We start from the raw sequence: 56,971 nt of genomic DNA, 5'->3' as shown, positions 1-56,971 counted from the left end.
GCGCGCCGCTCAGGTCGTGGAAGGGGATGGTGGCCGAGTTTGTGGCTGATCAGGTATCCCGAGCCAACACCTTTATTGCGACCCAGAACGCGAAGCAGGCAGCATTTGATGCGGCGCAGGTGGCGAGGGAAAACGCGTACGCAACAAGGATTTCTTCCGGGATCTACGCCACTACAGCACTTGGTTTGGCATCGACCGTTTTTGAGCAATATTTCAGCGTGCCTAGCCCCGAGTCTCGAGAGTATTTGATTCTCTACAAGAACAGTGCGGGGACTGCAGTTGTAATTAAACGCTACCCGAGTGCAGGCGCAGTAACGGAGCTATCCGACAACTTGACCAATATTAATGTCATCGGACTTAACGGCGTGCCTGTGACCGGTACGTATTTCAGCCCGAACACTCGAGTTTTTGCAAAGCCGGTAGTAGATACGGGGGCTATAAAAAAGATCCGAGTATTTAGTTCAACAGGCGCACATTCACTCAAAGTGCGACGGTTCACCAGTAACGTTCCTGGAGTTCCTCTGGCGGTGGGTCATGTACTTACCGCTGTAGGGGCGGACGTCGTCGTTTCCTACACAGGCGCAGGCATGCAGGAGCTTATCGTTGACATACCTGTTAACGCAGGTGAATTCATTGGATTCTATGGCGACTCTTTCAGCTACTCCTACGTAACCGCAGAAACGCAAGCAGCGTTCGCTACTGCAGCATCTGCTGGAGACTATACATCGCTGACGGTCAGCTCGATGCCAGGTGGCACAGCGTTGCAAATAGGTTTTGATGTGGTTTCTTATTACGTAAATACGCCGCGCATCAAGACGATGGAGGCGGGCATTGGTCAAGTTCAAGCCGTATCTAGCATTGCCGTCGCGGATATTGACGACCTGCCGCCGAGCGCTGACGGCCGCCCGGGCGTCGTCATGGGAAGCCCAGGAAGGCCAAAGGGAGCCGTGTACTCGGCCGGAGGCATCTGGCACTGGACTCGCGACGATGAACCAGTTCCGGTGCCATGGATGCGCATTCTGGACTTGGCCAAGCGTGATGGCTGGCTTTCCGTGTACGACTTCACCAACGATGCGACGTTGTCACTGGTCGAGTCTGCCGGCGTTCAATACATCAGCGGTGTTACTGATGCGCTGGGGCACTCCCCAGCAGGCCTTCAGGTCACACAGGCCATGCGCCCGGTGCTGGTCAGTGACGGTATTGGCGGGCTAAAGGCCGCGCGCTTTGCCGGCACACAAAAGCTGCTGATTTCGGATAGCGTGATCTACAACCAGGCGTATTCCGTTCTGACTGTGTCGAAATTCTCAGGCCCGCTTAACGTCGTAGGCTCCACGGGGAGGTTTGCCTTCTCCGGGCGAGGGGCTGACCGGCCTGGAATCATCGGCTACGACAACGCAGGATCGCTGACGGCGTGGCACGGCAATGGGGTTGCAGGCAAAACGCTGACCAACGAGGCGTTCGTCTTTGGCGCGATCTTCGATGGGGTCAATACGACAGCCTATCAAGACGGCTGGTACATGGGGACAGGCACCGTCACGAGCACCAACAAGCTTCAGATGGGCTACATCGGGGCCGATTATCAAGGCCAGCGCGGCTGGATCGGAGATATCGCCGCGCTGCTTATCTATAACGGCAATCCGGGCACCGATAAAATCAAACGAATGCAAGATCTACTGGCGGATGTCTTTTCGATACCTGTTCCTGAATTGGAAATTAGCGCGCTGGGTGCGAGCGTGACGCGGCTTTCCGATATGAAGGTGCTGTATGGGAAGAATGTCGATGCGACGGGTCATGTCGCGTCGGTCACCAAGGTGATGACCGCACTGGTTCTGGATCGGGCGGTGTCAGATCTGTCGCAGACGCTCACGGTAGTCGCTGGCGATATTGTCGATAGCACGAGCACCGTGTTTGTGAAAGCGGGGGATGCGGTCAGTTACCTGGACTTGATGCATGCGGCGCTACTGCCGTCTGACAACAACGCCGCGACCGCTATCGCACGCGGGGTTGGGTACTTGATCGATCCTTCGGCCGCCAATGATGCCGCCGCGAAGGCAGCGTTTTACGCACAAATGAACGTCGTTGCCGCGCTGCTGGGCATGACCGCCACAACCTACAACAACTCGTATGAGGGAACCACTTCAAACGCCACCGACCTGACGAAGCTGCTCGCGCACATCAATGCCAATGCTCCGCGCATGCTCACTGTCGGCAGCAAAGGGACTTACGTCATGACGGTGACCGGGACCAATCCGCGCTCCTACACCATCACGAGCACCGTTAACCCTTATGCGTTCCCGGTGTACGTCTTCGGCAAGACCGGTACCGGTGACAGCTACGGCTCCTTGGTATTCATGTGGGATCGGGACGGCGAGCGGTATGCCTCGGTTATGGTCCGCTCTTTCCCGTCGACCTTGCGCTACCGCGAAGCGCGCTGGTTGATGGATGAAGCCCTTAACAATCCTTTGCCCTAACCGGCTTTCACTTAATTCAAGCCCGCCCTGTGCGGGCTTCTTTTGTTCTGGAGAAAAACGTAATGACACCGACCGATAGAGATCGCGACATCCTCGCCCGTACGCTATGGGGCGAAGCCCGCGGCGAAAGTCTGGCCGGTCAGATCGCCGTAGCCTGGACAATCCGCAACCGTGTGTTCGACGGCAAGGCCAAGTCATGGTGGGGTGAGGGCTACGCTGGCGTGTGCCTGAAGCCATGGCAGTTCAGCTGCTGGAACAAGAACGATCCGAACTACGCCTACCTGAGCGGTGCGAAGCCTATCCCGGCCGCACAGTATGCCCAGGCGCTGAAGGCTGCTGATCAGGTTATGGCAGGCACCACACCTGATCCTACTGGCGGCGCGACCCACTACTACGCGACGACCATGCCGAAGCCGCCTACCTGGGCGAAGGGCGCCAAGCAAACACTGCAACTTGGGCATCACATATTTTTTAACAACGTTCCATAGATGCCGGCTAGGTCCCACGGATTGAAATCACCGCGCACGGATAACAGAGTGCTATATTCAGGAGCAGAAAAAATAATTACGGAGCGGTGATGAAATTTATTGATATTGGGGAAGGCGCAAAAATCGGCGAACTGATCATGACTAAAAATATCATGGTCGTTGATGATATTTCTAAAATCGAAACGTTTGTGAGTGTTGGTAAAAACGGCGAAATTACAACTGTAAATGCCGACGGTAATGAGGTCCATACACCTGAGTCGTATGCGAAAAAGCTCAAAAAAGAAAGGGGAGAGTTATTCGTTCAGCTTAGGGAAATGCGAGCCGTTATCGACACGATAGCGGACGACTTCGCTAAACAGAAAATTAAGAACGCACTGCGAGACGCCGAAGCCCAGCCATTAAATCAAGAGGGCGAGTGGCATGTTAAAAAAATTCTAGGGGAAGTATTGAAGATTTCTAAAGATGTCGGTGCGGCTGTACTGTCAGGCGTAATTACTTCTTATATCGGATACGTCCCGAGCTACTAAGTAGTGACTGAATGCTGTCCATATCGAAGGGTAGTAGAAAGTTGCGAGCGAGGAGGGAGCGGCTATGCTACTGACGATCGTAGTCAAGGTGCAGCCGTATGGAAGGTATAGTGCTCAGCCCGAAGATCGAGCGCGAAGCCGACAAGCTCCTCGCTCAAATCGCTAGGGCAGATTCGATGATCATCGCAGTGAAGGCGGGCGCCCGGGCTGAAGGTTTCGTCCTGGGCCTGGAGTCGGCGCGCGCACTGAATGAGGCGACCATCGAAAAGCTCTACGTCATATTCGACGCGGCAACCGAGGAACGGCTCCGCACACTCGTGACATCTTGAGGCTACTGCTTCGGTATTTGAGTGAAAGGCTCTACGCCTGTCAACGCAACGACTTTCGCGTAGAGCTCGCTAATGACCCGGTCCTTCGACATCAGCTCGCTACTGCTTTTCGTCTGGATACCGACTGCCTCCCTCTGAGCTTCTAATGCATCAGTCCGTGCTCGATTGAAATCTGCTCGCAGTTGGTCGCGCTCCTTCGATACCTCCGCATGCATCTGCACCAGGCCGAAGACGTCCTGCCGCGCCTTGCGAAGCTGGGAGGTCAGCTCCTGGACCTCATTCTCGAGCATGAGCAGAAATTGTCGGCATGTCTCAAGCTCGGTTGGAGTTCCAAGCCAGTCGCTGGTGTCTTCAATGTCGTACGGGTCCACGGTAATGCCTTTTCGAATACTGTTTGGATATACAGTAATCGAGGAGGGCGGATTGGGCGAGCGTGATGCGATGAGCAGCAGGGTTCGAGATTGTGTTCGGTCGGCAGGACGCCGAAGAGGGGTGCGTGACTTTTGCGTGACTTTCTCACGCACTTGTAAGCACTTGTGGGCATTCGATTGCAGCGAGCGCCAGTAAAAACGGCTATTTCACAAGGACCTACAGCGGTACTGCGTGCATGGGGTGCTAGGGGTCGAGTGTTCGAATCACTCCGTCCCGACCATATTATTCAATGACTTAGCCCGGTTCGTAAACGATCGGGCTTTTTCATGTCTGTGATTTAGATATTTTGGTAGTGAATTGGTAGTGAATTGAGATTGCCTTTTATGCTGGTGCGCGCCTGTGTGAGTTCACGCCGCTTTTGGCCCTTTTCACGCTGCCTCTAGCACCAATCCTGTCTGACTGCGCATTCTATGCCATCCGCCACTTATCCCACCAAAATCCGGCCACCTGTTCCACGGTCATCCGGACGGGCAGTCGGAGCGCAGCGACGCAGGTTTGCATTGTTAGTCTGAAGTCCCTGTTGCCGTCAATTTCGTTGCACGCCTGCGCATCGATTCGCCCTTCGGTTCGGTTCGATGCGGTAAGTGTTGTGCGCGAGCTCGTTGAGGATTGTATTCTCGGAGTTGGATCGCCTAATCAGCGGATGCTGCTTGCCCGCCAGCATTTGACTGCTCGCCATTTTAGAGCGATGGGCGTTGTGGTGGTCCAGCAATTTGGGTGGTAAGTAGTTCTAGGCGCTGGCCGTCCAGGATTGGCAAGTTGATCTTGGCGTCACCCACCATTGGTTTGGTGGGGCGGGTAACGCCACGGGCCACCAGACCTTCCATCAAGCATGGTGGGCGCGAATAGCGTGCTGCAGTAGTCCTCCTGGCAGGCCTTATAGGCTAATGCGTTCATGGTGTGTCTCCTGCGAGTGGGGCATCATTATCTTGGGAGTTTCGAGGCGCTCGTATCTGTCTAGCATTCTGGGCGATTACATCTCACAGCCGAGTAAAAAGATGGTTGGCCATCTGTCTAACCATGACATTGGCATCCGTTTGCTGATTCATGTGTTCGGAACCGGCGTGATCATCGCTAGTCTGCGGGGTATAGAAATGCGCGGACTTAGTAATGCTGATGCTGTCGTGGTCTCGACGCATCTATGTGGGCTGTGCCCAGGTATTACGATGCGGGTAGTGTGTCTGACTATGGAAGAAGTCAGCGGGCAAGGCGTGCGCTCCCCCGATGGTAATTGCCAATGTCGCTGAATGCTCAGGGGATGTCCATAGGCCATTAGCTACTAAGTTGTGACTAGACTATTAGGGCAACCCAAGTGCAGGCCCCAGTGTTGATGTCGCTATCAACCCCTGGCCGTGACATTTAGGCGAAATTTTCCTTTAGCGTCCTGGTTCACAAATTGAAGTCAGGGACGGACGGTCATTCACTCAAGTGCCTTATGAAACCGCCATGGGCAGCCATGGCTGAGTATTCCCCGCCCCTCTTTTGAGGCTGCGGAATGAAGTGATACTTCGTGTTAGTCAACAGTCAGCGGTCCGTCGCCTGCTGGCTCGTTGCTTCCATCGTTTGTCTGAACTTACAACAGCAGTCCACCGGGCAGTACCACGCGGATGGCGTTGACCTCCCTAGTACCTTGCAGGTAACGATCAAATTCAAGGCCAAAACGCGTAGAGCCGACAGCCAATGTGTGCATTTGGCCGTTTTCAGCCTGTGGTGACAGGCTGAAAACGGCCAATAGCAGCGCATCGCGATGAACCGCAGCTAGCCCAAAACTGTCGCTGGCCAATGGCACAATCAGCCAATTTATGCCTGTCGCGAAGCGCTACAATCGATTCATCTAGCGATATGCGCTGAAATTTTTCTCACCCCATATATAAACAGTGGCTGTCTTCATCAAGGTAGGGCATAGAGCTTGAACAACATCCGGGATGTCTCACTGACACCCCCTAAATGTTTGTTGTATGCGTGCTCAATCTCACCCGAGCGGTACAGCTCGCTGAGCGCAGTATCGACGAGCAAGCGGAAGTTTTCATCGTCTCGATCAACCGTCATCGAGGTCGTTGAATACTCAAAAACTCGATCGAGCAATACAATATTTCCGGTGGAATATTTATCGGCAAGGTCATGCTTGAGCATCGTGCGTTCGGCAAAAAAAACGTCCGCCTTGCCCTCGGCAACACATTTGAGACCCGCGGCAGTGTCTTCTACCGTAATGAGTGTGGCGACCACGCCCGAGGAGCGCATTTGTTGATTAATCCACTGCTCGGTGGCCCCGCCAGCTATCGTGGCATAGGTCATGTTGGCCAATGCACGATTGATATCCGTGCGCCAGATCGGGCCGGTTTTAGCGACTTCAGCATTGAGCACCCTGAGCAGTGAGTTAGGTGCATTTTTGCTGACAGCAGCCGATAGGCCGGCAGTGTATACAGGTATCGAGTAACTGACTGTTTTACGACGCTCCAGTGTCGTCGGTGTAGGTGTGCAGAGAATGTCGATTTTTCCCGTACTGACGGCGCCGACTTCTTCGCCTAATTGAACGGGCTGAAAGCGCACTTGCAATGAGGGCAGGTTCAACTCGGACTTTATTGTGTTGACGATGTTCAAGCACAGATCAATCGCATAACCGCTAGCTTTGTCACCCTGCTGAGTACTGAAAGGGGCAAAGTCGGGCAGATACCCCAGTACCACTGACTGACTGTTTTGTATCCGTTCAAGAGTGTTGGCTCCTGCAACTGCTGGCACCAATGCCATCAGGCACGCAACAATCAAATTGGTAGCTTTGGTCAGTTGAGTGTTCATTTCTAATTCTCCCATCAACTGTTTTTTTGATGGAGCTTTATCCATCGTTCAGATTTTTTCTGGGGAAACCACCCACACGCTGCAGGGCAACTTGTACAGCAGATGTTCCACCGTAGTGCCAACTAACCGCTCCATGCCGCGGTGTCCAACACGTCCCATGACAATCACATCAGTGTCATAGGCCCCGGCGTAGCTGGATAGCACCTTGGCCGGATTGCCCATGATCATATGCTGGCGCTCCGGCGGGATACCGTTACGCTCTGAAAGGTTTCGAAACGCATCCGCCTGCGCATCGAACAATGTCTTGGCTTTTCCTGAGGAGAAAAACGCTGAGCCATTACTGAAGCCGAATTCGTCCGCACTGATGCTGGAAACGTCATGGGCGTAGATCACGTCCAGTTCTGCGTTACAGGTGTCCGCCAGCTTGGAGGCCTCACGTAGAATTCTGTCATTGAAGCCTTTGTATTGGTCATCAGAATGAAAGGGGTCAACGGCGGCAACGATCTTGCGCGGCAAAACATTGTGCAAATGACTGACAAAATGCAGTGGTATTGGACATTCGCGCAGCAGCTGGATATCCAATGGCGTAAACATCACGCGTGAGAGCAGTGACTCGCGTTCCAAGGCTTTGATCAATACGGCCATCGGCTGTTCTTTGAGGTGAATGAGGATTTCCTGCAAGGGCCTCTCTACCCAGACGACTTCAGTGGTTACGTGCACACCAATCTTGCGCAAGGGCCGGGCCTGGTCTTCGAGCCATTGGCGATGGCGCTCGACATAACCCTGCCGCATCTGTTCCAGCGCCTGTTCGTTGACCATTCCGGCAGTCGCCAGCCCTTCAAGATAATCGAACGCCACAATGTGCAGGGCTGCGCCCGATGCTTTGGCCAAGGCGGCGGCGCGGTCAAAGGCGGGGCTGTTTTCCATTAACGGCGAGACGACCAGCATGAAACGTGATTGATCAGACATGACAGATCTCCGGTAGGTTATCGCTTGCCTCAATGGCTGCGTCGTTATTGGGCAGTGAAGCCTTGTACCTAGCCTGCCGCTGTTGAGGGCGCCAGGGTTGATCTTTGTCAAATCGAGGGGAAAGGATGGTATTGCCCGACGTTCGGTAATCAGGGCTTCGTCCCGCGACGAAATTGTTGACCATTGTCAATCTTTCGTCCGGCTCCCCGGCGCAGTCTTTGGGCTCGTGTTGAACTTTGACTCTCGAACGGTAAAGGAGGGATCACCATGGCAACTATGAGAGCGGCTGTTTTCGTTGAAAAGAACCGGATCGTGCTGGAACACAAACCCGTCCCTGAAGTTGGGCCGCTGGATGCATTGATCCGTATCACCACTACCACGATTTGCGGAACTGATGTGCACATCCTGCGCGGTGAATATCCGGTGGCCAAAGGGTTAACCGTGGGCCACGAGCCGGTTGGCGTTATTGAGCGGCTGGGATCGCAGGTGCGCGGGTTTTTCGAAGGGCAGCGGGTCATCGCCGGCGCCATCACCCCCAGCGGACATAGTTACGCTTGCCTGTGCGGCTGCGGTTCCCAGGATGGTCCAGGTACCCGCCACGGCTTTCGCGCCACCGGTGGCTGGAAGTTCGGCAACATCATCGACGGTTGCCAGGCCGAGTACGTGCTGGTACCGGACGCACTTGCCAATTTATGCCCGATTCCCGATGGGCTCAGTGACGAGCAGGTATTGATGTGCCCGGACATCATGTCCACCGGATTTTCCGGGGCTGAGCGGGGTGAAGTAACTATTGGTGATACCGTTGCGGTGTTTGCCCTGGGGCCCATCGGCCTGTGTGCGGTCGCGGGTGCGCGGCTCAAAGGCGCGACGACGATCATTGGTGTGGATGCTGTGGCCGAGCGCATGAGCGTCGCACAAAGTTTGGGTGCAACCCATGTCGTCAATTTCAAGGACGGCAACGTGGTCGAGCAAATCATGGTGCTGACCGATGGCCGTGGTGTCGATGTTTCCATTGAGGCACTGGGTACCCAAGGCACGTTCGAATCCGCCCTGCGCGTACTGCGTCCGGGTGGTCGACTATCGAGCCTCGGCGTTTACTCCAGCGACCTGCGCATTCCCCTGAACGCCTTTGCCGCAGGGTTGGGCGACTACAGCATTGTCACTACCCTGTGCCCGGGTGGGAAGGAGCGCATGCGTCGCTTGATGGCCGTGGTGCAGAGTGGTGGTGTGGACCTGTCGCCGCTGGTAACCCACCGTTTCAAACTCGATGATATTGAAGCGGCCTATGAATTGTTTGCCCATCAACGGGACGGTGTCATGAAGGTCGCGATTACGCCGTGAGGCTGTGCGCGCTGATTCTCGAAGCAATACGGAGGTCTCTATGATCATTGATATCGCGGAGAAACCGGCAAGCCATTGCTGGGTCGTGTGCATGGATGCCTTTAAGGTGAACTTCAGCAGCCTGGGAGAAGCGCAGGCATTTGTGAGCCTGCTCAAGGCACGAATCGCGGCACCCCATGTCTGGCCAAGTGGCGCAGGCCTGGCAAATGACGCAAGACAGATGCTCGGCCATCAAACGGCTTACGCCATTGGCAAGCGCGTTTGCGCCGACCCCGTGGAGTAACGATGTGGGCCTTGCAGGGTGCAGTTCAAGCAGATGACAACTCAATGAACGCAGCCATTGGGCTGACAGGTGCAGCTGCAGCGCTGGGGATAGGCATGCTCATCGGTCTTGAACGCGAACGGCACAAGGGGCAGGGCGAGACCCGCGCTTGTGCTGGTTTACGGACGTTCGCGATTACGGCGTTGCTGGGTTATGTGGCGATGCAGGTCGGTGGTGGTTTGCTGGTGGGCATCGTGGCCATCGCTCTGGGATTTCTCGTCACCGTGGCTTATTGGCGAAGCCAGAGCGACGACCCGGGGGTGACCAGCGAAGTCGCGTTGTTGACGGTGTTGGTGCTGGGTGCGTTATGCGGCACGAGCCGCGAGCTGGCGATTGCTGTCGGCGTGGTGCTGGCGGGACTGCTGACTTATCGAGAGAAGCTTCATCACTTTGCCCGCAGCCAATTGACTGATGCGGAGCTGGGCGACGGCCTCATCCTCTTGACGGCTGCACTGGTCGTGCTGCCTTTGGTGCCTGACCGTTTTATCGGCCCCTATGCTGCGATCAATCTGCGCACTATTTGCAGCCTGACCGTATTGCTTATGGCGGTGGGAGCGGTTGGGCATATCGCCGTTCGAACCTTGGGAACCCGTTGTGGATATGCGATCAGCGCCATCGCCTCCGGGTTCGCTTCCAGCACCGTGACGATCGCCGCCATGGGCCATCTCGTCAGCCGGCAGCCGGACAATATCAAAATCCTGAGCGCGGCCGCGATCCTGTCCAATTTGGCTACCGTTACGCAGGTTGGCCTGATCCTGGGGGCGGTCGACCCCGGTTTGCTGCGCCATATGTGGGGGCCATTGATGTCCGGAGCCGCCGCCACGGCGTTATATGGAATAAGCTTGATGTTTCCCAAACCAGCGGCCGTGACCAACCAACCGATCGAAGTCGGTGGGGCGTTCAACCTCAAGCTGGCGCTGATCGTCACATTGACCATGACCGGCATCACCTTTGTTTCGTCTGTGATGCTCAGCCATTTCGGCCAGGTGGGCGTGATGTTGACGGCCACGTTCAGCGGTTTTGCCGATGCGCACGCCTCCACGGCGTCGATTGCTACGCTGGCCAAGTCCGGTCAGTTGCCCTTCGATGCCATTGTCGGGCCTGTGCTAATTGCAATCAGCAGCAACTCCATCAGCAAATGCGTAGTGGCGTGGGTCAGCGGCGGGCGACACTTCGCCGCGTACGTGATCCCGGGCCAAGTGATGCTGACACTGGCGTTGTGGGCGGGGATGGTTTTGCTCTGACGCAGATCGTGCGTCTAACTGATAAAGATCAAGTGGTCGGAACAAGGAGCAATCAATCTGAGGTTCTTCTCCTTAGTTGAAATGGCCGAGTGCCAAGGTGCCCCATGCCGCAATCTCAGCGTTTACTCTTGATCGCTCCTTCAGCCATGACTCGGACACCGGCATTCGACCGGGCAGCTGCGCTTGCGCTGGCGATGCAATTGCCGTTGCACATCGTGGCGTTCGACTATTCACAGGCCTTGGCAGTGGCCGGGTTGTTCGCCCAGGAACAATTCGCGCTAGCCCGGGACGGCTATCTGCAAACACATCGCCAATGGCTAGCCGATCAGGCCGGATTGATGAGCAATCATGGCGTCGAGGTCAGCAGCGAAGTGGTGTGGGTACAACATCCGTACGGGGAGATCCTGAACTTCATCAATGAGATGCCGCTGACGCTGATCATCAAGGACGCAGAGGAAGAGTCGTCGTTCAAGCGTGTGTTTTTCACGCCGCTGGATTGGCAGCTGCTGCGTGATTGTCCTGTGCCGGTGCATCTGGTGACGACTCCGTTGAATGCCCGGCCGCGCAACGTACTGGCCATCATTGATGTGTTGCGCAATGAGGATCAGGACCATGTGTTCAACGATCAGATTATCGACGCGGCGACGAAACTGGCCGCAGTCTGTGATGCCAGTCTTGAACTGCTGCATGTGTATGACTGGACGGCTATATACGCCCAGGACATGGGCTTTGCCGCGCTGCCACTGGCCTCTGGTATCTATGAAATGTTGGGATCGGCTCAGCATGAAGCATTTGCGGCCATTGCCGAACGCCATGGCGTGCCACCGGAGCGTCGTCATTTCATAGAGGGCGCCCCCGTGCCGAGTATTTGTGAATTTGTCTCCGAGTACCGCACGGATGTCATTGTCATGGGTACGGTGCATCACAAGGGCTTGAGCAAACTACTGGGCACTACGGCCGAACAACTTTTGCATCGGGCGCCGTGCAGTGTACTGGCGATCAAACCGGGAAAAATGCTGCAATCGTGAGGTCTTGATCGCCCCGCGATGAGCCGTTGACCGGAACATTGCGGGGCGGCTTTCTACAGGTAAAGTCGATGGATCACCTGACGGCTGTCGTCTGGATCGTTGTGCGTTTCGAATCCGAGCACTTTGGCCAGGTCGCGCATGGGGGCATTGCCGGACGAGTCCACTGAATACATTTGGCGAAAGCCGTTTTTGCGGGCTGTCTTGATCAAATGCTCCATCAGTAATGTGCCCAACCCCAAGTGCTTCCATTCATCGGCGACTGTGACGGCACATTCACATTCATGCTCGCGGGTAGCGGCGAAACGGCTGACGCCGATTTCGACCAGTTGCCCGTTGTCATGGACCAGGGCGATATAGGCCACACGCTGTCTATTGTCAGTGTCCATCAACTGATTGAGCATCGCAGCGCCGGGTTCATTGATCTGCGTGAGAAAACGCATGTGCCGAGATTCGGGAGACAGTCGTTTGATGAAGGCATATTCACGGTCACGATCCTTTTCCGCCAGCGGTCGAATCAGCACATGGCGACCGTCCCTGAGTGCTTCGATCCAGTATTGGCCGTGGACCGCAGCGTAGGCGGCTGCAGCCCGATCATTGTGGTCTTTGACGGTAAGCATGGGATGTTTCCTCCAGTGCGGTTTGAAAGATTGGCTCGCGGCAGAGAGCCACGCTTGAATCCTTTGTACACCGCGGTCGATGCTTGAATCTGATCTGGATCAGACACCGGTGTTGGTGGCATTGATTTGCTTGTGCTTGATGTAAATCAAACCGCACGAAGGGATGACGCGCAGTCTTCAACCATGCTGGCAATGTATGACCGGTGTCGAGCGGAGGTGTGTGATGGGGCAATATCAACGTTTTCTGCTGATCGCTGACCCAACTCTGCATCAGTCTCCTGCCCAGTTGCGCGCCGTCGCATTGGCCAAGGCGGCCGGGGCGGTGCTGGATGTGCGGGCCTTTGTTGACCCGGCGCCGGTGGTGCATTTATGGCAAGAAAAAGTCGACGACGCAGAGCATCAGCGCTACTTGCGGCGCTACCGCCGCTGGGAGGTCGAAGAGTTGGATCGGCTCAGCGCGCTAGGGCTTGAGGTAACGGTCAAAGCCGTCTTTACCACTCATCCGCTGCAGGACATTCTGAGGACAGTCGAAGATCTCAAACCCGAGCTGTTGATCAAAGATGTCACCCTTGAACCCTTGCTAAAGCGGGTGTTCATTACCCCACTTGATTGCCACTTGTTGCGTGAGTGCCCGATCCCCGTGCATCTGGTCAACCAAGTCCGCTACAGCCTCCCTCACAGGGTTGTCGTGGCAGTCGACCCGTTCGCCCCTTCGACACATATCAGCGGATTGAACGACACTATCATCCAGACGGCGAACGCCTTGGCCCTGCAATGCGATGCGCCGTTACACCTGCTGTATGCCTACGATTTATCGCCCGCTTTCAATAGCGACGCACCACTGGCCGGTGGCGGTTGGGACGTGGACTTGATCGAGGAACTGCGCCAATCCTTGCACCAGGCGTTTATTGCATTGGCGGATCGCTATGGCGTGCCACCCGAGCGTCGGCATTTCGTCATGGGGTTGCCGGTGCCGGTGATCAGTGAGTTTGTCGAGCAATACCTGGCCGACGTCGTGGTGATGGGCACCGTGCATCGCACGGGTGTCGACCGGCTAATCGGCAGCAACACGGAGCGAGCGCTGTACTCTGTGCCTGGCAGCATTCTGGCGGTCAGGGCCAATCGCTGACGCCTGACCATTAGCGGTTTGCGTCGTATTTCCCGTCATTTGGAGATTGATCATGGGCCAGTATCAACGTCTGTTACTGATCATCAATCCGGCGCTGCGTCATTCCCCAGCCGTGAATCATGCAGCATCACTTGCCAAGGCCAGCGGCGCGAGTTTGCATATCGCCGCGCTGATTCCCTCGATTAAATGGTTATCGCTGCTTGAAGAGGGGGACCGAACGTTGGCCCGCGAGCAATACCTGCAGGACCATCGCGGCTGGCTTGAGGCTCAGGCGCAGAACCTGCGTGGCCGGGGGATTGAGGTGACCTCGGAGGTGACGTGGGCTGAGGACATGAAGCAAGACGTCATCGATCTCGTCACGGACATGCAACCGGACTTGTTGATCAAGGAAATTGACCATGCGTCGGTGCTCAAGCGGGCCTTCTTTACGCCTTTGGACTGGCATTTGTTACGTCACTGTTCGGTGCCGGTTTATCTTGTGGGCGGCAGTGGCATGGCCTTGCCGCATAAGGTTGTAGCGGCAGTCGAAGTATCGGACCTCGAGTCAGCTGACGACGAACTTAATGACCGAATCATCAAGAAGGCTTGCAGTCTTGCCATGCAGTGCAATGCCGAGCTGCATTTGCTTTTTGCATGCGAGATCTCGGCTGTTTTTCTGGCGGACATGGACGGCCTCACGCTCGCTGACCTGACTAAAGCGCTTCGCGGGGATCTGGAAAAGTCTTTCCTTCGGTTGGCAGGACGGTTCGGTGTGCCCCCGGATCGTCGACATTTCATAGACGGACACCCGGTCAAGGTGTTGAGTGAGTTTGCTGAGGAACACAACGTGGATGTGATCGTGATGGGCAGGGTCCAGTACCATGGTTTGGACAAACTCCTGGGCAGCACGACCGAGCATATTTTGTATCAGGCGCCATGCTGCGTTTTGGCGGTTTAGCTCGAATGTGTACAGCGTTATGGCACAACTCAGCTCGACAGCTTGTCGATGCACTCGGAGGGCAGACGACCGTTGAGGCTGATTCGACCGGGATAACGACTATTTGCGTTGCCAGTATTTCTGCATTTCCAGAAACAGAAAGGAGGCGGTCCAAGTGATAAGCACCAACCCAGTCAGGGCTTGCAGCCCGGTCAAATACTTGATGTCGCCCACCGGTGAAATATCGCCAAAGCCGATCGTCGTGTAGGTCGTGAAGGAAAAGTAAACGCAGTCCATCAGTGAACCGTCGAAGTTGCCTGTCAAGCTACCCCATTTGCCGGTGTGCACCATGAGGTAGTAGACCAATGCGAAGCACCAAACCTCTGTTGCGTGGGCCAGCAGAGCGCCGAATACGCCAACGACAATTCTGAAGCGGCTCCACAACTTGAGCCGGGGCAGCCAATCGTTAAGCCGTAGCAGGCATTCGTAGTGGATCACGACCGCGATGATAACCACCAGCATATTGATCAGCGTGACTGCCAACATGGCAAAGCTCCAGCGAGAAGGCGCGGGTAGTCGGGGCACGCTGCATGGCGTATGAGCAGCGAAATGGCATCGATTCCTCCATTTCTTTTCAAGTAGCAGCTGCGCACGGGCCCCGTGGTCAATCCAGTTCTACACCTGAACGCCGGAAAAAAGTTGAGCTGAATCAACCCTGGATTGACTAACCGAGAGCGAGTCGTTCCATTGCCGACAGCGGCTGATTAGTTGATAAAAGTCAGGTTTCCCCTCGGCATGACATCCAATAATTAACTGGCAGGCAGGACCCAGGGCGAGGTATGTGATGCTCAAGCTTAAACGCATTCTATTGATAGCCCCCAGCGAAATGGCCCATACGCCGGCGTTTGAGCGTGCACATGCCCTGGCGTGCGCAACCAGTTCGTTGTTGCACATTGTCGCGTTCGATTATGTTCAAGCGTTGGTGATAGCCGGGCTACTGGACCACGACGCGATGGCCCAGGCACGAGAAGGCTATTTGCAAGTGCACCGTCATTGGCTGGAGCAGCAGGCCCGTTTTTACCGATGCGACGGCCTGCAGGTGAGCACCGAAGTGGTCTGGGCCAAGTCGAGCCTGACCAACCTGCTGGAATACGTGACTGACTTCCATCCGGACCTTGTGATCAAGGACACCTATTATGTGCCAGCACTCGACCGAGCCTTTCACCGCCCCTTGGACTGGCGCCTGCTGCGCGAGTGTCCGACCCACCTGCACCTGGTGACCAGTGCCAGAAATCCCAAACCATTGAAAATCCTGGCCGCGATCGATCTGTCCCATTTGGAGGAGCTGACTCAGGGTTTAAATGACCGAATACTCAATCTGGCGTCGATCCTGGCAGCCAGCTGCGGTGCCTCGCTGCACTTACTTAACGTCTGTCGTTGGTCAGAGATAAGCGAGGCGCCGATGAGTGTTCCGACAGGCACCCTTGATGGGAGTTTGAGGGACGCGATTGAGGATGCCCAGCAGGAGGCTTTCGATGTGTTGGCTGAGCGCTATTGCATCAAGAGTACGCGGCGACACTCACTGACTGGCGTTCCCCACAAGGTCATCGGGCTTTTCGCCCAACAAAATGCCTTCGACATCGTGGTACTGGGCACGGTTTATCACCATGGGCCTGACCGGTTTATCGGCGATACTGCTGAGAGCGTGTTAAACCGGGCACCGTGCAGTTTGATGATCGTCAAGCCCTTACGCTCATCCGGTTGAACAAGGTGCCATCGAGCCTGCAGTTGGTAAAAGTCAACTGACCTTGGACGAAAAGAGTGATCAATAGCGCTCCTCTCAATGTTCAAGGACGACGGCCATGAGAATCACATTTCTAGGTGCCGCGGGTACGGTCACGGGTAGCAAGTATCTGCTGGAGCATTGCAACCAATATGGCTGTGGTTGATCGCTCGATCACCGCTGAGCACGGACACATCGTGATTGCGGCGGTGAACTGCGAGCTCGTATGCAAACGACTGTGCAAGCGTGGCCCCAACATCATCTTGATTTCCGAGAACGTAGGTTACCCGCCGCGATACATCCTCGAAGGCGATGAGCTAATCATCTGGGGCGTGGTGACGTTCAGTGTGCGCGCTCTTGATCCGAAAGCCTGATCCTGTCCTCGCGTTGATCGACTGCAACAGTTCCGGGGCGTTACTAACAGTTAGATTCGATTTTATTTAGAGAATACAGGCGGTTAGGTTAGGTAACTTTTTTTTCATATTTTTTGTTTTCAGGTAGTTGTCGACCACGTTAATCGGGCTCTGCATGCCCTCTTTCCATCCACTATCCATGTAGCTCCAACATCAGGTATGGAGGGACATGGCAGGACTCCACGCGGCAATCGAGTTTCTGACTGGGTAGTTGCACAGACTTGCCCGCCCGTTTGCATTCGACCTGACCAGTCCTTTGGGCCGGATTCGACCAGCACGCTTCTTGATCATGACCGGCAGAAGACGACCCAAAGTTGACTGTCGACAAGAGGCTGAATCAGCTCAAGCAAACAGCAATTTTTGATCCATGCATTCCTTGCAGGAATACGCCACATAAAATTAATGAATTTTTATTATTGCTGTGTCTGGCGTAGCTTGATTTCAGGACAATGGAGAACCGCCTTGAAATCATCCCCTCTCAACTCAGCTGAAAAATTTGATACCTCACGAGCCAAGGAGTACGGACGACAGAGCCGTATTGCACTAGCTGGATATGACGCCTGCCAAGACTTGGCTGCGTGCATGCTGGCGGCAAGCCTGGGCAATACAAGTTCGGCAAAAATACTTGTAGTTGGCGCTGGCGGTACGGCGCAGGAAATTGTTGCTATGGCCAAGCTTGAGCCGGGTTGGCGCTTCACGGCGGTTGATCCATCCGAGCCGATGTTGGAGGCTGCGAAGCAGCAATTAGAGGCAAACAAACTGCTTGAAAGAACAACCATGCATCTTGGGCAAGTTGAAGACCTGGCAGCAGACGAGTCATACGACGCAGCGACCTTGATCGGTGTACTCCATCATCTCGATGGAGATGAAACCAAGCGACAAATTTTACGATCCATTCGGGCTCATCTAAAACCGGGTGCGCCGCTGATTGTCGCGGGGAATCAATACGCATATGCCAGCCAGCCGTTACTGCTTGCGGCTTGGGGGCAGCGGTGGCGGCAGCATGGAGCCAGCGCGGATGAAGTGAAGGTCAAGCTTGGGAAAATCCTTCAAGGTGCTGATCCTCCACATTCCGAGGCGGCGGTTCAAAAACTCTTGCATGACGCCGGATTTGGAGACGCTACCCGTTTCTTCAGCAGCCTTTTCTGGGGGGCGGCGAGCATGCGCTCGTCCATGGAGAACACGGGCACCACCATCGGGATGGTTTTACCCAGGCCCGAGCTGCCGTATTGCTTGGCAAAGTTGATGCCGGCACCGCCAGGATGGAATTCGAAAATCGCATCCGGTGCCAGGGAACGTACCCGGGCCAGTTCGACCGAGAAATCCAGTTGGTTGAGCTTGGTGTAGATCTCGGTGACTTCACCCTTGTAAGTGCGCTTGAAGCCCTCCAGTGCATCGCGCCCACCCTGGTAGTTGGGGGCGAGGATCACCATCTTCTTGTAGCCCAGGTCATTGGCCGCCACCCCGGCCATTTCATGGATGGTGTCGTTCTGGTACGAGGCGACGAAGTAGTTGGGTTTGCACTGTTTGCCCGCCAGGCTCGACGGGCCGGTGTTGTTGCTGATGTAGAAGCCGTCCTTGGTCGCGGTGTTGACCACCGCCGCCAGCACATTGGAAAAGATTACCCCGGTGTACAGCGAAACGCCGTCCAGGCTCATACGGTCGATGATCTGCTTGGCGCGAGCCGGTTGCAGTCCGTCGTCCTCGACCAGCAAGCTCACAGGCACACCGCCCAGCTTGCCGTTTTCCTGATCGATTGCCAGCTGGAAACCGTCGCGGGAGTCTTCGCCCAGATAACCGGCGGGGGTCGAGAGGGTGGTGATAAAACCGATGCGCACCGGGTCCTGGGCCTGGGCCAGCAGACTGGCTACGCAGCTGGCTGCCAGCAATGTACCCACGAGTAGTTTTTTCATAATGCCGCCTTTAGTGAAGTCCGCGTCGCGCGAGACGTAGTTGTTAGTGGAGGGCAGTAAAAATGTGCGAGTGCCTGGAGATTTGTTGTGGCTGCGGCTTCCAGTGTCAGGTTTTGCTCTCGGTAAACTTCTCGTAGTACAGGCGGGTCTGGTCCAGGCCCTGGCCGGCCAGCCATTGCTTGATGGATTCGACCATCGGCGGTGGTCCGCAGAGGTACATGTCCAGGTCCTGGTCGCGAAATTCGGCCAGGTCGAAATGCTCGGTGATGTACCCGCGCTTGCCGCTCCAGTCCGGGGCCGGATCGCTGATGACCGGGGTGAAGCGAAAGCCCGGGATGCGTTCGGCATAGGCCGCGATGCGCGTGGTTTCGCAAAGGTCCGCCGCATTGCGCACGCCGTAGTACAGGTGCACCGGATGCCCGCACCCGCCACGCTCGGCGATCTCGTCGAGCATGCCCAGGAACGCCGAGAGCCCGGTGCCACCGGCCACCAGCACCAGAGGCTTGTCGACATGGCGCAGGTAGAAAGCGCCAAGGGGCGCTTCGAGCATGATCTCGTCGCCGATCAGGCTGCGCTCGCGAATGTAATTGCTCATCAGCCCGTCAGGCAGCAGCCGGATCAGGAACTGCAACTGGTTGCTGCTATTGGGGCGGTTGGCGAACGAATAGGAGCGCTTGCCGTCGGTGCCCGGCACCTGCAGCCGGGCGTACTGGCCGGGCAGGAAGTCCAGTTGTTGACCATCGGCGCCGGCATCCAGATGCAGGATCGCGGTGTTCGGCGAGACCTGCTCGACAGCCCGTACGATGCCCTTGAGCCGATCCGGCCCCGCTGCATTGCACAGACTCGATGCAAAGTCGAAATAGAACGCTGCATCGGACTGGACCCGCGTCTGGCAGGTGAGCATCTTGCGTTGGTCCAGGTCTTGCGCCGACAGTGCTTCATCGTCGACATAGTCCTGGCTGTACAGGCCCGACTCGCAGCGCCCCTGGCACGTGCCGCACACACCTTCCCGGCAGTCCAGCGGAATGTTGATGCCGTTGCGCAGCGCCGCATCGAGCAGGATTTCGTTGTTCTGAACCGGGAAGAACAGGGTTTTCCCGTCGGCAAAACTGAATGCGACCTTGTGACTCATGATCCAGACTTCCGCCAGTCAGAGGTGATAGAAATCGAGCACCGAATTGATGGTGTCGTTGAGCAGCAGCGCATGCTTGCGGGTGATCTTCCAGCTGTCGCCGTCGGGCCGCAGGTGGTAGGTCGCGCGTCCGAAAAACTGCTCGGCGGTTTGCAGCCGGTAGTAGAGGGTGTGCCAGTTGACCCGCACCTCCAGCTGGTCGTTGTCCAGCGGCGCGATGCGCACGTTGCTGATCAGGTGCAGGGTTCGCGGCATCGGGATGGTCGATGCCGCCTTGCCGGTGCGAATGCGGAACACCCGGTCTTCCAGTCCGCCCCGGTTGGGGTAGTAGATCAGCGACATGCTTCTTTTCGGGTCGGTGGTGTAGACGTGCTCCGAGTCCCACTGCGGCAGGTGAAACTCGCTGTCGTCGCTGAACATCGACAGGTAGGTATCCCAATCCTGGGCGTCGCAGGCTTCGGCGTTGCGATAGAAAAATTGCTCGATGCGGTATTGCAGTTGCGAATTCATGTTCACACCTCACGCAGTTTCAACGGTTGCTCTTCAGCGGCCAGGCGCGCCAGGCCTTCGAGCATGAAACGCTGCCAGTTGCCGTGCTGATTTACGTACAGGCCCTCGTGGGTGAACTCGGTGCCGGTCAGCGCCGGTGAAATGCCGATGGTTTCGCTGTTGGGCGTCGCGCCCTCGACCCATTTGCCAGTGCCGCGGGAGATATCGCTCCAGCGCTCAAGGCGAGCCTGGAAGCCGCGCTGCGCTTCGCGAAATTCCACCAGGTCATCGGGGGTGCCCATGCCGGAGACGTTGAAGAAGTCTTCGAACTGACGGATGCGGTTTTCCCGATCCGCATCCGATTCGCCCACTACACCGAGGCAGAAGCTGTTGATCTCGGTCTTGTTCCAGGCGTTCGGGCGGATAATGCGCAGCTGCGAACTGATCTGGTCGAGGAAGAACATGCTTGGGTAGATGTTCAGGTTGCGCAGCCGGTGCATCATCCATTCGGCCTTGCCCTGGCCGTGCTCCTGGAGCAGGCGCGGCATGATCGTCGCGTAACCGGGGCGCACCGCCGGGTTTGGCATGTCGCTGAACAGCAGGCTGTGACCGTTGTGGAAAGCAAACCAGCCGTCGTCGGTTTCCTTGTCGCCCGCGCCAAGCTTGCTGTAGTCCAGGGTGTCGGCGCCGGCCAGGCCTTTCTCGCTGTTGACCTGCTGGCGGTGTTGCACGGTGGCCACGTAGTTGTAGTGCACGGTGCTGACGTGATAACCGTCCAGCCCGTTTTCATTCTGCAGTTTCCAGTTGCCGTCGTAGGTGTAGGCCGACTTGCCTGGCAGCACTTCGAGCTCACCGGTGGGCGACTGCGCGACCATCATGTCGAAGAACACCTTGGCGTCGCCGAGGAAGTCCTCAAGGCTGTCGCTGCCATCGACGTCGAGACTGATGAACACGAACCCCTTGTAGCTTTCGATACGGGCTTTTTTCAGGCCACGGGTGGCCTTGTCGAAACCTTCCGGGTATTCACCGGGCGCCTTGACCTTGACCAGGCGACCATCGCTTTTGTAGCACCAGGCGTGGAACGGGCAGGTGAAGGTCGACTGGTTGCCCTTGCCGACCCGCGTCAGGGTGGTGCCGCGGTGTTGGCAGGCGTTGATCAGTGCATTGAGCTGGCCGTCGCCGTCGCGGGTGATGATCATCGGCTGGCGCCCGGCGCGCATCGTCATGAAATCGTGTTTGTTGGCGATTTCACTTTCATGGCAGGCGTAGATCCAGTTCTTTTCGAAGATCAGCTGCATTTCCAGATCAAATAAATCCGGCTCGGTAAACATATCCCGGGCAATACGGAAAATACCCTCTGCCGGACGGAAGTCCAGGCAGCCCTCGATAAAGCTTTTCCATTGTTCCAGGCTTTTTGCACTGCTCATTAATCGATACCTCGTTGCATCGGGCTAATTCGCGCATTTAATAAGTGGTGTGTGCCTTCATTAAATAAGTTGCCTGGGCCTGGGTCTATCCGCTTTGTCGGCAAACGCAGGCCATAAAATTGGCCCGCCTGCCTGCGACCTGCCAGGGCGCACAGTGGCGGAGGGCCTAGGATTGATGCTGGATTGCCAAATCGAAGTAAACGGATATGACTCGTGGATTAACAGGATAGAGAGTCAATCGTTAATACGGCCTAATCATGGCCGATGCGTGTCGGGTCTTGCGCCGGGTGAGCATCTTTAATAATTCGACTCATGCTGACTATTTTAATAAAGAAACGACTGCCGACGATTGGGGTGATCACTTTGGTCGCGCCGCTACTTGATGTGTTCGCACATTAAAAGAGAGGGGAGAAGTTATGTTTCAAGCGAGTTGGTTTACCCGTTGCGTGCAGACCGCCAGCCTGGCCGGAATGATGACGCCGATGATGGCCGTGGCGGACTTTGTCGAAGACAGCCACTTGGGCCTGGGCCTGCGAAATTTTTATATCGACCGTGACTACAAGGGCGAAAACCCGAAGAACTCGCGCATTGGCAGTTGGACCCAGGGCTTCGATTTGCGCTTCATTTCGGGCTACACCGAGGGCCCGGTGCAGTTTGGCCTGGACGCCTCCATGCAGTACGCCTACCGACTCGACGGCGGTGGCGGCAGGGGGCCTGACAGCATTATTCCGTACAGTGTCAGCAAGCAGGAGCAGGCCACCGAATACGGGCGCGGCGGCTACACGGCCAAGGTGCGCTACTCGAAAACCGAGTTGAAATTCGGCGAGCATCGGCCAACGCTGCCGGTGGCCTACATGGACGATTCGCGGCAACTGGTCACCACTTACCACGGCACCCTGATCGAGTCCAGGGAGGTGGATAAACTGACACTGACTGGTGGCCGCTTCACCGAAATCAGCGGCCGGGAATCCTCCAACAGCGAGAAAATGTACCTGTTCAACGGCCCGGACATCCAGCGCCGCAGCGACGGCTTGAACTTCGGCGGTGCCAGCTATGCGTTCACTCCCGCGCTGACCGGGACCTACTTCTACGGGCAGCTGGAAGATATCTACCGCCAGCACTACCTGGGCGGAACCTATCTGGCCGACCTGGGCAGTGGTTACGGGCTGAAAACCGATGTGCGCTACTTCAACAACAAGCAAGATGGTGACGCGCTGTACGGGCGCATCGACAATCGCTCCTACGGGGCCATGACCACCTTGCGCAAAGGTGCCCACGCGTTCGGCCTGGGTTACCAGCGCATGCTCGGCGACAGCCCGTTCCCGACCCTCAACGGTTATGCACCCCAGCCGTATCTGGTGAACTGGTCGGCCATTGCTTTCATAAAACCCAACGAAAAATCCTGGCAGGCGCGCTACGACTTCGATTTCGCTGGCGTGGGTGTGCCCGGTTTGAAGTTGATGACGCGTTATATGCGCGGCACCGACATTGATCGTGGTGCCCTGAGTGACAGCAGCGAGTCGGAACGCAATATTTACCTGTCCTATGTGATTCAGGACGGACCGTTGAAGAATCTGGGCGTGGAGCTGCGCAATATCAACGTCAAGTTCCGCCACGCCAATGACTTCGACGAAAACCGCCTGATCACCACCTACACCTGGAAATTCTGGTAAGCGATCGCGCCTACAAGGGGTAACACCTGCCTGCTCATCTGGGCAGGTAATACCCAATCACGCCTGCCCTTGGTGCCTGACTATCGTGCAGTCGGTGGTCAAGTGCGCTTTTTTGCTGCGTCTTTCCAGTGTTTAGGGGGCGGGAAGGGTGGACAGCCGGGTGGATGTTTGCGGTCTTGAGCGGTCCCTATCCGATTATTCGGCGAATGTTATCCGCATATTTCGGGCCGGCCACGCAGGCGGTCTGGCGGCATGAAGATTGCTCCTTCCCGCAGAGGCGTGCCGCTAGAGCGCGTTCAAAAAAACAGCCGTGGGTGCCCCGTGATGAGTACAAGTCCTGATGTACATGTTCGTGACATTCGTATCGAGCGCTATGACCTCAATGGCGCGCGGCAGTGGATGGCCGGAATCTGCGGGCCACACCTGCTCAAGACCAGCCATCCCAACCGCATTCAGTTTCATCACAGCGGCAATGTGCTCAAGTCGATGTCGACCACCCTGGGCGTGATCGAGTACGGCACCGACGTGACGGTGGGCATCGAAGACGCCGAGCACCTCAACAGCTACAGCCTCAGCCTGCCCCTGGTGGGCGAACAGCATCTACTCAAGAACGGCTGTGAGATGACCTCCGATCGCGACTGCGCAATCATCGTTTCGCCCCACGAAAACCAGGAGTTGGCGATCAACGGCGATTGCCGCAAGATTCAGGTGGTGATCACCCGCGCGGCCATGCGCAAATCCCTTGAGGACATGTTGCAGCGGCCTCTGGAAACCCCTTTGCGTTTCGAGCCGGTGATGGACGCCGTCAACGGCTCCTCCGCCTCATGGTGGCGCATGGCGCGCTATTTTATCGGCGAACTGGAGCGCAGTCGCGAGCTGTACGACCAGACGTTTTTCACTCGCGACATCGAGAGTTCGCTGATCAAGGGCCTGATCCTCGCCCAACCGAACAACTACTCCGAAGAATTGCGCGATGCGCTGGGTGTGAAGCTGCCGCACTACTTGATTCGGGCCAAGCAGTACATCCATGAGAACGCCCGCGAAGCGCTGCACCTGGAGGACATCGAGGCGATTTCCGGGGTGTCGAGGTTCAAGCTGTTCGAAGGGTTCAGGAAGTACTTCGGCATGTCACCCATGGCGTATCTGAAGAAGCATCGGCTGGGTGCCGTGCGCCAGGAAATCCTCGAGGATAATTCGTCGCGCAACATCTCGGTCATCGCCATGGGTTGGGGGTTTACCCACCTCGGGCGGTTCTCCACCGAGTACCGCAAGCTGTTCGATGAGACGCCGAGCACCACCTTGCAACGTAACGAAGCTCGCCGTAGCCGGTCGCTGTGAGCATGGCTGCGCTTTCAAGTCCTGGTGCCGGGCTCGATCTGTCGAAGTTGTGTCGCACGCCGGTGTTTACCAGTCGCTCGCGCCACGAAAGTCATCGGCTGCTCGCTCGTGAGCTGGTCGAACACGACTTGAGCTGGCGCACCGGGAATGTCGACACGGCTTTTTTTCGCGCTGAAGTAGGGCGTTGCCAATTGTTTGTCCTGCGTTATGGCGCCGAGGTTGAGGTGCGGCCACGGCCCTTTACCGATTTTGTATTGATGCAGATGCCGTTGCGCGGGCGCGCCAGTATTGAGTGCGACGGGTTGGCGCTGGACCTGGAGGCCGGCCAGGTGGCAGTCCTCTCGCCCAATCACCAGGCGCGTCTGGTCTGGCACACCGGCTGTGAGCAGCTGCTGCTCAAGGTGCCGCGTTCGTTGCTGCGATTGATGCAGGAGCGGCTGGTGGACGAAGGCGGGCTGGCGCCTGATTTTGTCTTGCCTGCAGCTTATCGACTCGACACTGGCCAGGCTCGCGGGTGGTTGCGCCTGGTCGATGACCTGCTGGAACAGTTAGGGGCAAGCGAGGGCGCGCAGGTGCATGCGCACTGGTTGCGCCACCTGGAAGAAAGCCTGCCGCTGTTCCTGCTGACCCACCCACCGCAAGTGGACGCCTTGCAGCCGGCGGTGATCGAGTCGCCGGCGCAGCGTCAGGCACTGCGCCAGCTGCACAAGATCGAAGGCTTGATGCGCAGTCATCTAGGTGAAGCGCTGTCTCTGGGCGAACTGGCGGCGGCAGCGGGCATGAGCGTGCGCAGCCTCAATACCCTGTGCCAGCGCTGTTATGGACAGACGCCGATGGAGCGGCTGCGTAATTTACGCCTTGAATCGGTGCGCGAGCGTCTGCTGGGTGGTCGCGATCTGAGCATTACGGCTGTTGCCCTGGAGCATGGTTTTGCACATCTGGGGCGCTTTGCCCGGTATTACAGGGAGCGCTTTGGTGAGCTGCCGCATCAGACTGGCTGCGGCAAATAATCAGCCGCAGCGAACACAAATCTCGTGACCTTTTCGCCGATCCCTGCAGGAGCGAGCTTGCTCGCGATGGATTTGAAGCCGCCGCGTTTATCCAGGATGAACGCGTTATCGTTGTCGTCCATCGTCGAAACGTCGCCCGGCAGGCTTTGCTCCTACAGGGAGCTCAACCTGCCCATTTGCCCATCAGCGTATTGGACGGCAACTGCTCATCCAGCAATTTCCTCGCCGTCTCAACCCCCGCCACCGGCAAACCTGCTGGGTCAAGCAGCCCGATCTGCACCAGTACACTGGCCTGGTCCCAGTAAATATGCTCGTGACACAGCTTGTCGCCGCGGAACTTGATGACCCCCAGCATGGGAATCTCAACGTATTTACCTGTCGGCGCGACATTGGGGAGCATCCAGTCGATTTCACTGGTGTGGGTAAAACACATCACAAACTCGTCGACAATCTGCGAAGCGCCTACCGTGCGCGAGATCGGTATCAGCTTCATATCTGGCGGGTTGGCATGCACAAAATGGTTTTGATAGAACCGGCTCAGTTCGCGATAACCCACGCCACCGGTCATGGTCGGAATGTGATTGACGTAGGGCTCGGCAACCATAGTTGCCATGGTCGCCGGAACGTCGCGGACCGCAAACTCGAACTCGATGTGTTTGTCCCATAGCTGCGACAAATTGTAATTCGGACCGATGGCTTGCTTCAGTGCGGCGATGCTGCGTTGATGGGCCATCAGCGCCGCTGGCTTGTTGTAGTGCATGCCACCGTTGCGGGCGAAGGCATGGTCGACGTCGGGGTAGGTGTAGATCTCGACGTTGTTGTGGCCGCCCAGGCGCTGGTTGATCAGCGTGCGGGCATCGGCGTCGCAGTAGCTGTCCTGTTCGGCGAAGTGCAGCACCAGGCGACCTTTGATGTTGTCGGCTTCGTCGAGCATCTGCTCAATGCCCATGCCGTAGTAACCCACGCAGCAAGCGGCAGCGGTGCGCGTCGCGGTCAGATACGCCAGTTTGCCTCCCATGCAGAAACCTACATAGCCCAAACCGCTGGCCTCGACTTCGGGCATGGCGCGCAAGGCGTTGAAGGTGGCGTCGATGTCGGCCACGGCCTTGTCTACATCCAGACCCTGGAATAGCTCGATCGCCCGGGCGAAATCGGCTTCGGTGTAGCCCAGTTCAACGCCCGGTTCCAGGCGCCAGAACAGGTCCGGGACCAAGGCGACGTAACCTTCCTCGGCGTAAAAATCGGCGACTTCGCGCATGTTGGCGTTGATACCGAAAATCTCCTGGCCGATCACTACCCCAGGGCCTTTGCCACTGGAAGGTAGTGCCAGGTAAGCGGCGAAACTGCCGCTGCCGTCGCCGGCGTTCACACTGATCATCTTGCCCATTTTGTTGCCTCGCTCATCATCAGGTTTTTTATGGATGCTGTTCAGGCGGGATCACGCAAGCGCTCAAACCACGCGCGCGGCGAGAGACCCTGGTCAGGACCGAGAATGGAGAAGCCGCCATCGACCGGAATGTCTGCGCCGGTAATCCACGACGCTCCCTGGCTGCACAAAAACGCCACCACCTGGCCGATCTCCTCGCCGCGCCCCACGCGGCCCAGCGGGTGAAAGTGGGCGCCGACCCGGTCGGCCACCGCGAGGTCGCCACCACTCATGTTTGCCACCGAGGGCGACCAGGTCCATGCCGGGGAGACGCTGATCACCCGAATCGACGCCGGTGCCAGACTCACGGCCAGGTTGCGGGTCAGTTGCAGCAGCCCGGCCTTGGACGCCGGGTACAGCGCTCGCCCGGCTACTCCGAACTTGCCGCCGGTGCTGCCGATGTTGATGACGGTGCCGCCTTCCGCCATGTGCGGCGCGGCTTTCTGCACAAAGATCGCTGCGGACACCAGGTTGATGTTGAGGGTGTGCAGCCATTGCGCCCGATCAGACAACAAGCCCTGGTCGTCGTAGACGCAGGCGTTGTTGACGAGGATGTCGAGGCGTCCGAAAGCGGCCAGGGTCTGGTCGAGACAGGCATCGATGTCCTCATCCAGCTCGACGTTGCACGCGACGAAACGACAGCGCGCACCCAGTTCGCTGGCGAGTGCCGTGCCCACTTCGTGGTTGCGCCCAACCAGCATGACGCTGGCGCCGGCCTGCAAAAGTTGCCGGGCAATGTCGGTGCCCAGGCCCTGGGTACTGCCGGTGACAATCGCCACCTGACCTTGCAGGTTGGCGGCAGGAGCGGTTTTCATGGCATTGACTCCAGGGTGCTTGCGACGTCGGTGACGGTGGCGATCAGGCGCATGCTGTCCAGTGCTGCCAGATGGGTAGCGGGGTGCGCGGCGGCGCAGGCGTCGGATAAAACCGTGACCTCGAAACCACAATCGACCGCGTGCCGCACCGTGCTCTCGACCACCGAGTGGGTGGCGACGCCCGCGATCAGCAACTGCCGCGCGTCGAGTTGGCGCAGCAGCGTATCCAGCGGCGTGCCATAAAACGCGTTGATGCGGGTATGGGTGACGATAAATTCGTCCGGGCCTGGCAGTGGTTGCAAGGCGTCATGGAACTGCGCGCCCCAGCTGCCGTCCTGCACGGCACCACTGGCCGCCACCGCGCGCAGGATCGGCGCGTTCTGCACCAGGTCGGCATAGTCGGGGCGATACGCCACGCGTACGTGGATGATCGGCCAGCCGCGTGCACGAGCGCCTTGCTGCAGCCTGATGGCGGCATCCAGCAGCGCATCGCGTGCCGGATCGTGCGCCGCAAGCCCCACGCGGATAAGTCCGTCGGGGTGCAGGACGTCGTTCTGGTAGTGCAGGGCAATGACGGTTGGGCGCGCCATCAGACAAACACCTCCAGGTTGGCGAACACGTCGTTGCAGTTGATCAGGTCAACGCGCTTGAGCTGGATCTTCCAGTCGCCGTTGTCCTGGCTCGCCAGTTTGTAGGTATAGCGTCCTGCCAACTGGCGCTGGTCGAGGCGCCACTCGCTGACCTGGAACGTCGCGCCCACCACCAGCAGGCCCTGACTGTCGAGCCCATCGATCATCACGTTGCCCACCAGGTGCGCGGTGCGGGTCGGCGGCTGCTGCGACCAGTTACGCACGTTCTCCACACGGCGGATGCGTACCTCGCGGAGCATGCGGTTTTCCCAGAACAGCGAAATGTGCTCGAAGGGATCGACCTGCCCGTTTTTTTGCGGCACCCAATACATGCCCGAATCGGTGAACAACTGGTCCCATTCCCAGAAACGGCGCTCATCCAGCAGGCGTGCTTCGCGGTACAGAAATTGCTCGATGTCGCGCAGGGTTTCGCTGGGTACCTGCGCCGGAATCAGGCTGTGAGTCGAGACATCGAAAGTGCGATCAAGCAGCATGGGTGCTCTCCTTGGCAATCAGGGTGGCGGTCATGTAGTGCTTCCAGGCCGCAAATTGGTTACGCATGGGCAATTCGCTGGTGCCATTGGTCGAAACCGCGCCGTCGGGCAATAATCGATCGGTGCCGACATAGCGATGCATGCTGATCCACTCTCCGCCGCGGGTCATGTTGCCTTCCTGGCAGCGCGCATAGACCTCCACGTCGTCGGGCATGACGTTGGAGGAGGGCGAGTTGATGACATTGGCGTAGGTCAACGCCCGGTCAAATACCGCGTCCGGTGCGCCTTTGCAGCGGAACGTCTGGATCTCCACCAGCGTGCGATCGACGGCCATCGGCCGGATCACCCGAAACTGCATGAACACCGTGTGGGGCGAGCCGCTGCCGTAGATCACGGTGTTGTGCCGGTTCATCCCCAGAATGCCCCGGGCGCGCTCCTCACCGTAAGCCGCGCTCAGGCACTCGAAGTGGGCCTTGGACACCTCGTCGCGCTCGGCTGCGGCCGGATCGAAGATCGCTTCCATGTAGCCGTGGCCATTGTGATAGGCGCGCAGCTCAAGTTTTTCCCAGAAATCGTAAGGTTCGCCGTTGCCGTCCATGATCAGCAGTTCGAAAGGCATTTCGCCCAGGGTTTCGGCTTCGCTGCGGGCCGCATCCACGGAAGATTCATGGGTGACGCGAGCGTGCATGGTGTCGTGCAGATTTTCGTAGAACACCTTCCAGTTGGAACGCTGCATGACCCGAAAAATACCGCCGGCCACTTCGACTTCACCCACTGGGGAGCGGTCGCACAGGTTGTCGATGGAGGTAATCACGCCACCGAGGAAACCCTTCAAGTCCGGGCCATGATCGATCTGGTTGGCAAAAACGAAACCGCGATAACTGTCGACCCGTGCCAGGCTGACCATGGAAAAATCCGCGTGCTGCGGATTGAAACAGGTACCTTCGAAGGCATTTTTCAGCGGTGCCGACAGGTGTTGCCCGTCGAGTTTGAAGGTCCAGGCGTGGTAAGGGCAGCGGAAGAACTTGCCTACGTTACCGTCGCCCTCGGCGACCAGTTTGGCGCCTTTGTGCGGGCAGCGGTTGTACAGCACGTTGACGGTTTTGTCGGCGCCGCGTACCAGGATCACGTCCTGATCGCCCACCCGGGTGGTGTGATAGTCGCCGACGTTTTTCACCTGGCTCTCATGGCCAACGTAGATCCACGCCTGGCCGTAAATGCGCTGCATCTCCAGGTCAAACAGCTGAGGGTCGGTGTAGACGCTCTTGTGCACGCTGTCGTCGCGTACCAGGGCCGCGATTTGTTCATTGGAGGGAATCATGGTGTCTCCTTTCTAGCCGTCATGAAGGGGTGGGCGCCTTGGCGCAACGCTCTTACAAATCGAGAACCAATCGAGCGCTGGACGCTCGCGATACACAGGTACAGAAGCTGCCCCCGGCCCGTTCGCGCTCTGACAGGCAGATGTCGCGATGGTCGGCGACGCCGTCGATAACCTGGGCCACGCACACTCCGCAGTCACCGCGACGGCAATCGAACATCGGGTCCAGGTCGGCGGCGATCATGGCCTCCAGCACGCTTTGTCCTGCGGGGACTTGCAGCGTCACACCACTGCTGCGCAGCTCCACTTCAAAAGCGCCTGGGCTCTGGGTGTCGAGGCTGCCGATGAACAATTCGCTGTGCAGTTGATGCTCGTCCCAACCCAGCTCGCGAGCCGTTTGCAGCACGGCGGTGATCAGCGACTTGGGACCACAGACGTACAGGTGGCGCCCAGGGGCGTGGGATTTCAGGAGGTGGGGCAGGGGCAGGCGTCGGGCCGGGTCACCGCCGCTGATCCAGCAATGGGCGGACTCGAGTGCCTGGACTTCCTGCAGGTACGCCATGCGGCTGGCGTCCCGGCCGGCATAGTGCAAGATGAAAGGCTGTTGACTGGCAGCGAGTGCGCGGGCCATGCCGAGCATCGGCGTGATGCCGATGCCACCCGCGATCAGCAGGTAATCACTGGCGTCGGTGGCCAACGGAAAATGATTGTTTGGCGCCCGTACTTGCAACTGCTGCCCGACCTGCACCCCGTGCATCCAGCGCGAGCCGCCGCTGCTTTGGTCTTCCAGCTGCACAGCGATTTCGTAGTGCGGGTTACCCGGCAAGCTGACCAGCGAATAAGCGCGCCACATGGCCTTGCTGCCCGGTATCTGCACTTCGATATGCGCGCCGGGGGTGAATTCGGGCAGAGGTTGGTTGGCATCGGCGACCAGGATCAGGCGCCGGATATGGGGCGTGAGCGGGTCGATCCGTTCGATACGCAAAGGCAGGCTGGACATGCACGATTCCTGAACGGGGCGAGGGTGGGTCGCCGTTGAAGTCGTACTTACTGTAGGGATGCAGGTGGGGGCAAAAAAGCCGATAACGGCAAGTTGATAGCCGCATTTTGCGAGGTTGCGGGAGCAGGCTTGTATCACCTGTGGGAGCAAAGCTTGCTCGCGATGGCGGCTTCAGGTGTACGTATTCATTTCTAAGGTCACGGCTTCTATCGGTTCCGCTCTTACAGCGGGTTACCTCGAAAAGGCTGCGCGCCCCGTTCGTCCACAACCGGGCACTTGCAACGATGTGCTCTCTCTCATGTACAAGCGCGGAATTCCCGCGCATTGCGAACGGAGAGCCAACATGGAAATTGACGAGAATGCCCCAGGCAATATTTCCCAGAAGGGCGTGTCGGGCGGCACTGACAACGAGACAGGCCATGATCCTAAAAGAAGTGGAACCGAGGTCCCCCTTCCAACTGACGATGAGGCGCCTGTCGACGAAGAAATGGCCGACGTGGATGCCGCCAATTCGGTATCCAGCGAGTACCCCAACCCTTGATGGGCAGTCCGCCCAAAACGCCCGACCCAGTGTCGTAATACTGATGTAGGAGCGAGCTTGCTCGCGAAAAACGTCAACGATAACGCGTGAAGCCTCGATAACCGCGGTATCTAGGGTGATTCGCAAGCAAACTCGCTCTTGCAAAAAACGTTTTATGAACGCATTTCACACACTTTTGCGCCATGGTAAGTCCGGTTGGAACATCAGTTATCTGTAGATTGAGCTTCCGAGATACTTGCTGTGCGGCACTACAGCCCTTATGGTCTGGAACCATTCAGAACGGGACGGCCAGGGAGAGTTTGCCGTGTGGATAGGACGTAACAAACGTCGACTTCAGATGCAACGCGGGATATCCATTTCCATACTTTTGATTGCGCTGCTGTTCCTGATCTGCGCGATATACCAGTACGTTGCATGTCAAGGCTCCGGCTACACGGTATTCAAGGGCGGCGTCGCTACAGCCCTTGGATGCGTCATGACTTATTTCTCGAAAAAATGGTGAAAGAAGACCTTTCATGGATCGGTCACTCTACCGACCGCTCTCTACTCCAGCACTTGAAGGAGCGCACGTGCCGTTAATTTCGCAACGCGTAGAGTTGGCCCGCAACGGTACTAACGACAAGGTCATCTGCCGAATGCCATCAGGCTGGGCAGTCATGGGGGATGTGCAATTTCTGCCGGGTTACTGCCTCCTGCTACCCGACCCTGTAGTACCAAGCCTCAACGATCTGGACGTCGAAGCCAGGTCCATCTACCTGCTCGACATGGCCCGAATCGGTGACGCGGTTCTACAGGCAACTGGCGCCTTGCGGATGAACTACGAGATCCTCGGAAATTCCGAACCAGAACTGCACTGCCACATTTTCCCTCGCTACTCTTCAGAGCCGGAAGAGAAGCGCAAGATGCCCGCCTGGTTTTACGACTGGAAAACAGGCATCCCTTACGCTGAGGACATACATGGTGATCTGCGTAGCAGAATTGCCGAGTTGCTACAAATGTCCGATCCAGGTGCGTTGTAGTGCGAGTTGGAAATGCACTGATCTACCGGGTCGCAACGCTGGCGCAAGCGTCACGATAGTCCTGAAATCACGCTATCAGGCCCGATTACTCAACAGTACACGTCCACAAATGATTCATCCGGTAAGGCGCCCGGGTAAACCTCACATCCGATACCAGAACGATCCCGCGCTGCTGCAGCGCGGCGGTCAGTTGTACGAGTGTCTCTGCTTCGATAGTCATCGCTGGCTCCTGGTCAGAAATTACTGCGTTACGTAATTCTTGACCGAACGGACAACTAGACAATTCCATTTTTTTTATCCCTCAATCCACTCCCTAAACACTCAATCAACAACCACAAGTAAAAATCGTAGCGCTGCGATTATTTCTGGAATATGCTTTCAGTTCTAATTTGCAGCGCTGCGATTTTGCTTTCAAGCACCGCGAGTAGCGCCGCAACCCCATCTGAAACCGGAGGCACGCCATGTCCGACGCACACTCAACCCAGACCTTTGCCAGCCGCTTGAACGACCCCAGCGCTCCCATTGGCACCTGGCTGATGTCCGGGTCTGCAAGCACCGCCGAAGCCCTGGGTTACGCCGGTTTTGACTGGCTATTGGTCGACATGGAACACGTGCCCATCGAATTTCGCGATCTGTGGCAAATCCTCCAGGCCATTCACTGCGGGGGCGCCCAGCCGATTGTGCGGGTTGCCGCCAATGACCCGGTGTTGCTCAAGCGAGCACTGGACCTGGGTTCGTTCAACGTCATGGTGCCGTTCGTGGAGAACGCCGAGCAGGCGCAGGCGGCCGTCAACGCGGTGAAGTATCCACCGTTGGGCACCCGCGGTTTTGCCGCTGTGCACCGTGCCAGCCGCTATGGCACCTGGGCCAACTACGGCAAGGAAGCCAACGACGCAGTGACTTGCATCCTGCAGATCGAAACGCCAACCGCGCTGGCGAACCTTGAAGAAATTGCCGCGATTGCCGGGGTCGATGCGCTGTTCCTTGGTCCGGGCGATCTGTCCGCAGCGTGCGGTCACATCGGTAATCCGGGGCATCCAGAGGTTCAGGCGATGATCAGCGATGCGATCGTGCGCGCCAGGCGCGTCGGCATGCCGATGGGGATAGTCGGCGGCACGCCTGAACTGGTTCAAAGTTATCTGGAGCAGGGGTATGCCTTCGCCGCAGTGGCGTCCGACCTGGCGATGATGATGAAGAAGGCCAACGAGTTCCTCACGGTCCTGAAGGCTCATCAGGCGCCCGTTGCGGTCACCACGCCGTATTGATTGACCTCAAGCCGGGCGGCTTCAGGAACCGGTGAAAATCACCCGCAGTCTGGCCCTCAGGAGTACTCATGGCAGTTGCAAATTCCCCGACCTGTCGGGCCCCTGGCCTGTTCGAGACAGCCTGTAAATGATGAGCGTCTGGTCCCATGTGGGTTTTGTGCTCTGTGTGGCACTGGCCACGTTTGCGCAGAACACCACGGGTTTTGCCTTCGGCCTGTTGCTGTTGGGGCTCACCGGATTGTTGCAGCTGGCGCCGGTGGAGACCGTCGCCAATGTCAGCTCGATCCTGACGTTGATCAACGCCTTTGTTTTGCTGCGCCGTCGCCCGGCCCTGGCGCCGAAGCTGCTGGCGCTAATCCTCGGGTGCAGCCTGCTCGGCGTGTTTGCAGGGGTTGAATTGCTGGGCCTGTTGGGGGCGCATGAGCGGGATCTGCTGCAGTTGGTGCTGGGGTTGACCATCGTGCTGTGCAGCTTCCTGCTGGTGGTTCGGTCGCGCCACCTCGAGCGACTTTCCGGATGGCTCAGTTTCAGCGGGTTTGCCGGGTTGTCCGGGGTCATGGGCGGGTTGTTCTCCAGCGCCGGTCCGCCCCTGGTCTATCAGCTGTATCGCCAGCCACTGGCGGCGCAGGTGGTGCGCGACACCCTGATCGTGGTGTTTGCGCTGAACGCCTTGTTGCGATTGGGCCTGCAGTCTTACGCCGGGCGTCTTGACGTGAGTGCGGGTTACCTGGCTCTGGAAGCGGCGCCCGTGGTGTTCGCCCTGACCTGGTACATGCGTCGCCGGCCACCCGCGATCAAGGCACGAACGTTGCGCATCGGCGTCTTCGTCCTGTTGCTGCTGGCAGGGGTGAGCCTGGTCATGCGGCCGTTGCTGTCCATCCACTTTTAAACAATCACCGACACCGTCGAGACCCATCTGGGAGACGGCCTTTTAGAGTCAAGCGGAAGCCATTTCATGTCAGATAAACACAAAAAACTGGAAGAGCTACGCAGCCAGCGCTGGTTCGCTCCGGACACCATCCGCGCCTTTGCCCATCGCCAGCGCATGCAGCAGATCGGGTTGCGACGCGAGGAGTTCATGGGCAAGCCGGTGGTCGCCATCCTCAACACCTGGAGCGAGTTGTCACCCTGTCATTCGCACCTGCGCGAACGTGCCGAAGCGGTCAAGCGCGGTGTTTGGGCAGCAGGCGGATTTCCGGTGGAGCTGCCGGTGCAGTCGGTGGGCGAGGTGATGGTCAAGCCGACCACCATGTTGTATCGCAACCTGTTGGCCATGGAAACCGAAGAGCTGCTGCGCTCCCTGCCCATCGATGGTGCGGTGCTGCTCGGCGGCTGTGACAAGTCCACGCCCGGCTTGTTGATGGGGGCCCTGAGCATGGACCTGCCGATTCTCTATTGCCCTGCCGGGCCAATGTCAAATGGCCAATGGCGTGGGGTGAAGACCGGCGCGGGTACCCATACGAAGAAGTTCTGGGACGAGCGGCGCCTGGGGCTGATCGATACGGTGGCCTGGGAAGAACTGGAAGGCGCGATGACCCGCTCGATCGGCACCTGCAACACCGTGGGCACTGCGTCGACCATGACCAGCATCGCCGATGCCATCGGCTTCACCCTGCCGGGCGCGTCGAGCATTCCGGCGGCTGATGCGGGGCATCCGCGCATGGCTTCGCAGTGTGGCGAGACCATTGTCGATTTGATCTGGCGCGACCGCCGGCCATCCACCTGGCTGACCCCTGCGCACTTCGCCAATGGCGTGGCGGTTTACATGGCCATGGGTGGCTCGACCAATGCGGCCATTCACCTGATTGCCATCGCCCGTCGTGCCGGCATCGACCTGACGCTGGAGCAACTGGCCGAGACGGCGGCCAAAATCCCCGTGCTGCTGAATCTGTTCCCGTCCGGCAATGCACTGATGGAGGACTACCACTTCGCCGGCGGCCTGCGGGCACTGATGCGCGAGATCACGCCGTTCCTGGCGCTCGATTGCGCCGGGGCCACCGGGCAAACGTGGGACGCGTTGCTGGCCGATGCCAAGTGCTACGACAACGATATTATCCGCAGCCTCGATAACCCTGTGGTGGGCCTCGACCAGGGCGCTACGCTGGCACTGCTGCGCGGCAACCTGTGCCCCGATGGCGCGGTGATGAAGTCTTCTGCCGCCAGCCCTGCATTGCGCAAGCATTCCGGGCCGGCGCTGGTGTTCGACGACCACGAAACCCTGAGCCGAATGATCGACGACCCGGCGCTGCAAATCACCGCGGACACCGTGCTGGTGCTGCGCAATGCCGGGCCTGTCGGCGCGCCAGGCATGCCCGAGTGGGGCAATCTGCCAATCCCTAAAAAGCTGCTGGAAGCCGGGGTGCGCGACATGCTGCGCATTTCCGACTCACGCATGAGCGGCACCCACTACGGCAGCTGTGTGCTGCACGTCGCGCCGGAAGCGGCGGTGGGTGGGCCGCTGTGCCTGGTGCGCAGCGGCGACATCATCGACCTGGATATCGACGCCGGCACCCTGAATATGCGCGTCAGCGACGAAGAACTGGCTCGCCGGCGTGCTGCGCACGTGCCGGTTCATCGCCAGTACGGCCGCTCTTTCGCGGCGCTGTATCAGCAGCACGTGACCCAGGCCAACGAAGGCTGCGACTTCGATTTCCTGCAAGCCGGGGAAGTCGTGCCCGAGCCACCGATTCATTGATCCGGTTTTTTCCGATCTGCACAGGAGTTCGAACCTCATGCTCAACCTCAAGGATTCTTCGCTGTTCAAACAGTTGGCTTATATCGACGGGCAATGGGTCGGTGCCGACAGCGGTGTTACTTTCGATGTCACCAACCCGGCCACCGGCGAGTTGATCGCCAGGGTGCCGCAAATGGGTGAGGCCGAAGCCGAGCGGGCCGTGATTGCCGCACACAAGGCATTCAAGCAGTGGAAGCGCAAGACCGCCAAGGAGCGCTCCGAGTTACTGCAGGCCTGGTACAGCCTGATGCAGGACAACCTCGATGACCTCGCGCTGATCCTCACTGCCGAGCAGGGTAAGCCATTGGCCGAAGCCCGCGGCGAACTGGCCAACGGCACCTCGTTCGTGCAGTGGTTCGCCGAGGAAGCCAAGCGGGTCTACGGCGACACCGTCCCGCAGCCGTCGGCGGACAAGCGCATTCTGGTCACCAAGGAACCTATCGGCGTGACGGCGGCCATCACGCCGTGGAATTTCCCCCACGCGATGATCACCCGCAAGGTCGCGCCGGCGCTGGCCGCCGGTTGTGCCATGGTTCTGCGCCCGGCCAGCCAGACGCCGTTGTCGGCCCTGGCGCTCGCGGCACTGGCGGAGCGTGCGGGTATCCCGGCCGGGGTATTCAGCGTCGTGACCGGTAGCGCGACTCAGATTGGCGGCGTGCTGACGCGGCATCCACTGGTGCGCAAATTCAGCTTTACCGGTTCGACTCCGGTGGGCCGGCTGTTGATCGGGCAATGCGCCGACACGGTGAAGAAAGTCTCCATGGAGTTGGGCGGCAATGCGCCGTTCATTGTGTTCGATGATGCCGACCTGGACGAGGCCGTCGAGGGCGCAATGCTGTCCAAGTTCCGTAATGCCGGGCAGACCTGCGTGTGCGCCAACCGAATCTACGTGCAGGACAGCGTCTACGATCAATTCGCCGAAAAGCTCGCCGCTGCCGCGCGAAAACTGGTATTGGGCAATGGCCTGGAGCAGGGCGTCACCCAGGGACCGATGATCGACGAGGCGGCCGTGCGCAAGGTCGAAGAGCACATCGGCGATGCCTTGGAAAAAGGCGCCCGGTTGGTCACCGGCGGGCAGCGTGCGGCGTTGGGTGGCAGCTTCTTCGAACCCACCGTACTGACCGGTGTAACCGCTGCCATGAAGGTCGCCCAGGAAGAGACATTTGGCCCGTTGGCGCCGTTGTTCCGCTTCAGCACCGAAGAAGAGGTCATCGAGCGGGCCAACGACACCGAGTTTGGCTTGGCCAGCTACTTCTACACCCGCGACATCGGGCGGGTGATGCGCGTCAGTGAAGAGCTGGAGTACGGCATGGTCGGCGTCAATACGGCGGCCATCGCCAATGAGATGGCGCCTTTCGGTGGGGTCAAGCAGTCAGGCCTGGGCCGCGAAGGATCGCGCTACGGCATCGAGGACTACCTGGAAATCAAGTACGTGTGCCTGGGTGGCGTCAATCGCTGACAGCGCAGGCTGCAAGCGATGCGGGCGGCTGTGTGCCGCCTGCATCAATCTGGCACTGCGCAGGTGCTCTCGCGCACGATCAGTTCGAACCCCAGGTCCACGGTTTCCGGCTCGGCGGGCAGGGTGCCGGTTTCGATCCACTGCAGCAGGCGAGTGGCGACCGTCCGACCGATCTCCAGCGGGTACGGGCGCACGGTGGTCAGGCGCGGCGCGCTGAGCTTACTCAGGGGCAGGTCGCCGAAACCGGCAATCGACAGCTGGCCGGGCACATCGATGCCGCGACGACGGGCTTCGAACAGCGCGCCGATCGCCAGCACATCGTTGGAGCAGCACAAGCCCTGAGGCTGATCTGCAGTCTTGGCCAACTGGTCGAACACCTGGGTCAACACCACCTCGGAAGTACTCTCTTCCAGGGCGATAATCGTCGCCGTGCAACCCTTTTTTTCCAGCCAGGCACGGAAGCCCTCGGCACGTTTTTGCGCGCGATGGTCAAGGTGCATGCGTGAGCCGACATAGGTGAAGCGGCGCACACCGCATTGGTACAGGTGCTCGGCGAGCGCCGCGCCGACATCTTCGTGGAAGAACCCGACCTGCAGATGAAACGGCTCATCACCCAGCTCCCACATTTGCGCCACCGGGATGCCGGTGGCTTCGAGCAGCGAACGAGCGGCTTGATGCTGGTTACCGGTGAGCACCAGTGCCGCAGGGGACCAGGATAAATGGGCCCGCAGCAGTTCCAGTTCACGGTCGGGGTCGTAGTTGCTGTTGCTGATCAGCAGCTGATAGCCCCGCGCTTCGAACACGTCCTGCATGGCTTGCAGGGTCTCCGAGAAAAACGCGTTGATCATCGAAGGCACGATGACCGCTACAGTGCGGCTGTGGGACGCGGCCAGGGCGCCCGCCAGGCGATTGATGGTGTAGCCGGTCTCGGCGATGGCTTCGCGGATGCGCTCGGCACGCTTGCTGGAGACAGCGTCAGGATCGCGCAGGAACAGTGAAACGGTGCTGGGCGAGACGTTAGCCCGCTCGGCGACTTCGTCCATGGTCACGCGATTGCCTTTGCGACGGCCCGGATTGCCGTTGGCGATGGTTGCCGGTAAGTCGCTCATCTGTTTCCTCGGGTGCAAAAGTCCAAGAGAATGAAAGCAGGGCGCTTTCAAGTCAATCACGAGCATGCCAGCTCGGCAAAATTCGAATGCGAACAAAAATGCGCGTAAAACGAAGGAAAAATCGTAGCGCTACGATTTTCCTTGGTTTATGCTCGGCGCGTACCATTTAGCAGCGCTGCGATTTTATCCGAGCGTCTACCCAACCCGTGTTGGAGAACAACTATAAAAAATGAATACGTCCCTGTTCACCTTCCTTAGCATGCTGTTCTTTACCGGCCTGGTGGCCGCCATTTCCTGGTCCTTCACGCGCAAGGCCAAGGATGTCGGTGCCCACGGCTACTTCATGGCCAGCGGTGGGCTCAACGGTTGGTTTATCGCCGGCTCGATGATGCTCACCAATCTGTCCATCGACCAGTTGATCGGCCTCAACGGTGATTCCTATGCCCACAACCTGAGCTCGATGGCGTGGGAGGCCACTGCGGCCGTCTCGACCATCGCCCTGGCGTTGTTCTTTTTGCCGCGCTACATGCGTGGAGGTTTTTCGACGCTGCCGGAGTTCATTGAAAAGCGCTACGACGTCACCACCCGTCGCGTGGTCAGCGCGCTGATGGTTGCCACCTACACGCTGGTCTTGAACCCGGCGTCGCTGTACCTGGGGGCAATCACCTTCAACCAGATTTTCGACCTGCAAGGCATTCTCGGCTGGTCCTACCCGGCCACCATCTCGCTGCTGATCGTCAGCACCGGGGTGATTGGCGCGGCGTACGCGGTACTGGGCGGCCTGCGCGCGGTAGCGGTGTCGGACACCATCAACGGCATCGGCCTGCTGGTCGTGGTCATCCTGATCCCGATCATTGGCCTGTGGACCCTCGGCCAGGGCGATGTACTGTCCGGCGCGCAGACGATCATGCAGGACTCGCCCGAGAAGCTGAATGCCATCGGCGGCCCGCAGGACAAGGTGCCGTTTGGCGCGATTTTCACCGGGATGATTGTTGCCAACCTGTTTTACTGGTGCACCAACCAGGCGATCGTGCAGAAGAGCATGGCGGCGAAAAACCTCGCTGAAGGGCAGAAGGGCGTGCTGTTGTCCGGCTGCCTGAAACTGCTCGTGCCGCTGGCCATGCTGATGCCGGGTGTCATCGCCTGGCACCTGTTCCGCGATCAGCCGCTGTCAAACTCCGACATGGCTTATCCGGCGCTGGTGTCGGTGTTGATGCCCTGGTGGATGAAGGGGTTCTTCGTGGCCGTGATCTTCGGCACTGTGATGAGTCACTTCAACGCGATCATCAACGGCACGGCGACCTTGCTCACCTACGATTTCTACAAGCCGCTGCGGCCCCTGGCCGATGATCAGGCGCTGGTGCGCTTCGGCAAGCGCGTGAGCATCCTCGCCGCCCTGGTGTCGCTGGTCGTGGCGCCGATGCTGATGTATGCGCCGGAAGGCATCTACGCGGTGCTGCGCCGCTTCACCGGGTTTTTCAACATGCCGATCATTGCCATCATGCTGTTCGGGTTCTTCAATGCCCGCGGCGGTGCATTCCCGGCCAAGCTGGTGCTGGGCCTGCACGCCTTGTGCTACGCGGTATTCGTGCTGGGCCTGAAAATCGACGTGCGCCTGGGCATCAGTTTTATCCATGTGATGGGGATCATGTTCGCCATCGAGATGCTGATCCTGATCGCCTTGCGCAACCGCTACGCCCGGGCCGAACCTTACGTGGTGCAGACCTCGAGCCGGATCATGGACCTGACGCCATGGCGCCATGCGGGCAGCTTCAGCATCGTGCTGCTGGCCGCACTGGTCTCGATCTACCTGACTTTTTCTCCGCTGGGAGTGGCCAGTGCGGCCGGGCCGAGCAGTTGGTTCGTGCCGTTGTTGGCGGCGGTGTGGGTCGCGGCGCTGGCGGCCATCAGCGTGGTCCGCCGTCGCTGGCGCCAGCGCGAACCTGATGCCAAATCCTCCCTGCCAACCTGCGAGGTGCAATCCTGATGACGTCTTCAACTTCACTCGCCACTGCCGCTTTCGTCCAGACCGAGGGTGACATCCGCCTGGTGGTCGATGGCCGCGTGTTGTTCTGTCACAGCGAGCGCAACCCGGCGATCTTCGTCGGCCAGGGCGAGGCGGACATCAGCATGCAGCGCGGCAACTTCTCCATCCGTGACTATGTCCAGGAACGGCTGGCCTTGCGTCACGCCTGGTTAGACCAGGCCGCAGCGCGCCTGGATTTGCGCGCCTGGGTCGACGGCCCGGTGCTGCTCAGCCTGAGCCTGCAAGTGCAGGACAACGTGTTGCGCCTGGTGCCACTGAACATTGATGCGGGCATCAACCGCCTGTGGTTGCGCGTACCGGCAGCAGCGGATGAGCATGTCTGGGGTTGCGGCGAGCAGATGTCGTATTTCGACCTGCGCGGGCGCAATTTTCCGCTCTGGACCTCGGAGCCCGGAGTCGGCCGGGACAAGTCGACCTGGCTCACCCTGCAAGCGGACAACGAAGCCAATGCCGGCGGCGACTACTACCACACCAACTATCCGCAGCCGACCTACATTTCCTCCCAGCGCTACTGCCTGCATGCGGTGACCACGGCCTACGCCGATTTTGATTTCCGCCATCAACAATTTCATGAACTGCAGTTCTGGGCGGTGCCCGAGGCGTTCGAATTCCTCCTGGCCGATGACTTCGTGCAACTGGTCAGCCAGGTATCGAGCCATTTCGGTCGCCAGCCGCGCCTGCCGGCATGGGTGATGAAAGGGGCGATTCTGGGCTTGAAGAACGGCCGCGAACACGCCCAGGCGCGTCTCGACGATGCGCTCGACCAGCGCGTCGCGGTCAGCGCCTTGTGGTGCGAGGACTGGGAAGGCCTGCGCATCACCTCCTTTGGCAAACGCCTGTTCTGGGACTGGCAGTGGAACAGCACGCGCTACCCCGATCACGCCGCCTGGGTGGCCAGCCTTGAAGCACAGGACATCCGGTTCATGGGCTACGTGAACCCGTACCTGTGCAACGACGGTCCGTTGTTTCAGGAAGCGCAGGAAGCCGGTTACCTGGCCACGCGAGTCGAAGGCGGCACCTATCTGGTGGACTTCGGCGAGTTCCTGTGTGGCGTGGTCGACTTCACCTTGCCGGCAGCGGCGCAGTGGTTTGAAGAGCGAATCCTGCGGCGCGAGATGCTCGACAAGGGCTTGTCCGGCTGGATGGCCGACTTCGGCGAGTACCTGCCCATCGACCTGAAACTGGCCGGCGATGCCGACCCGATGCTCGAGCACAACGCCTGGCCAGTGCGCTGGGCCGAGGTCAACGCACGGGCCATTGCCAACGCGGGCAAGACCGGCAATGCACTGTTCTTCATGCGGGCCGGCTACAGCGGCGTGCAACGTCATTGCCCATTGCTGTGGGCGGGGGACCAGTCAGTAGACTTCAGCCGCCATGACGGATTGCAGACGGTCATCTGTGGTGCGCTGTCCTCGGGTTTGCTCGGCAATGCCTATCACCACAGTGATATCGGCGGCTACACCAGCCTCTACGACAATTGCCGCACCGGCGAACTGTTCCAGCGCTGGGCCGAGATGGCGGCGTTCACTCCGGTGATGCGTACCCATGAAGGCAATCGCCCGGACCAGAACCTGCAGTTCTGGCAGGACGCCGACACTTACGCGCACTTCGCCCGCATGACCCGACTGTATGTCGGCCTGCGTCCGTACCTGCAAAGCCTGGTGGATGAAGCCGAGGCCAGCGGGTTGCCGCTGCAGCGTCCGCTGTTCCTGCACTACGAGCAGGATCCCGAGACCTATTCGATCCAGGATCAATACCTGTACGGCAAAGACCTGCTTGTGGCGCCCGTGCACGCCGAAGGTCAGCGCGAGTGGACGGCCTATCTGCCTCGTGGCGATCAATGGCAGCACCTGTGGAGTGGCGAGCGATATGCCGGCGGCCAGCGCGTGACGGTTGCAGCGCCGCTGGGTCAGCCTCCGGTGTTCATCCGCGTCGGCAGTCGCTGGCAGGCGACCTTCGAAACCCTGGCGGACCTCGCTCTGTGAGTTGAATCCTTTCCCGGTACACGGCGCCCTGTGCGCCTCCTTCTCGGGAGGCGTCGGGCCTCCCTGCGCCTTGAGATCGCCAATACCTGTACCCGAGTAAGCGAACTTGAATAATAAAAATTATGTTTTTGCTGCTTTTGCCATGACCTGCACCCTCCTGGGAAACCCTGCCGATGCGGCCTCACCGTTGGTGTTCAAGGCTGGAAACCTGAGCATCAACCCTTACGGGATTCTTGATCTGTCGCTGCAGGGCGGCAAGTTCACCGACGATCACCCGGGTCATACCATGGTCTCGGACGGCAACCTGCAGGCGTCGCGAATTGGCCTCAAGATCGACTACGCACTGGGGAACAGCGGCTATGGCGTGCGGGCGTTCGGTGAGCGCGGCCTGGTGCTGCGCAACATCTGGCGCACCGGCTACAACGAGGGCAGGATCTCCACCAACCGTGGTTATGGTGCAGGGGTGACCGGGCCATTCGGTTCGGTCGACATGGGCAGCCTGTACATGCCGATCTACTGGGTGTTCCTTGATTCGGACGTGGCGATGTATGGCCTGTCCAACATGGCCTCGATCATGAGCCTGGAACACACCACGACCCTGGGCAAAAGTGGCACCGGTGGCTTCTATGACACCACCGTGCGCTACCGCACTCCGGAGGTCCATGGGTTCTCCAGCGAACTGGGGTATTCCTACGGTAACTCCAGTATTGAAAACGGTCCGGATCAGAACCGCACCAGCGGCTTCAACCTGCGCTATCGCGATGGTGATACAAGGCTGGGCTACGGCTTCAACCAGCACGATTCGGCTCCCTCGCTGACGACCGGTGAGTTGTATCGGCAAAACACCCACGTGCTCTCCGGCACCGTGCGGCTCGGTGGAGTGCTGTGGGGCGCGAACTACGTCTACTCCGAACGCGATACCGACGTACGCTGGTTCGCCTCTGCGCAGATGGTCAACGCACGCATCACTTTCGGCCCCGGTGACATCACGCTTGGCGTCTCGCACCGTATCGAAGCCGAGGGCGCGCGAGCCTGGGCCACTCACGCGGGCTACCTGTATTCGCTTAATACCAATACCCAGCTCTACACCTACGTGTCTCACATCGAGAATAATGCCGACTCCGGACAGGGGTTTGCGCTGTTGAGTGAAAGCTACCCAAGCGTACCCAAGGGGTACGACCCGTGGGCCATGACAGCAGGTATCCGTTGGGGATTCTGAGCATTGATGAACAGTTGGAAAAAGGCGCCACCCATGAACATGCTTCGTCTGCACAGCGGCGACCTGCAGCTCGACGTACTGCCACAACTGGGCGGTTCCCTGGCCGGTCTGTGGCACCGGGATTTTGCGCTGTTGCGGCCGTGGGATTGCACCCCCAACGTTCGCCGCTCAGCGTGCTATCCGCTGGTGCCCTATTCGAACCGCATCGCAGGAGGGCGCTTCCAGTGCGGCGGGCACGAATATCAATTGCCACGCAATTTCGGCGAGCATGCTCATCCGCTGCATGGCGTGGGATGGCAGCGAGAGTGGCAGGTGGTTGATTGCACCAGCCGTGAATGCCACCTGCGTCTGTCCCATGATCCTGCCAGCGAGGGCGGCGAGGATTGGCCATTTGCGTTTGAGGTCGATCAATATGTCAGCCTTGATGAACAGGGGGTTTCCCTGTCGATGACGTTGCGTAATGCCAGTCGCAAGCCAATGCCGGCCGGTTTGGGTTGGCATCCGTATTTCCCCCGACACCAGGGGGTCGAGCTGTCATTTGCCGCATCGGCGGTATGGCTCAACGGTAGCGACTCGTTGCCCCATGAACGCCTGCCGGTGCCGCCACAGTGGGACTTTGCCCGGCGTCGGGCGCTGGGTCACGTCGGCCTGGACAACTGTTTCGAAGGCTGGCATCGCCAGGCTTCAGTGCATTGGCCGCAAGCCGGGGTCGGCGTCGAGATGACCGCGCAGGAAGGGCTGGATCACCTGGTGGTTTTTACGCCACCGGCACCCCAGGATTTCATTGCGGTCGAACCGGTCAGTCACTTGAACAACGCCATCAACCTGCCTGTGCCCCAGGCCCACGGCATCGTTGTATTGGGCCCCGGGCAGAACATGACGCGCACCTTGCGCATGAGCATCAGGCTGGATGGATCAGGAGCAATAGTATGAGTTACACCGTCAAATGCGTGGTCGATCAAGTCAGTGAACTGGGCGAATGCCCGGTGTGGTCGGTCCGGGAGCAGGTGCTGTATTGGGCCGATATTCTCGCCGGCCAATTGCATCGGCTGGACCCGCAAACCGGAGGAGTGACCAGCCTGACGCTGGGCGAGCACCTGGGCTGTTTCGGCCTGCGTCGGCAAGGCGGCTTCATCGTTGCCCTGCGCACTGGCATCTACTTGCTGGGCGAGGACGGAACACTGGGCCGCAAGCTTGCGGACAACCCCTGCGGGCCCGCAGACAGTCGTTTCAACGATGGTCGAGTCGATCCCTGGGGGCGTTTCTGGGCCGGGACTATCTGGCAACCCCGGGACCGCAATGGCGCCGTCCTGATGCGCATCGATGAGCACATGAATGCGCAAGTCATGGCGCACGACGTCATGGTGTCCAACGGCCTGGCCTTCAGTCCTGATCGGGCCTGGATGTACCACAGCGACACACCCAATCATGTGCTGTATCGCTACCCCCTGGATGGCCAGGGCCAGCCGGGGCCCCGGCAGACTGTTCGCACCTTCGAACGCGGCCCGGGCGGGCGTCCGGACGGCGCCGCATTCGACAGTGAAGGGTGCTACTGGAGTGCGCAGTTCGACGGCGGCCGCATCCTGCGATTGGCACCGGATGGCACCCAACTCGATGAAATTCGTGTCCCCACCCGATGGCCGACCATGGTTGCTTTTGGCGGCCCGGACCTGCGCACGCTGTACATCACCAGTTCTCGGGAAAACCGCAGTGCAGAGGAGTTGGCGACCTGGCCGCTGTCAGGTTGCCTGTTCTCGGTAGAGGTCGATGTGGCCGGTTGCCCCGAGCCTTTGTTTGCCGGTTGAGTTTCCCTATTTTTGCAAGGATTGAATCATGAGCCAGCATACCCAAACGCGTTACCCGTCCCTGACCGGCAAAGTCATCCTGATCAGCGGCGGTGCCTCAGGCATTGGCGCGGCATTTGTCGAAGCGTTTCACCAGCAGGGCGCCCGCGTCGCCTTCCTGGATCTGGACCAGGCCGGTGGGCAGACACTTGCTGCTGCGCTTGGCCAGGACCGGGTGAAATTCCTGCCCTGCAACGTGCGCGATATCCCGGCGTTGCAGGCCGCCATCGCGGCAGTTGAAGCGCAATGGGGGGCGGTGGATGTGTTGATCAATAACGCCGCCCGCGACGATCGCCATCCCATGCAGGACGTCGACGTCGACTATTGGGATGAACGTATGCAAACCAACCTGCGCCACGCTTTTTTCGCCGCCCAGGCGGTCGCCCCGGGAATGACCCGGCGCGGAAGCGGGGTGATCATCAACATGGGCTCGATTTCGTGGATGAGAGGCCGTCCCGGCATGGTCTGCTATACCACTGCCAAGGCTGCAATCAATGGCATGACCCGCACCCTGGCCCGGGAACTGGGCGACAGTGGCATTCGTGTCAACAGTCTGGTGCCGGGTGCGATTCGCACTGCCCGCCAGGATGCCATGTGGGCCAGCGATCCGGCGGGACTGGAATTGGCCAGTCAGAATTTCATCGACCAGCAAATGCTCAAGTTCCGCCTCGACGCCAGCGATTGCGCACGCATGGCGCTGTTTCTGGCGTCTGATGACAGCCGCGGCTGCACGGGGCAAAACTTCGTGGTGGACGCGGGGTTGTCGATTCAGTAGAAACGGCGGATATCCGTCACATTCCGTAACCGGCAGCTTGAGCGGCCTGGTTATCCTGCGCTCCCGCAATCAGGTGCAGCGGCATGTGCTGCACTTCAAGGGTGGTGACTTCAAACCCGCCCACCACCTGCGCCTCTCGCTCCCCCAGGGCGATGATCTCCGCTTCCTTTGCCTTAGCCATTCTCGCGTGGTTCGCTGCGATTTCATTGAGAGTTGACACGATACGTCTCCCGGTGACTGACCAAGCGTAGTGCTGGCGTCCTTGTTCGTTGATAAATTGCCGTCGCGTCAGAAATCCGTTGTTCTGGGGCAGCTATCGGCGTCCATTGCAATCCTTGAGCCAGTCGGGGCCGGGAAATCAGCAGAGGATCATCGACCGGATGATCGGTACTCGCACTCGCGTCTCCGAGACAATTTTGAGCTTAGGCCAGATTGTGAAATCACCCTGCGAATTTTGTAAAACCGCGTCATAGAAAAAACCATGGAAGTGATTTTTATATGTCGTTATTTAGGCGCCAATAATAAGTCTTAGTGTATGTAACCAAAAGCAATTGGACTTAGCACAATTCATTTACTCACGTTTAAAGAACATCGGCCATAAATAACAAAGTACCGGTGCAGCGCCTTCGGCAAGGATAACTACAACTAAAAAATAAAAATTGACGACAAAAAACAGTCTCGTCCTCCCTATTAAGTCGGTGACTCATCATGATCAAGATCATGGCCTGCTTTTTAATAGGAGCTGTACTCGCAGGATGCAACGGCATGGTGAAACCCGATTTTTCGGGGCCCGCCAACGACTCATACTTCACCGTTTTTTCAGGCTTTCCTCTTCCCTATATGTATATGGCTTCGGCTGTGCAATGGAACGAGGAATACGCCGTGACGACGCGTCACACTCCGCTGATCCCTAATGTGCAATACAGCTGCAGTACCGGCTGCGACCTGGTGTTCATCCGTCACAAAGCCAACGGCCGCTATCCCGCCTGGCGTGCGCCACGGGTAGGCGAGGCCATCACCGCCGTGGGCTCCAGCCCGTATATGGCCACCGCGACCGGCAAGGGCAAGGTGTATCAGGCGCCATTTATCAATACCGATGAGAACAGCGGCGATCTGTATGCCATCCACGATGCACCGTTGGTCAAGGGCATGTCCGGTGGGCCGGTCATCGGCAACGATGGCAATATTGTCGGGATCAACATGGGCTTTTATTCCACGACGTTACACGATGTCAGTGCCCATCCCGGAGTGAAAGGCGCCGAGCGCATCAGTGTGTTTATTCCGTATTCGATCATTCAGCGCGAATGGCTGTTATTACAGGCTAAACTTGAAACGTCGCGCGGTACCCGGTTGGCCGCCAAGTAACCAACTGCAGGCCCGGTCAATAGGGCGGGCCTGCACTTCTGCAGTCTAAAGATCTTTCTTGAATTCCTTGTTCAGGTGTTTGTCACCCTTGTGCCGCTCTTTGTCGAGGTGGGTAGCTTCGTTATCTATTTCTTCGTCAGCGTGTTTATCGGCTTTATCCATTTCGTCGGCATCATGATCAATGCCTTTGTCTATCTCACGATGGTCATGGCGGACGTCCTTGGCGATATCGCCCTCGGCGTTGACCGTGGCAACGTGGCCCAGCAGGCCAGATGCCATTAGTGAGGTGATCAGCAGTGCCTTGAAGAGGTGCATGTCAGTCTCCACTTGCCAATGGTCCAATCCCGCTGGATTGGCGTGGTTACAACATAGCCGCCTGCCTCAAACCCATCAAATTCCCGGTTAGCCCATGCCGGAACCGAACAACTGACGAATCAACTTAGGCGTGCTACCGGTCCAGCGCTTGAAAGAGCGCCGGAAATTTGCCGCATCGTTGAAACTCAGGTACTCGGCCACTTCTTCGTTGCTGAAGCCTTTGATTTGATACAGGTACAGCGCCACGTGCTTGCGCACCAGATCCACCTGTTGCTGGAACCCGGTGTGGTGTTTTTGCAGTTTGCGTTTGAGTGTCGCGGGGCTCACGGCAAAGGCGTGCGCGGCCTGTTCGAGGCTTGGGGCCTCGCGCACGTGGGCCTGCAAGTAGCGGTAGACACAGTCGACAAAACTTGCAGTGAAACCCAACTGATCGATTTGCCCCTGGGCTTCCTGCCGGGCGACCTGACCGACCGTTGCCGAGCAGTTGGGCCAGGGCCGTACCAGGTACTCGCGAGGGATGCGCATCAGGTCCAGGGGACGTTTGAACTGCGTGTCTTCGCCCAGGTGCACCCAATACTGCTCGACGTAACGCGGCTCGGCGTGGCTGAAACTGCACTCCCACGGCAGGCGCTGACCACTCTGGGAGCGGCTCATGGCGACGATCGACGTCATGCTCGCCTCCAGCAGGAAGCGCCACTGCTCGCCGGCGCCGCAGCTGTCCAGCCAGTAGAAATAGGCGTGCTTGTCGTCCATTACCAGGCGTGGTGCGGCCAGCGGGCTGAGCAACGTCTGTTGTTGCACCAGGGTATCGAGTGCCTGGTGCAGGTTTTGTGCATGACGCAGGGCGTGGCTGGCAGGGCCGTAATGCCCGGGCAGCAGGCGCTGGCCGAACAGAAAGCTGCTGTCGTCGGCATCGAGCAGGCGCCGGCTGTTGTCGATCAGGGCCAGGAATTGCTGCGGGCTCAGGCGCGTCTGTCCGGCCAGGATGTCGTCGTGGAACAGCCCGGTGCCGCGCAGCAGGCGATGGCTGTCGATGTCCCGCGACAGCGCCAGGTCGATCAGGGTTGCCGGCTGGTAATGCCCGGGGATGAAACGGCTGTCGCTTTCGTACCAGGTATTTTTAAGGGTCATCGCCGCGCCTCAGGCCGTTTTTGCCAGGGGCTGCTTGGCGCGCGCCAGTGCCAGGTTCAGGCGTTTGAGCAAAACGTCAGGTGCCTCATCCATGGCCATCACCACGGCGGTGCTGGCGGACAGTTGCAAGCGCTCGCCATGCTGACGGGTTTTGTGGGCCAGGCCATGCACCGCCTGTTGCAGTTCCAGGGCCAACAGCCGCGCCTGGCTTTCCCCGGTGTTGGGCAACACCACCACGAAACGGTCGCCAGCCAACCGGCACAGCAGGTCCTGGCGGCGCAGGTTGAGCAGCAGTAAATGGCTGATGGCTTGCAACACCGCATCGCCTTCGGCATGCCCGAACGCCTGATTGATCGCGGTGAAGTTGTCCAGGTCCACGGCCATCAGTGAAAGCGGCTGCTCCTGGGCAAGACTCTGCGCCAGGCTGGCAGTCAATTGGCGCTTTAGATAATCGGCGCCCCCCAGTGGCGTCAGCTTGTCGAACAGGCGGTGTTCGCGGAACAGCTTCTCGCGCTTCTCCATTTGCGCGCTGATCGCCAATTGCTCGCGATGCCAATGATAGATGCCGATGGTCAGCAGAATCATCCCGACCGGCATCGGCCCGGATTCCAGCCAGTGATCCCAGGTAATGCTGTCGGGCAGGCGAATGAACTCGTCGAGGCTGTCGATCCACCAGGAGAAAAAGATGCAGCTCAGGCCCAGGGCCAGGTAGTTGGTCACCCGGCCAGCGGGGCGACTCTTGAGCACCAGCCCCAGCCAGACCAGCGCCAGTAGCGCCGAGCCGCCTTCGCCGATGATGTCCAGCCACACCCACTCGCTGACGCTTTTCAGTTCGCCGCAGGCCAGGTGCAGGAGCAATCCGAGGTTGGCCGCCACCAGGAGCAGGGCAAGTTTCCAGCGATGGGGTTTGAGCACAGAGAACATGGCCGCGATCCTTTGGCGAGTGACAGTGCGCGTCAGCACAGCAGATGTTTGTGACAGGCGGGTGACGGGGGCGGGGGGTCGAATCAGCTCAGTGATGTCGCCACATTTTTATCTGACCAAGCGTCCCTGTGGCGAGGGAGTTTGTCTCGCCACAGAAGTTGCGTCCGGCGAGGCAGGTCATTTCAGCTCATTTGCCCCCGCCGATTCGCGCAAAAGCGCGTTTTGAAGCCTTCCCTGCCACCCCCTGTCACAGAACCGTCATCGCGCAACCCTAGCTTGCCCTCCCAGTTGCCGGGCCACTTGCCCGGCGTCAACGGACTCTTGGGGGAGGACATTCATGTACAAGCGCAGCAGCACAGCCGGGTTTGTCGGTTTCACGCTTACCGCTCTGGCCATGGCGATCGCCAGCGAACGGCTGAGTGCCGCCGAATCGGCGACCACCACCGAGCACGTGCAGGTCGTGGGGCAGGCCGCGAGCATCGACCAGGCACTCAAGGAACAGCGCAGCGCCGACAGCATCAAGAGCGTGGTGCACGCCGACGGCATGGCTCAGCTGCCCGACGAAAACGTCGCCGAAGCGGTGCAGCGCCTGCCCGGGATCAGTGTCGAGCGCGACCAGGGCGAAGGCCGCTTTGTCAGCGTGCGCGGCCTGGGCCCCGACCTCAACAGCGTCACCATCAACGGCACGCTGGTGCCCTCGCCGGAAAGTGAGCGTCGCGCCGTGGCCCTTGACGTACTGCCTTCCGAACTGGTGCAGTCGTTGTCGGTGATCAAGACCCTGACCCCGGACATGGACGCCAACTCCCTGGGTGGTACGGTCGATGTGCAAAGCCTCTCGGCCTTCGATCACAAGGGGCTGTTCTATACCGGCAGCACTGAAGCGAGCTACGACAAGAACACCCACCAGACCAGCCCGAAATTTTCCGGCGCGGCCAGTAACCGGTTCAGCCTCGGTGACGGCATCGACAACTTTGGTGTCGCCGCGGCATTGAGCTGGCAGAAGCGCGATTTCGGTTCGGACAACGTCGAAACCGGCGGCGCCTGGGACTTCGAGCAAGGCGCCCGGCTGCAGGAGTTCGAGCAGCGGGACTACGACATCAGTCGCGAACGGGCTGGCGGTGGACTCAACTTCGATTACAAGCCCGACGACCTCAGCAGCTATTACCTGCGCACGCTCTACAGCCGCTACAAGGACAGCGAAACGCGCAACTCCACGGCATTCGAATTTGCCGATCCACTGGCCGCCGCAGAGACCGGCGATGCCGAGGGCTCACGCAAGCTCAAGCAGCGCGAAGAGACCCAGGAAATCCAGTCCTACGTGCTCGGCGGCGAGCGCCTGTTCGGCCTCTGGACCCTGAGCGGGCAGGCCGGCTACAGCCGTTCCAGCGAAGACAGCCCGGGGCACATTGCCAACGCTGCCTTCGCGGGCACTGATGACTTTGCCGACAGTGGGTTCTACGACAACGACAAGCCACGGCCGATCATCGGCCAGGGCTTCTACGACCCGGGCAATTTCAGCCTCGACAAGGTTGATTGGGAGAAGCAGCGCACCACCGATACCGAAAAGAATCTGCGCCTGGACCTGGCACGGGATTATGACTTCAGGGGCTACGCCTCGCAGGTCAAGTTCGGCGGCAAGGTCAGTCGCCGCAACAAGGACAATGATCTCGACGCCTGGGTCTATGAAGACTTCGATGAGCTGGGTTTCAACGACCAGCAGCTCAACCTGGCGCAGTTCCAGAAAGGCACCGTGGATTACCGCCTGGGCCGTTTCGGGCCGGGCATCAGCGCCAGTGCGATCAAGAACCTGATCGGCGGCCTCGATCGCGACGATTTCTACGACGAGACCGAGTCGCGGGTCAACGACTTCAAGATCAGCGAAGACATCAACGCCGGCTACCTGATGAATACCATCGACATCGACGACTGGCGTTTCATTGCCGGCATGCGCTACGAAGGCACCGAGTTCGAAGCCAAGGGCACCGGCGCCACCGATGGTGAGTTTCAGGCGACCGACACCAGGCGTCGTTATCACCACTGGCTGCCGGGGCTGCATGCGCGTTATCAGCTGGACAAGAACACTCAGGTTCGCGCGGCCTGGACCAAGTCTGTTGTACGCCCGACCTTCGGCCAGTTGGCCCCGGGGTTTGTCATCGACGATGACGAGGCTACCTTCGGCAACCCGGACCTCAAGCCATTGGAGTCGAGCAACCTCGACCTGGGCATCGAGCACTTCATGGGCCGCGCCGGTACCGTCTCGGCGTTCGTGTTCTACAAGGACATTCAGAACTTCGTCTACAACACCGACCTTGCCGGTACCGGTGCGTGGGTCGATTTCGCCGAGGCGCACACGTTCGCCAATGGCGACAGCGCCAAACTCTATGGCCTGGAACTGGCCTACTCGCAGAAATTCGATTGGCTGCCTGCGCCATGGAACGGCCTGCTGATCGGTGCCAACACCACCTTCAGCCGCTCCGATGCCGAGATCAAGGGCTTTGATGCCGCCACCGGCACTGACAGCAAGCGCAGCATCGACCTGCCCAGCCAGTCGGACACCGTCGGCAACCTGATGGTTGGCTGGGAGGACGACAAGCTGAGCTTGCGCCTGTCTGCCAACTACAAGTCCGATTACCTCTACGAACTGGCGTCCATCAACGACAAGGCCCACGACCTGCACGTCGACGCCCAGACCTTCGTCGATTTCAGCGCGCGCTATTCGCTGACCAAGGACCTGCAAGTGAGCTTCGAGGCGCAGAACCTCACGGACGAGTCGTACTTCGTCTACACCGGGCAGCGCGCCTACAACGGCCAGTACGAAGAGTACGGCCCGACCTTCAAGCTCGGCCTGACCTTCACCCACTTCTAAGCCCGGGATGGCCGCCGCTGCCATCAGGTTGTACGCACCACAAGGAACTTGCCTGTTCATGAGCATTTTTTTATCACCCTCCCGTTGCCTGCTGGCCGCCCTGATCAGCCTGAGCGTCACCCAGGCCATGGCTGGCCCGGCGAACCTGACAATCACGCCCTGGGCGCCGGACCTCAAGGTCGACGCCGTGGCGTTCCTGCCGACCGGCGCTGACCGCCTGGCCGTCAGTCAGCGAGATGGCTTGCTGTTACTCGACCCCAAAGGCGCGGAACTGGCGCGCCTGCAGGGATCATTCGCCAGCCTGGACAGCCGCGCCCTGGGCTCCCGCGTGCTGGTGGCGAGCCTCGACAATGCGCGGCAGCAAGCGATGCTGGTCAGCCTTGATGCTGAGCAGCGCAGCTGGGGTCAGCCGGTTTATCTGCCGACACGTGACTACCCGGTGAATGGCCTGTGCCTGTACCGCGACGAGGCCAGTAACCTGTTCCTGTTCCTGGTGGGCGAGGAGGGCAAGGGTGAACAGTGGCTGGTTGGCAACGGTGCCCGTCTTGATGCGCAGCCGCAAAGGGTACGCGGTCTGCCGTTGCCGCCTTCGGCAACGGACTGTCGGGTCGACGATGGCGCCCATCAGTTGGTCGTCAACGAGGAGAACGTCGGCTGGTGGGCTTATCCGGCACATCCCGAGGCCGAAGTGACGCGCAGCCCCGTTGCCCTGCGCGAGCCTTTCGGCGAGATCAAACACAGCGCTGGCGCCATGGCCCTGACCCCCGCTGGTGTGGTTGCACTTGACCCGAAGGCCGCGCAATTGCACCTGTATCAGCAGCAGGGCGAGCGCTGGGTGGCCCAGGCCAGCCTTGCATTGCCCGGGATGAAGGAGCCGGAAAACCTCGACGTGCGCGCGACGGCCAAGGGGCTTGAAGTGTTGTTGCGCGACGATGACGATGGCCGTCTGTATCAGGGGCAGCTCGATTGGCAAGCCACACCGGTCGCACGGCCCGCGGAGCTGCCGGTTGTGCCGGCGCAGGCGCAGACCGAACCGGTAGGACGGCAGGGGGACGCCGCCGATGATCCGGCGATCTGGATTCATCCCCAGCAGGCAGGCTTGAGTCGGGTGCTGGGCACCAACAAAAAGCAGGGTTTGCTGGCGTACGACCTGCAGGGCAAGTTGCTTCAGGAACTGCCGGTCGGGCGTCTGAACAATGTCGATGTGCGGCCCAACTTCAAGCTGGGTCAGCAAACGGTCGATCTGGCCGTGGCGAGCAATCGCGATCACAACAGCCTCAGCCTGTTCAGTATCGATCGCCAGAGCGGCGAGCTGCGCGAGGCCGGCGAGATCGCCACGCCCCTCAAGGAAATCTACGGCATCTGCCTGTTCCAGCCAGCCAGCGGGGAACTCTTTGCATTCGCCAACGGCAAGGACGGGACCTTCCTGCAGTACCGCTTGAGTGCGCCGAACGGCACGGTCCAGGGTGAGCTGGTGCGCCAGTTCAAGGTCGCCAGTCAGCCCGAGGGCTGCGTTGCCGATGATCAGCGTCAACGGCTGTTTCTCGGCGAGGAGGATGTGGGCGTGTGGTCGGTGGATGCCAGGGCGGATCAACCGGCAACGCTCGGCAGCGTGATCAAGGTTGGCCCGCAATTGCACGCCGATGTGGAAGGCCTGGCGCTGTATCAAAGCGCCGACAATGACTATCTGGTGATCTCCAGCCAAGGCAACGACAGCTACCTGGTGCTTGATGCCCAACCGCCATTCGCTGCCCGTGGCGCATTTCGTGTCGGTCTGAATACTGCCCTCGGTATCGACGGCGCCTCGGAAACCGATGGCCTGGAGGTCACTTCCGTCAACCTCGGCGGAGCCTGGAGCGAGGGCATGCTGGTGGTGCAGGACGGGCGCAAACGCATGCCCGAGCAAACCCAGAACTTTAAATTCGTGCCCTGGGCCGAGGTCACCAGGACGCTCAAGCTGCCCTGATACGTCATCACCCTGTCATCTGACTTTCATCGAATAGCTCAACGGCCGTCGCGCATCGACGGCCCGCGAGCCCCGCACAAGGAGTTTCACCATGCAGGCCACACTCGAACACATGACGATCTGGGGGCTGATCAGCGACGCGAGTCTGTTGGTCAAGGCGGTCATGCTTATCCTGCTGCTGGCATCGCTGCTCAGTTGGTACCTGATCATCCTGCGCAGCAGCGTGCTCAAGCGCCGCGAGCGACAACTCAACGATTTCGTGCAGCGCTTTCGCGGCACGCCGGACCTGTTGGCGTTGTATCGCGAAACGGCGAAAAACACTGACGGCGAAGCCGGCGTCGAACCCATTTTCCAGGCCGGCTTGCAGGAGTTCAACCACCTCAACCAACACTCGGGCAATGCTGCAGACGTGGTGCTCGAGGGCGTGGAGCGGGCGCTTTATGTCGCCATCAGCGAGCAGGAAGTGCGCCTGGAAAAAGGCCTGCAGTTCCTCGCCACGGTCGGTTCGGTCAGCCCCTACATCGGCCTGTTCGGCACCGTGTGGGGCATCATGAATTCCTTCCTCGGGTTGTCGCAGGTGCAGCAGGCGACGTTGTCCACCGTGGCCCCGGGCATTGCCGAAGCGCTGATTGCCACGGCCATCGGCCTGTTTGCGGCGATACCTGCGGTGATTGCCTACAACCGCTTTTCCTCGCGTAGCCAGACGTTACTGACGCGCTACTACGCGTTCGGCAACGAGCTGCAAGTGCGCCTGCACCGCAAGCTGCATGGCGCGCCGATCAACCTGGCCGCCGCCGCCTGAAAGGAGAGTGACGATGTTGGTCAGACCGCAACGCAAACACGGACCCAAGGCCGAGATGAACGTGGTGCCGTATATCGATGTGATGCTGGTGCTGCTGGTGATTTTCATGGTCACCGCGCCCATGCTCACCCAAGGG

53 protein-coding genes and 1 pseudogene (2 of these 54 only partly in view) are annotated in these 56,971 nt (G+C 59.1%); 33 read left to right on the top strand and 21 right to left on the bottom strand.

Going from position 1 to position 56,971, the window contains the following annotated elements:
• The 4 genes from HYI44_RS03455 to HYI44_RS03440 form a co-directional block, all read left to right on the top strand.
• Positions 1–2,471 carry the 3' portion of a serine hydrolase gene (locus HYI44_RS03455; protein ID WP_225568779.1) on the top strand. Its footprint begins 118 nt before the window's first position, so only the last 2,471 of its 2,589 coding nucleotides appear in the window; its start codon lies off the left edge, out of view; it ends in the stop codon at positions 2,469–2,471.
• A gap of 62 nt (positions 2,472–2,533) precedes the next feature.
• The gene (locus tag HYI44_RS03450) at positions 2,534–2,959 is read left to right on the top strand and encodes a cell wall hydrolase (protein ID WP_225568778.1); all 426 of its coding nucleotides are present in this window, start codon (positions 2,534–2,536) and stop codon (positions 2,957–2,959) included.
• Positions 2,960–3,048: 89 nt separating this feature from the next.
• Complete coding sequence (locus HYI44_RS03445) at positions 3,049–3,486, top strand: hypothetical protein (protein ID WP_225568777.1); 438 nt, start codon at positions 3,049–3,051, stop codon at positions 3,484–3,486.
• A gap of 98 nt (positions 3,487–3,584) precedes the next feature.
• Positions 3,585–3,815: a hypothetical protein gene (locus tag HYI44_RS03440; protein ID WP_225568776.1), complete on the top strand. Its 231-nt coding sequence runs from the start codon at positions 3,585–3,587 to the stop codon at positions 3,813–3,815.
• A gap of 2 nt (positions 3,816–3,817) precedes the next feature.
• Here the strand turns inward: HYI44_RS03440 and HYI44_RS03435 are convergent, their stop codons facing one another.
• The 3 genes from HYI44_RS03435 to HYI44_RS03425 form a co-directional block, all read right to left on the bottom strand.
• Positions 3,818–4,339 (bottom strand): hypothetical protein, encoded by a 522-nt coding sequence (locus HYI44_RS03435; protein WP_225568775.1) that lies wholly within the window; start codon positions 4,337–4,339, stop codon positions 3,818–3,820.
• Between the two features lie 1,798 nt (positions 4,340–6,137).
• Positions 6,138–7,043, bottom strand: coding sequence for an amino acid ABC transporter substrate-binding protein (locus HYI44_RS03430; RefSeq protein WP_225568774.1), 906 nt, complete (start codon positions 7,041–7,043; stop codon positions 6,138–6,140).
• A gap of 48 nt (positions 7,044–7,091) precedes the next feature.
• Positions 7,092–8,012, bottom strand: coding sequence for a universal stress protein (locus tag HYI44_RS03425; protein WP_225568773.1), 921 nt, complete (start codon positions 8,010–8,012; stop codon positions 7,092–7,094).
• 267 nt (positions 8,013–8,279) lie between these two features.
• Here HYI44_RS03425 and HYI44_RS03420 point away from each other — a divergent pair, with 267 nt between their 5' ends.
• The 4 genes from HYI44_RS03420 to HYI44_RS03405 all read left to right on the top strand — a co-directional run bounded on the left by HYI44_RS03420 (position 8,280) and on the right by HYI44_RS03405 (position 11,947).
• Complete coding sequence (locus tag HYI44_RS03420) at positions 8,280–9,353, top strand: NAD(P)-dependent alcohol dehydrogenase (RefSeq protein ID WP_225568772.1); 1,074 nt, start codon at positions 8,280–8,282, stop codon at positions 9,351–9,353.
• A gap of 40 nt (positions 9,354–9,393) precedes the next feature.
• The gene (locus tag HYI44_RS03415; protein WP_225568771.1) at positions 9,394–9,636 is read left to right on the top strand and encodes a hypothetical protein; all 243 of its coding nucleotides are present in this window, start codon (positions 9,394–9,396) and stop codon (positions 9,634–9,636) included.
• Between the two features lie 44 nt (positions 9,637–9,680).
• Positions 9,681–10,919 (top strand): MgtC/SapB family protein, encoded by a 1,239-nt coding sequence (locus HYI44_RS03410; protein WP_225568770.1) that lies wholly within the window; start codon positions 9,681–9,683, stop codon positions 10,917–10,919.
• Between the two features lie 104 nt (positions 10,920–11,023).
• Positions 11,024–11,947, top strand: a complete 924-nt coding sequence (locus tag HYI44_RS03405) for a universal stress protein (protein WP_225568769.1) — start codon at positions 11,024–11,026, stop codon at positions 11,945–11,947.
• A gap of 53 nt (positions 11,948–12,000) precedes the next feature.
• On the opposite strand, the gene HYI44_RS03400 is transcribed toward HYI44_RS03405, so the two are convergent.
• A complete protein-coding gene (locus HYI44_RS03400) occupies positions 12,001–12,564 on the bottom strand; it encodes a GNAT family N-acetyltransferase (RefSeq protein WP_225568768.1) in 564 nt (187 codons plus the stop codon).
• Positions 12,565–12,787: 223 nt separating this feature from the next.
• Here HYI44_RS03400 and HYI44_RS03395 point away from each other — a divergent pair, with 223 nt between their 5' ends.
• Both HYI44_RS03395 and HYI44_RS03390 read left to right on the top strand, forming a co-directional pair.
• Entirely contained in the window at positions 12,788–13,693 is a 906-nt protein-coding gene (locus tag HYI44_RS03395) for a universal stress protein (protein WP_225568827.1), read from the top strand.
• Between the two features lie 52 nt (positions 13,694–13,745).
• Complete coding sequence (locus tag HYI44_RS03390; RefSeq protein WP_225568767.1) at positions 13,746–14,630, top strand: universal stress protein; 885 nt, start codon at positions 13,746–13,748, stop codon at positions 14,628–14,630.
• Between the two features lie 99 nt (positions 14,631–14,729).
• On the opposite strand, the gene HYI44_RS03385 is transcribed toward HYI44_RS03390, so the two are convergent.
• Positions 14,730–15,155, bottom strand: a complete 426-nt coding sequence (locus tag HYI44_RS03385) for a potassium channel family protein (protein WP_225568766.1) — start codon at positions 15,153–15,155, stop codon at positions 14,730–14,732.
• A gap of 298 nt (positions 15,156–15,453) precedes the next feature.
• Here HYI44_RS03385 and HYI44_RS03380 point away from each other — a divergent pair, with 298 nt between their 5' ends.
• The 3 genes and pseudogenes from HYI44_RS03380 to HYI44_RS03370 form a co-directional block, all read left to right on the top strand.
• Positions 15,454–16,374, top strand: coding sequence for a universal stress protein (locus tag HYI44_RS03380; protein ID WP_225568765.1), 921 nt, complete (start codon positions 15,454–15,456; stop codon positions 16,372–16,374).
• A 176-nt stretch (positions 16,375–16,550) separates the two neighbouring features.
• Positions 16,551–16,766: a LexA family protein gene (locus HYI44_RS03375; protein WP_412548474.1), complete on the top strand. Its 216-nt coding sequence runs from the start codon at positions 16,551–16,553 to the stop codon at positions 16,764–16,766.
• A gap of 501 nt (positions 16,767–17,267) precedes the next feature.
• Positions 17,268–17,960 (top strand): annotated as a pseudogene (locus tag HYI44_RS03370) (class I SAM-dependent methyltransferase); the annotation flags it as partial.
• On the opposite strand, the gene HYI44_RS03365 reads toward HYI44_RS03370, so the two are convergent.
• From HYI44_RS03365 to antA, 4 genes are all read right to left on the bottom strand, one after another.
• Positions 17,891–18,718, bottom strand: coding sequence for an ABC transporter substrate-binding protein (locus HYI44_RS03365; RefSeq protein WP_225568764.1), 828 nt, complete (start codon positions 18,716–18,718; stop codon positions 17,891–17,893). The pseudogene HYI44_RS03370 and the gene HYI44_RS03365 sit on opposite strands and share 70 nt — an antisense overlap.
• A 106-nt stretch (positions 18,719–18,824) precedes the next feature.
• Positions 18,825–19,850, bottom strand: coding sequence for an anthranilate 1,2-dioxygenase electron transfer component AntC (gene antC / locus HYI44_RS03360; RefSeq protein WP_225568763.1), 1,026 nt, complete (start codon positions 19,848–19,850; stop codon positions 18,825–18,827).
• A gap of 18 nt (positions 19,851–19,868) precedes the next feature.
• The gene (gene antB, locus HYI44_RS03355) at positions 19,869–20,360 is read right to left on the bottom strand and encodes an anthranilate 1,2-dioxygenase small subunit (protein ID WP_122838402.1); all 492 of its coding nucleotides are present in this window, start codon (positions 20,358–20,360) and stop codon (positions 19,869–19,871) included.
• 2 nt (positions 20,361–20,362) lie between these two features.
• On the bottom strand, positions 20,363–21,766 hold the full coding sequence (antA, locus tag HYI44_RS03350; RefSeq protein ID WP_225568762.1) for an anthranilate 1,2-dioxygenase large subunit: 1,404 nt from the start codon (positions 21,764–21,766) through the stop codon (positions 20,363–20,365).
• Between the two features lie 416 nt (positions 21,767–22,182).
• Here antA and HYI44_RS03345 point away from each other — a divergent pair, with 416 nt between their 5' ends.
• The 3 genes from HYI44_RS03345 to HYI44_RS03335 all read left to right on the top strand — a co-directional run bounded on the left by HYI44_RS03345 (position 22,183) and on the right by HYI44_RS03335 (position 25,787).
• Positions 22,183–23,439 (top strand): OprD family porin, encoded by a 1,257-nt coding sequence (locus HYI44_RS03345; RefSeq protein ID WP_225568761.1) that lies wholly within the window; start codon positions 22,183–22,185, stop codon positions 23,437–23,439.
• Positions 23,440–23,763: 324 nt separating this feature from the next.
• Positions 23,764–24,777, top strand: coding sequence for an AraC family transcriptional regulator (locus HYI44_RS03340; RefSeq protein ID WP_225568760.1), 1,014 nt, complete (start codon positions 23,764–23,766; stop codon positions 24,775–24,777).
• A gap of 2 nt (positions 24,778–24,779) precedes the next feature.
• A complete protein-coding gene (locus tag HYI44_RS03335) occupies positions 24,780–25,787 on the top strand; it encodes an AraC family transcriptional regulator (protein WP_225568759.1) in 1,008 nt (335 codons plus the stop codon).
• On the opposite strand, the gene HYI44_RS03330 is transcribed toward HYI44_RS03335, so the two are convergent.
• Genes HYI44_RS03330 through HYI44_RS03300 form a run of 7 tightly spaced genes read right to left on the bottom strand, consistent with a single transcriptional unit; the run spans position 25,766 to position 31,469 of the window.
• A complete protein-coding gene (locus HYI44_RS03330) occupies positions 25,766–25,909 on the bottom strand; it encodes a hypothetical protein (RefSeq protein ID WP_163019368.1) in 144 nt (47 codons plus the stop codon). The two genes, HYI44_RS03335 and HYI44_RS03330, sit on opposite strands and share 22 nt — an antisense overlap.
• Positions 25,910–25,950: 41 nt before the next feature.
• Positions 25,951–27,174 carry a dienelactone hydrolase family protein gene (locus HYI44_RS03325; RefSeq protein WP_225568758.1) on the bottom strand — a complete coding sequence of 408 codons (1,224 nt, stop codon included), beginning with the start codon at positions 27,172–27,174 and terminating at the stop codon, positions 25,951–25,953.
• 41 nt (positions 27,175–27,215) lie between these two features.
• On the bottom strand, positions 27,216–28,028 hold the full coding sequence (locus tag HYI44_RS03320) for an SDR family oxidoreductase (RefSeq protein ID WP_122838407.1): 813 nt from the start codon (positions 28,026–28,028) through the stop codon (positions 27,216–27,218).
• Positions 28,025–28,618, bottom strand: a complete 594-nt coding sequence (locus HYI44_RS03315; protein WP_122838408.1) for a cysteine hydrolase family protein — start codon at positions 28,616–28,618, stop codon at positions 28,025–28,027. The genes HYI44_RS03320 and HYI44_RS03315 overlap by 4 nt, the downstream gene beginning before the upstream one ends.
• The gene (locus HYI44_RS03310) at positions 28,618–29,151 is read right to left on the bottom strand and encodes an aromatic-ring-hydroxylating dioxygenase subunit beta (RefSeq protein WP_122838409.1); all 534 of its coding nucleotides are present in this window, start codon (positions 29,149–29,151) and stop codon (positions 28,618–28,620) included. The genes HYI44_RS03315 and HYI44_RS03310 overlap by 1 nt, the downstream gene beginning before the upstream one ends.
• Entirely contained in the window at positions 29,141–30,472 is a 1,332-nt protein-coding gene (locus HYI44_RS03305) for an aromatic ring-hydroxylating dioxygenase subunit alpha (RefSeq protein WP_225568757.1), read from the bottom strand. The genes HYI44_RS03310 and HYI44_RS03305 overlap by 11 nt, the downstream gene beginning before the upstream one ends.
• A 52-nt stretch (positions 30,473–30,524) precedes the next feature.
• Complete coding sequence (locus tag HYI44_RS03300; protein ID WP_225568756.1) at positions 30,525–31,469, bottom strand: PDR/VanB family oxidoreductase; 945 nt, start codon at positions 31,467–31,469, stop codon at positions 30,525–30,527.
• 343 nt (positions 31,470–31,812) lie between these two features.
• On the opposite strand from HYI44_RS03300, the gene HYI44_RS03295 reads away from it, so the two are divergent.
• The 6 genes from HYI44_RS03295 to HYI44_RS03270 all read left to right on the top strand — a co-directional run bounded on the left by HYI44_RS03295 (position 31,813) and on the right by HYI44_RS03270 (position 38,487).
• Positions 31,813–32,010 (top strand): hypothetical protein, encoded by a 198-nt coding sequence (locus HYI44_RS03295; RefSeq protein ID WP_225568755.1) that lies wholly within the window; start codon positions 31,813–31,815, stop codon positions 32,008–32,010.
• Positions 32,011–32,579: 569 nt separating this feature from the next.
• Positions 32,580–33,029 (top strand): HIT family protein, encoded by a 450-nt coding sequence (locus HYI44_RS03290; RefSeq protein ID WP_225568754.1) that lies wholly within the window; start codon positions 32,580–32,582, stop codon positions 33,027–33,029.
• Between the two features lie 461 nt (positions 33,030–33,490).
• Positions 33,491–34,294: an HpcH/HpaI aldolase family protein gene (locus HYI44_RS03285; protein WP_225568753.1), complete on the top strand. Its 804-nt coding sequence runs from the start codon at positions 33,491–33,493 to the stop codon at positions 34,292–34,294.
• 127 nt (positions 34,295–34,421) lie between these two features.
• Positions 34,422–35,183 carry a sulfite exporter TauE/SafE family protein gene (locus tag HYI44_RS03280; protein WP_225568752.1) on the top strand — a complete coding sequence of 254 codons (762 nt, stop codon included), beginning with the start codon at positions 34,422–34,424 and terminating at the stop codon, positions 35,181–35,183.
• 66 nt (positions 35,184–35,249) lie between these two features.
• A complete protein-coding gene (locus HYI44_RS03275) occupies positions 35,250–36,989 on the top strand; it encodes a 6-deoxy-6-sulfo-D-gluconate dehydratase (RefSeq protein WP_122838414.1) in 1,740 nt (579 codons plus the stop codon).
• Positions 36,990–37,026: 37 nt separating this feature from the next.
• On the top strand, positions 37,027–38,487 hold the full coding sequence (locus tag HYI44_RS03270) for a 3-sulfolactaldehyde dehydrogenase (RefSeq protein ID WP_225568751.1): 1,461 nt from the start codon (positions 37,027–37,029) through the stop codon (positions 38,485–38,487).
• Between the two features lie 44 nt (positions 38,488–38,531).
• Here the strand turns inward: HYI44_RS03270 and HYI44_RS03265 are convergent, their stop codons facing one another.
• The gene (locus HYI44_RS03265) at positions 38,532–39,596 is read right to left on the bottom strand and encodes a LacI family DNA-binding transcriptional regulator (RefSeq protein WP_163019369.1); all 1,065 of its coding nucleotides are present in this window, start codon (positions 39,594–39,596) and stop codon (positions 38,532–38,534) included.
• Positions 39,597–39,825: 229 nt separating this feature from the next.
• Between HYI44_RS03265 and HYI44_RS03260 the strand changes: the two genes are divergently transcribed.
• The 6 genes from HYI44_RS03260 to HYI44_RS03235 all read left to right on the top strand — a co-directional run bounded on the left by HYI44_RS03260 (position 39,826) and on the right by HYI44_RS03235 (position 47,466).
• Complete coding sequence (locus tag HYI44_RS03260; protein WP_225568750.1) at positions 39,826–41,583, top strand: solute:sodium symporter family transporter; 1,758 nt, start codon at positions 39,826–39,828, stop codon at positions 41,581–41,583.
• Positions 41,583–43,628: an alpha-glucosidase gene (locus HYI44_RS03255; protein ID WP_225568749.1), complete on the top strand. Its 2,046-nt coding sequence runs from the start codon at positions 41,583–41,585 to the stop codon at positions 43,626–43,628. The genes HYI44_RS03260 and HYI44_RS03255 overlap by 1 nt, the downstream gene beginning before the upstream one ends.
• A gap of 142 nt (positions 43,629–43,770) precedes the next feature.
• A complete protein-coding gene (locus HYI44_RS03250; RefSeq protein WP_122838418.1) occupies positions 43,771–44,847 on the top strand; it encodes a porin in 1,077 nt (358 codons plus the stop codon).
• Positions 44,848–44,880: 33 nt separating this feature from the next.
• The gene (locus tag HYI44_RS03245) at positions 44,881–45,780 is read left to right on the top strand and encodes an aldose 1-epimerase (protein WP_225568748.1); all 900 of its coding nucleotides are present in this window, start codon (positions 44,881–44,883) and stop codon (positions 45,778–45,780) included.
• Positions 45,777–46,652 carry a 6-deoxy-6-sulfogluconolactonase gene (locus tag HYI44_RS03240; RefSeq protein ID WP_225568747.1) on the top strand — a complete coding sequence of 292 codons (876 nt, stop codon included), beginning with the start codon at positions 45,777–45,779 and terminating at the stop codon, positions 46,650–46,652. The genes HYI44_RS03245 and HYI44_RS03240 overlap by 4 nt, the downstream gene beginning before the upstream one ends.
• A gap of 28 nt (positions 46,653–46,680) precedes the next feature.
• A complete protein-coding gene (locus HYI44_RS03235; protein WP_225568746.1) occupies positions 46,681–47,466 on the top strand; it encodes a sulfoquinovose 1-dehydrogenase in 786 nt (261 codons plus the stop codon).
• Between the two features lie 16 nt (positions 47,467–47,482).
• Here HYI44_RS03235 and HYI44_RS03230 read toward each other — a convergent pair whose 3' ends face one another.
• Complete coding sequence (locus tag HYI44_RS03230; protein WP_225568745.1) at positions 47,483–47,686, bottom strand: hypothetical protein; 204 nt, start codon at positions 47,684–47,686, stop codon at positions 47,483–47,485.
• Positions 47,687–48,231: 545 nt separating this feature from the next.
• Here HYI44_RS03230 and HYI44_RS03225 point away from each other — a divergent pair.
• Complete coding sequence (locus HYI44_RS03225) at positions 48,232–48,831, top strand: serine protease (RefSeq protein ID WP_225568826.1); 600 nt, start codon at positions 48,232–48,234, stop codon at positions 48,829–48,831.
• Between the two features lie 45 nt (positions 48,832–48,876).
• On the opposite strand, the gene HYI44_RS03220 is transcribed toward HYI44_RS03225, so the two are convergent.
• The 3 genes from HYI44_RS03220 to HYI44_RS03210 form a co-directional block, all read right to left on the bottom strand.
• Complete coding sequence (locus tag HYI44_RS03220) at positions 48,877–49,146, bottom strand: hypothetical protein (RefSeq protein WP_225568744.1); 270 nt, start codon at positions 49,144–49,146, stop codon at positions 48,877–48,879.
• Positions 49,147–49,233: 87 nt separating this feature from the next.
• Positions 49,234–50,277: an AraC family transcriptional regulator gene (locus tag HYI44_RS03215; protein ID WP_122838421.1), complete on the bottom strand. Its 1,044-nt coding sequence runs from the start codon at positions 50,275–50,277 to the stop codon at positions 49,234–49,236.
• A gap of 9 nt (positions 50,278–50,286) precedes the next feature.
• Positions 50,287–51,201, bottom strand: coding sequence for a GGDEF domain-containing protein (locus HYI44_RS03210; protein ID WP_225568743.1), 915 nt, complete (start codon positions 51,199–51,201; stop codon positions 50,287–50,289).
• A gap of 337 nt (positions 51,202–51,538) precedes the next feature.
• On the opposite strand from HYI44_RS03210, the gene HYI44_RS03205 reads away from it, so the two are divergent.
• The 4 genes from HYI44_RS03205 to tolR all read left to right on the top strand — a co-directional run.
• The gene (locus HYI44_RS03205; RefSeq protein WP_225568742.1) at positions 51,539–54,067 is read left to right on the top strand and encodes a TonB-dependent receptor; all 2,529 of its coding nucleotides are present in this window, start codon (positions 51,539–51,541) and stop codon (positions 54,065–54,067) included.
• A 58-nt stretch (positions 54,068–54,125) separates the two neighbouring features.
• Positions 54,126–56,033 carry a phytase gene (locus HYI44_RS03200; protein WP_225568741.1) on the top strand — a complete coding sequence of 636 codons (1,908 nt, stop codon included), beginning with the start codon at positions 54,126–54,128 and terminating at the stop codon, positions 56,031–56,033.
• A gap of 91 nt (positions 56,034–56,124) precedes the next feature.
• Complete coding sequence (gene tolQ / locus HYI44_RS03195; RefSeq protein ID WP_225568740.1) at positions 56,125–56,835, top strand: protein TolQ; 711 nt, start codon at positions 56,125–56,127, stop codon at positions 56,833–56,835.
• A 13-nt stretch (positions 56,836–56,848) separates the two neighbouring features.
• A protein-coding gene (gene tolR / locus HYI44_RS03190; protein WP_225568739.1) for a protein TolR crosses the window boundary here: on the top strand, positions 56,849–56,971 show its start. 324 nt of this gene lie beyond the right edge of the window; 123 of the gene's 447 nt are visible here — the first part of the coding sequence; the start codon lies at positions 56,849–56,851; the stop codon falls past the right edge of the window.

The sequence above is a fragment of the Pseudomonas sp. Y24-6 genome, assembly GCF_020295325.1.
GTDB lineage: Bacteria > Pseudomonadota > Gammaproteobacteria > Pseudomonadales > Pseudomonadaceae > Aquipseudomonas > Aquipseudomonas gregormendelii.
Note: the sequence above shows the minus strand (reverse complement) of the source record. Positions and strands in the feature narration are given on the sequence as shown.

Bases quoted from the DNA above. Each gene is read 5' to 3' on its own strand.
- HYI44_RS03275 (WP_122838414.1), top strand. From the start codon at position 35,250: ATGTCAGATAAACACAAAAAACTGGAAGAGCTACGCAGCCAGCGCTGG.
- HYI44_RS03395 (WP_225568827.1), top strand. From the start codon at position 12,788: ATGGGGCAATATCAACGTTTTCTGCTGATCGCTGACCCAACTCTGCAT.
- HYI44_RS03235 (WP_225568746.1), top strand. From the start codon at position 46,681: ATGAGCCAGCATACCCAAACGCGTTACCCGTCCCTGACCGGCAAAGTC.
- HYI44_RS03445 (WP_225568777.1), top strand. From the start codon at position 3,049: ATGAAATTTATTGATATTGGGGAAGGCGCAAAAATCGGCGAACTGATC.
- HYI44_RS03245 (WP_225568748.1), top strand. From the start codon at position 44,881: ATGAACATGCTTCGTCTGCACAGCGGCGACCTGCAGCTCGACGTACTG.
- HYI44_RS03385 (WP_225568766.1), bottom strand. From the start codon at position 15,155: ATGTTGGCAGTCACGCTGATCAATATGCTGGTGGTTATCATCGCGGTC.
- HYI44_RS03400 (WP_225568768.1), bottom strand. From the start codon at position 12,564: ATGCTTACCGTCAAAGACCACAATGATCGGGCTGCAGCCGCCTACGCT.
- HYI44_RS03240 (WP_225568747.1), top strand. From the start codon at position 45,777: ATGAGTTACACCGTCAAATGCGTGGTCGATCAAGTCAGTGAACTGGGC.
- HYI44_RS03390 (WP_225568767.1), top strand. From the start codon at position 13,746: ATGGGCCAGTATCAACGTCTGTTACTGATCATCAATCCGGCGCTGCGT.
- HYI44_RS03255 (WP_225568749.1), top strand. From the start codon at position 41,583: ATGACGTCTTCAACTTCACTCGCCACTGCCGCTTTCGTCCAGACCGAG.
- HYI44_RS03345 (WP_225568761.1), top strand. From the start codon at position 22,183: ATGTTTCAAGCGAGTTGGTTTACCCGTTGCGTGCAGACCGCCAGCCTG.
- HYI44_RS03220 (WP_225568744.1), bottom strand. From the start codon at position 49,146: ATGCACCTCTTCAAGGCACTGCTGATCACCTCACTAATGGCATCTGGC.
- HYI44_RS03330 (WP_163019368.1), bottom strand. From the start codon at position 25,909: ATGGACGACAACGATAACGCGTTCATCCTGGATAAACGCGGCGGCTTC.
- HYI44_RS03425 (WP_225568773.1), bottom strand. From the start codon at position 8,012: ATGTCTGATCAATCACGTTTCATGCTGGTCGTCTCGCCGTTAATGGAA.
- HYI44_RS03415 (WP_225568771.1), top strand. From the start codon at position 9,394: ATGATCATTGATATCGCGGAGAAACCGGCAAGCCATTGCTGGGTCGTG.
- HYI44_RS03405 (WP_225568769.1), top strand. From the start codon at position 11,024: ATGCCGCAATCTCAGCGTTTACTCTTGATCGCTCCTTCAGCCATGACT.
- HYI44_RS03225 (WP_225568826.1), top strand. From the start codon at position 48,232: ATGGTGAAACCCGATTTTTCGGGGCCCGCCAACGACTCATACTTCACC.
- HYI44_RS03205 (WP_225568742.1), top strand. From the start codon at position 51,539: ATGTACAAGCGCAGCAGCACAGCCGGGTTTGTCGGTTTCACGCTTACC.
- HYI44_RS03285 (WP_225568753.1), top strand. From the start codon at position 33,491: ATGTCCGACGCACACTCAACCCAGACCTTTGCCAGCCGCTTGAACGAC.
- HYI44_RS03325 (WP_225568758.1), bottom strand. From the start codon at position 27,174: ATGGGCAAGATGATCAGTGTGAACGCCGGCGACGGCAGCGGCAGTTTC.
- HYI44_RS03410 (WP_225568770.1), top strand. From the start codon at position 9,681: ATGAACGCAGCCATTGGGCTGACAGGTGCAGCTGCAGCGCTGGGGATA.
- antB (WP_122838402.1), bottom strand. From the start codon at position 20,360: ATGAATTCGCAACTGCAATACCGCATCGAGCAATTTTTCTATCGCAAC.
- HYI44_RS03380 (WP_225568765.1), top strand. From the start codon at position 15,454: ATGCTCAAGCTTAAACGCATTCTATTGATAGCCCCCAGCGAAATGGCC.
- HYI44_RS03295 (WP_225568755.1), top strand. From the start codon at position 31,813: ATGGAAATTGACGAGAATGCCCCAGGCAATATTTCCCAGAAGGGCGTG.
- HYI44_RS03335 (WP_225568759.1), top strand. From the start codon at position 24,780: ATGGCTGCGCTTTCAAGTCCTGGTGCCGGGCTCGATCTGTCGAAGTTG.
- HYI44_RS03340 (WP_225568760.1), top strand. From the start codon at position 23,764: ATGAGTACAAGTCCTGATGTACATGTTCGTGACATTCGTATCGAGCGC.
- antA (WP_225568762.1), bottom strand. From the start codon at position 21,766: ATGAGCAGTGCAAAAAGCCTGGAACAATGGAAAAGCTTTATCGAGGGC.
- HYI44_RS03260 (WP_225568750.1), top strand. From the start codon at position 39,826: ATGAATACGTCCCTGTTCACCTTCCTTAGCATGCTGTTCTTTACCGGC.
- HYI44_RS03440 (WP_225568776.1), top strand. From the start codon at position 3,585: ATGGAAGGTATAGTGCTCAGCCCGAAGATCGAGCGCGAAGCCGACAAG.
- HYI44_RS03320 (WP_122838407.1), bottom strand. From the start codon at position 28,028: ATGAAAACCGCTCCTGCCGCCAACCTGCAAGGTCAGGTGGCGATTGTC.
- antC (WP_225568763.1), bottom strand. From the start codon at position 19,850: ATGAGTCACAAGGTCGCATTCAGTTTTGCCGACGGGAAAACCCTGTTC.
- HYI44_RS03280 (WP_225568752.1), top strand. From the start codon at position 34,422: ATGATGAGCGTCTGGTCCCATGTGGGTTTTGTGCTCTGTGTGGCACTG.
- HYI44_RS03300 (WP_225568756.1), bottom strand. From the start codon at position 31,469: ATGTCCAGCCTGCCTTTGCGTATCGAACGGATCGACCCGCTCACGCCC.
- HYI44_RS03450 (WP_225568778.1), top strand. From the start codon at position 2,534: ATGACACCGACCGATAGAGATCGCGACATCCTCGCCCGTACGCTATGG.
- HYI44_RS03200 (WP_225568741.1), top strand. From the start codon at position 54,126: ATGAGCATTTTTTTATCACCCTCCCGTTGCCTGCTGGCCGCCCTGATC.
- HYI44_RS03310 (WP_122838409.1), bottom strand. From the start codon at position 29,151: ATGCTGCTTGATCGCACTTTCGATGTCTCGACTCACAGCCTGATTCCG.
- HYI44_RS03210 (WP_225568743.1), bottom strand. From the start codon at position 51,201: ATGTTCTCTGTGCTCAAACCCCATCGCTGGAAACTTGCCCTGCTCCTG.
- HYI44_RS03215 (WP_122838421.1), bottom strand. From the start codon at position 50,277: ATGACCCTTAAAAATACCTGGTACGAAAGCGACAGCCGTTTCATCCCC.
- HYI44_RS03265 (WP_163019369.1), bottom strand. From the start codon at position 39,596: ATGAGCGACTTACCGGCAACCATCGCCAACGGCAATCCGGGCCGTCGC.
- HYI44_RS03305 (WP_225568757.1), bottom strand. From the start codon at position 30,472: ATGATTCCCTCCAATGAACAAATCGCGGCCCTGGTACGCGACGACAGC.
- HYI44_RS03250 (WP_122838418.1), top strand. From the start codon at position 43,771: ATGACCTGCACCCTCCTGGGAAACCCTGCCGATGCGGCCTCACCGTTG.
- tolQ (WP_225568740.1), top strand. From the start codon at position 56,125: ATGCAGGCCACACTCGAACACATGACGATCTGGGGGCTGATCAGCGAC.
- HYI44_RS03430 (WP_225568774.1), bottom strand. From the start codon at position 7,043: ATGAACACTCAACTGACCAAAGCTACCAATTTGATTGTTGCGTGCCTG.
- HYI44_RS03315 (WP_122838408.1), bottom strand. From the start codon at position 28,618: ATGGCGCGCCCAACCGTCATTGCCCTGCACTACCAGAACGACGTCCTG.
- HYI44_RS03420 (WP_225568772.1), top strand. From the start codon at position 8,280: ATGGCAACTATGAGAGCGGCTGTTTTCGTTGAAAAGAACCGGATCGTG.
- HYI44_RS03270 (WP_225568751.1), top strand. From the start codon at position 37,027: ATGCTCAACCTCAAGGATTCTTCGCTGTTCAAACAGTTGGCTTATATC.
- HYI44_RS03365 (WP_225568764.1), bottom strand. From the start codon at position 18,718: ATGAAAAAACTACTCGTGGGTACATTGCTGGCAGCCAGCTGCGTAGCC.